This window comes from uncultured Helicobacter sp. (assembly GCF_949282165.1).
Classification (GTDB): domain Bacteria; phylum Campylobacterota; class Campylobacteria; order Campylobacterales; family Helicobacteraceae; genus Helicobacter_F.
Genome location: NZ_CASDOV010000009.1, coordinates 1 through 45896 on the forward strand (window position 1 = coordinate 1; position 45896 = coordinate 45896).

A 45896-nucleotide genomic window follows, 5' to 3' on the forward strand; every position below is an offset into this window, starting at 1 on the left:
TCGCTTTTTCCGCTTCTAGCGCAATCGTTGCGGAGGCACTACTGCCTCCTTGTTCCAACGATTGCACACCACGAAGCGGGCGAGTGTCGGTTGGTGCTACCGCGCTACATATCTTATTGGATTTTTGCTGCGCAAAAATGGCAGAATCTATTGGTATAGATTCTGCTCGGCTCGTGCTTGCGCACGCATTATTATTTACATTTGGCAAAGCCTCGCTAGGATTTTTTGGCGTTGTGGATTCTGTAAGATTCTTAGATTCTGAAAAGCTAGATTCTAGATTTTGCTTTTGTGAATCTTTGGATTGTGAATCTAAGCTGCTCAAGCTAGATTCTAAGCTTTCATTAGATTCTGAATCTGCGTCAGATTCCGCGCTTGGCTTGTGCGTGGGGTTACTACTGCAAGCAAAAATTAGTCGTGTGCAAGTGTGGGTTGGTTGCTATCGCAACAAACGCGGTGGGACTTGGGGAGTTTTTGGCGGGTGCGGGAGTAGGAGTGCCTAGAGAATAAGCGCTAGAGGACAAGTGAGCGCCCCCAAACTCGCCAAATCTACGCAATCTAGCAAATACTTGCCCGCTTTGGCTAACTTAAGCGCAGCGAGACAAAAAGAGCCATTTTCCCACGCACAAGCCTAAGTTTCCCTCATCGCTCACAAAATCTCCAAAATCCTCTCCACCACGCCCCTAGGATCTTGCGCCCTATAAATGGGGCGTCCAACGACGATAAAATCGCTCCCCACGCGCTTTGCCAATGCCAAATCCGCCACGCGCTTTTGATCGCTGCTCTCCTCGCCAAATGGGCGAATCCCGGGCGTGAGCGCAATGAAACTCTTGCTCGTGGCTGCCTTGATACTCTGTGTCTCAAAGCACGAGCACACCACGCCATCGCACCCACTCTCATAGGCTAAAACCGCCATATTGCGCGCGTGATTGAGAATAGGGGTGTTATAAATCTGCCCAAAGTCCTCCTGCCCAAAGCTCGTAAGCGCGGTGACAGCGAGGATACGCGGCGCGGTGGGGTTTGTCTCCCTATAGCGCGCCAACGCCCTCATCGCCTGCGCGCCACTGCTCGCGTGGATTGTGAGCATATCCACGCCTAGGGCGTGAATCTCGCGCATCGTATCAAGCATCGTGTTTGGGATATCATAAAGCTTGAGATCCAAAAACAGCCTAAAATCCCCAATCCTGCGCAAGTCTTCCAAAAACTCCTTGCCATCGCGCACAAAGCTCCTTAAACCCACTTTGAGCCACAAATGCGCACTATGGCTTTTGAGCAGTCGCACAAGGGCGAGGTTGGATTCCCTACTCTCTCTATCGAGTGCCACGCAGAGCTTTGGTGCATTTGCCCTGCCACTCATTGCGCGCCCTCTGTGGTTGTTTGGGCATTTTGCGCAGGCAGATTCTGCGAGCTCGCACCGCTTCGCTCCGCCTTGTCTTTGCGCATTTTTTGTATGGAATCTAGCACGCCATTAATCAGCCGCGGCGCGTTCTCATCGCCATATATTTTGGCGAGCTCCACAGCCTCATTGATGACAATGGGCACATCGGTTTGCGTGTGGCATAGCTCATACGCCCCAAGCCGCAATATCGAGCATTCAATCCGCCCAAGCCGATTGGTATCCCACTCCTTGAGATGGGCGTTGATGAGCGTATCGAGGGATTTGAGGTTTGCAAGCACGCCATTAAGCAGCCCTAGCGCGAAATCCTGCTGCTTGTGGCGGATTTTTTTCTCCTCTAAAATCTGCGTGGCGTCCTCTATGCTAGCGTGATTGCCCAGCTCATAGGCATAGAGTATCCCAAGCACCGCATTGCGTGCCTGCGTGCGAGTTGCCATCTCACACCCCTAGATTCTGATAGAGGTTGATAAGCTCGATAAGTCCGCTCATAGATTCAAAGCCCTTATTGCCTGCCTTGCTCCCAGCGCGCTGTATCGCCTGATCGAGTGAATCTGTAGTGAGCACGCCAAAGGTTACCGCCGCGCCGTATTTGAGTGTGACATTGGCTATGCCTTTGGTAGCCTCCGCAGCGACATAATCAAAATGCGGCGTATCGCCTCTGATGATCGCGCCAAGGCAGCAAATCCCATCATAATCGCCCTGTGTGAGGAGCTTTTGGAGGACAAAGGGTATCTCATACGCCCCCGGCACAAGCACCAAATCTAGCAAATCCTCATTGCCCCCGTGGCGCAAGAAACAATCCCGCGCGCCCTCTACAAGCCTATCGGTTATGATGTGATTAAATCGTGAGCTGATAATGGCTATTTTCTCATCTCCGCGCAGTTTGAGCGCGCCCTCTATGGTATTCATTCTCTTCTCCTTTATTTTATGATAATGCAAGGGGCTGCAGACTAGGCAGCAGCTCCCTAATGCGCAGCAAATCCTCCACGAGCCCAAAAAGCTCGTGTGTGGGCACCATATTTGCCCCATCGCTTAGGGCAGATTCTGGGTTTAGGTGCGTCTCGGCAAAAAACCCATCAACCCCCACGCTCGCAGCCGCACGCGCGAGGTATGGGACAAAGCGCCTATCGCCCCCGCTTTTACCATCAAGTCCCCCTGGCATCTGCACGCTATGTGTCGCGTCAAACACCACGGGCGCAAATTGGCGCATAATCGCAAGCGAGCGCATATCCACCACGAGATTGCCATAGCCAAAGCTGCTGCCCCGCTCGGTTAGCCAGATTCCATAATGTCTGCTCTGCTCGTATGTGGCGGCGTCCCCCCCACGCGTTTTGATGGCTTTTAGCACCGTGTGCTTCATATCTGCGGGATTCATAAACTGCCCCTTTTTGACATTGACGATCTTTGAGGTTTTCGCCACTGCGACGATGAGATCAGTCTGACGGCACAAAAATGCTGGGATTTGGATCACATCTGCTACTTCTGCGATCGCCTCGGCCTGGTGGCTCTCGTGGATATCGGTGATGATTTTGTAGCCAAATTCTTTTTTAATCTGCGCTAGGAGGGCTAGCCCCTCTCTTAGCCCCGGTCCGCGGTAGGAATCTAAGCTCGTGCGGTTTGCCTTATCAAAACTTGCTTTGAAATAAAAATCGATTTTGGGATTTTGGGCGATGGGAGCGAGGGCTTTGGCGGTTTGGCTAAGATTCTCATAGCTCTCAATCACGCAAGGTCCGCTCATTAATATCATCTTTTCTTGCATTACTTCTCCTTTTCTTTTTGGATTATGGGTTTAAACTCGCGCTTAATCATATTGTAGTTTAAAATCTCCCCCGTCTCAATAATGTAATACCACCCATAGATACTAAGCTCGCCACGATCAAAACGTTCCTCAACAAAGGGATAAGTCATTAGATTCTCAAGCTGCTGCTCGACATTGATTTGCTCAGTGAGCCACATACGCTTGGATTTGGAGCTGGGTTTGAGGGCGAGGACTTTTTGCTTGACAGGCTCTAGGAGCTCGATCCATTTTTGCACATAGGGGGCTTTGTCTAGCTTATTTGGTGGCTCATAAATCGCCGTGCAAGCCCCGCAGTTGCTATGCCCGCACACGATGATATTTTGGACATCAAGGATGGTGATGGCGTATTCGATAGCGGCAGTGGTGGCGAGATAGCCCTTGCGCATAGCATTAGATTCTGTGTAGGGTGGGATAATGTTGCCGATATTGCGCACGACAAACAAATCGCCCGGATCGGAATTAGTGATGAGATTTGGCACTACGCGTGAATCCGCACAGCTGATAAAAAGTGTGTGGGGGTTTTGGGTCTTTTTGAGGCTTTCATAAAGCTCTTGGTGCGCGACATAATCTTCTTCTTGGAACTTAATAGCCCCTTCAAATAATTCTTTCATATTTGCCTTAAAAGTTTTGTGGGTTTTTTAAAGAAAGGATTATAACAAAAGCAAGTATAATGTCGCCTTTAATTTTGCGTAAGGCTGAAGTTTGCGCGCCTAGCTTATCTTACAAGGAATGCAATGTTTGGAGAGATTATCGAGAGTATTGTGAATTTTGTCGGCGATACGGGGTATTTGGGGATTTTTGTGATGATGTTTATAGAATCTAGCTTTATCCCCTTCCCCTCTGAAGTGGTGATGATACCCGCTGGGTATTTGGTGTATAGAGGCGATATGAATGCCGTGCTAGCGGTAGTCGCTGGCGTGGCTGGCTCGCTAGCTGGGGCATTGCTCAATTATTGGCTCGCACTCAAATTTGGGCGAGAGTTTCTCATCCGCTTTGGCAAGTATTTCTTTTTTACAGAATCTAGTATGCAAAAAATGGAGAATTATTTCACCAAACACGGCGAGATTAGCACCTTTGTGGGGCGGCTGATTATGGGTGTGCGTCAGTATATCTCGCTGCCTGCGGGACTTGCACGAATGAATCTCGCTAAATTTTGCTTTTATACCTCGCTTGGTGCGGGGATTTGGGTGATTATCCTCGTGTTTATCGGCTATGGGATTGGCGCTGCCTTTGGAGCGGACTTTGGGGTGGATCATATCGTGCATATTTTTACCACACACGATGAGCTAAGCCCAGAGGAACTAGGGATCAAGCAAAATGTCAAAATGGTTGGCTATGCGTGTTTGGCGTTTGTGGCTGTGGTGAGCGTGGTGTATGTGCTGTATTGGAAGCTTAAAAAATCCAAAAACTAGGAGTGTGAGCGTGATAAAAGTCTATGGCATACCAAATTGTGGCAGTGTGAAAAAGGCACGCGCGCTTTTAGAATCTCTAGGCGTGGCGTATGAGTTTGTGGATTTTAAAAAAACACCGCCAAGCAGGGAGCAAATAACCCACTGGGCGCAAAAATCCTCCCTAAGCACCTTACTAAATACCAAGGGCACGACTTACAAAAAACTTGACTTAAAAGACAAAAACCTAAATGATGAGCAAAAAATAGAGGCTATGCTCACGCACCCCACGCTTATCAAACGCCCCGTTGTGGAATCTAGCACAGAATCTAGCGCGATTGTCGTAGGCTATGATGAGGCAGCGCTCAAGGCTCTTAGCTAGTTTATGCTTATGGAGAGGCGATTGAAAGGGCTTGGCAAATTCTGTGTGTGCGTCCTATGCGCGCTAGTGCTTGGGGCGTGCTCGAGCAAAAAGGTTACTATCCTAGAGCCAAAGGAGCTTAGCACCCTGCCCCAAAACGCAAACTACTACCTCCCCCAAGATCTTTTAGAATTCCCCGAGATAGATTCTAAAGTGCTGCAAAAAGACTACTTGCAGAAGTTTTTTGCCCCGTGGCTCAGCACAAAACCAAATCCTAATGTCGATGAGGTGTTTTGGATACGCCCCTCACTGCTTAAAGCACGCAGTTGGGGGATAAACCTCAAGCCCTATAGCCTACAAGAGAGGCAAAAAATCCTAGATTCTATGCAGCTAGATCTCTATCCAAGTGCCAACAAAAAAGCCATCATCACGAGTAACACAAGCATAAGGGCAGTCCCTAGCGTGCTGCCTAGATTTTCCAAGCGCGATGGCTATCCCTTCGATAGATGGCAAAATTCGCTTATCTTTAGCGGCACGCCGGTGCGTGTGACGCATTATGATAGCTCACGCCGCTTTGCGCATATAGAATCTGGCTTTGTCTATGGTTGGGTGGAGGTGCGTGATATGGCGTTTGTGAGCGATGAGGACGCCAAGCGCATTATGCAGTGGCGCTCCTATGTGATGCCAAATAAAGACAATATCGCGCTTTTAGATTCAAACAATCGCTTTGTTACACAAGCGCGGCTAGGGCAAATCTTTGCGCTCAAAAATCAAACTACAGATTCTTATGAAATCTATGTCGTGCTGCGCCAAGACAATGGCAATGCACGCATTAGCACACTCAAGGTAAAACGCCAAGATTTTTCGCCCTTTCCCTCGGGCTTTAGCCAAACACTTGTGGCGGATTTGCTCACGCAGCTTATGGGGAGGGCGTATGGCTGGGGCGGAATGTATGAGGAGCGGGACTGCTCGGCGTTGGTGCGCGATATTTTTGCGCACAATGGCGTGTTTTTACCGCGCAACTCCAAGGCACAGGTGTTTTATGGAAACAACAGCATAGATTTGAGTAAAATGCCGCCAAAAGACAAAGAAGCCTATATCATCGCCAATGCCACGCCCTTTTACACGATTTTGTGGTTGCAGGGGCATATTATGATATACCTCGGACATACCCAAGGCAGGGCTATCGTGGCTCATAGCGTGTGGAGCGTGACTAGTGGCAAGCGATATGAGAATATGCTCGGCGGCGTGGTTATCACGACTTTGCACATTGGCGAGGAGCACAATGGCGTGTTTAGACGCTCCAAAACCCTGCTAGAGCGTATAGGCGCGATGTCGGATATGACGACGCTCTACCAAGCAATCATCAATCAATAAAATTCACATTGCATATTTTACAAAAGGAGTTTGTTTGAGATATTTGTTTGTGTTGGGGATACTGCTAAGCGTTGCGCAAGCAAAAGTGATGGTGATGGTGAGCGTGCTACCACAGAGCTACCTAGTCCAAAAAATCGCCAAAGACTATGCCGATGTCAAAGTAATGGTGCCAAAGGGCAAATCTCCCGAGCTCTATGAGCCCCTACCCCTGCAAATGCGCGATGTCAAAGAATCCCATATCTATGTGGGCGTGGGTATGCCGTTTGAAAAAAAATGGTTTCGTAGGTTTAAATCCGTAAATCCCAAACTGCGCTTTGTCGATGTGCCCCGCGCGCTCACACAATCAGGCTTTAAAGTCGCACACGATCCGCATATTTGGCTCTCTCCTGCGTTGATGAAAATCCAAGCGCGCGAGATATTCCACTCTATCGCAGGGATCGATCTCAAAAACAAAAGTTTTTATAAACAAAATTACGAGAGCTTGCTAAAAGAGATCGATGCGCTAGATTCAGAGATACAAGCGATATTTGCCAAGCCTAGTGCCAAAAAAATATTTGTGGTGTATCATCCGGCGTGGGGGTATTTTGCTAGCGACTATGGATTGCAAGAAGTCGCCATAGAATCTGAAGGCAAAGAAGCCAAAAGCGCGCATTTGCAAGAAGTGATAAATACTATCAAATCAAACAATATCCGCACCATTTTTCTCCAACCGCAATTTTCCAAAAAACAAGTCCAAGCACTAAGCAACGAGCTAGGGCTAAAAATCATCGAGCTAGATTCTCTGCAGGAGGATTGGGCGGAGGCTATGAGGGCGTATGCTAGGGCTATAGCCACACAGGAGTGAAGTAGTCTATGTCAGCACTACTGCAAGTCTCAAAGCTGTGTTTTTGCTATGGGCGCGAGCGTGTGCTAGATAATGTGAATCTCAGCATTAACCACCAAGAGTTTGTAGCTATCATAGGACCAAATGGCGGGGGCAAAAGCACTCTGGCTAAGCTTATGGCAGGACTGCTAACCCCACACATAGGGAGCATTACCTACACGCCCTCAAACGCGCGCATAGGCTATGTCGCCCAAAACACGATGGAGCACCTTGATTTCCCCATCAGCGCGTATGAAGTCGTGATGATGGGATTTTTGCACAAAAGGTTTTTGCTAGCCACAAGGGAGCAAAAAGCCTACGCGCTGGAGATGATGGATAGGCTTGGAGTTTCGCATTTGGCAAGGCGCAAAATCGGGGCTCTAAGCGGGGGGGAGCGTCAGAGGGTGCTCATCGCTCGGGCACTCTGTGCTAAGCCCGATATACTCATACTCGATGAACCCACTGCGAGCATAGATCTCAAGGGGCAGGAGGATATATTTAGGATTCTCCAAACCCTTAGCGCGCGTATGAGTATCGTGGTGATTAGCCACGATCTTTCAGCGATTTTGCGCTATGCACACAAAATCGTGTATATCAACAAAACCGCAGTCCTCCACGATGTCCCTGATGTGGAATTTATAGAATCTAGCGGGCATTTTTGTGAAATCGATCTCTTTTATCAACTCACCCAATCCCAAAAAGAGGCGCGATGATAGAATCTGTGTTTGAGATTTTGGGCTTAAAGTTCGTGTGGATGGCACTTTTGGTGTCGTTTTTGGTAAGTATCGTGAGCGGAGTGGTGGGCTCTATCGCGGTGGCAAATAAGAAGGTTTTTGTCGCTGGGAGCGTGGCTCATAGCGCATTTGGCGGTGTGGGCTTGGCACTTTTTTGCGGATTTTCGCCCACTTTGGGCGCGATGGTATTTGCGGTTGTCTTAGCATTACTACTCTCGTGGGCGGATAGGCATTATCACGATAGGCTAGATTCTTATATGGGGGCGATTTGGGCGTTTGGTATGGCGCTAGGCGTGGTGTTTATCGACTTCACGCCGGGCTATAATAGCGATATCGCAAGCTATCTCTTTGGCTCAATCATCGCTGTGAGCGATGATGAGGTGCTCGCTATCGCGGTGTATGATGTGGTATTGCTAGGCTTTGTGGGCGTGTGCTACAAGCAGATTCTAGGGCTTTTGTATGATGAGGCGTTTTGCCGCGTGCAGGGTGTGAATAGCGCGTGGCTTAGTGGCGTGATTTTTGTGTTTATCGCGGTGGGTGTGGTGATGAGCATGAGTGTGGCGGGGCTTATCCTCGTGCTTGCCATTCTCTCTATCCCTGCCTATATTGCCCAACTTTTTGTGGGATCGCTTAGAGCGATGATGTTTGTGGGATTTGTGCTCTCACTCGCGTTTATGTGGGTTGGATTCTTTCTTGCTTATTGGCTCAATATCAGCCCGGGCGCGTGTATCGTGCTACTAATGTGCGTGGGAATGCTGATTGGCTTGGGGCTTAAGCTCATCTTGCAAAAGGAGGTTTAGAGATGTCAATGCGTGAGGAAGATTCACTAAAAATCGCCAAAAGGGCGGTAAAAATCAGCCTATTTTGCGTGTGTTTAGTCTTAGTGCTTGGGGTGCTGTGTGTGTATATGATGATTACACAAATCGATGCGAGTGCTGGGATTAGCCACCGCTTGGTAGAGCTTGAGCAGTATGTCAAAGCTTTGCCAAAGCCTTAGAATCTGCGTGTGCTTATGCGCCATTGTGGGAGGGGCGTGGGCTGTGAGCCTTGATGAGCTTGAGTATGATGAGAATCTTGAGGGGGCAAAAATCGAGGCGATCATCTCCTATAAGCTAGAATTGCGCGATTCTATCCCTGTGGGGGAGCGATATCGCGTCTCTAGGGCGATGCAGCACAAGCCAAATGAGATTGCCTTTGTATGCGATGTCGATGTGGGGGAGTATGATATCAGCGATGATATGGCGTTTTTTGTCCTCGCGCTATTAAGACGAGAAAAGGAGCAAGTGCTAGAATGCCTCTATAGCCACGAGGTGCTACTGCGTGATGAGAATCTATGGCGTGAGGGCGCAGTGCGGCACTACGCGCTACTAGAGATCCCATCTGTGCGGGTGTATGCGTCCTTGCACAATCGCACTCTGATCCTAGAAGTGCTCAAAAATCGCTAAGCTTACAAAACAAAGGAATGGTATGAAACCCATAGTGTCTATGCGTGTGGTGGATTGGTATCTGCCCGATACGGAAGAAAATTTTTATGCCAATATGTTTGTGCGCGCGCTCTCACGCAAATACGATGTGCGCTATAGCAAGAATCCTGATTTTCTCATCTATGGCACATTTGGGTATGAGCATTTGCAATACGATTGCGTGCGGATATTTTTCACAGGGGAAAATCTGCGCACCAATTGGAATGTCGCGGACTATGGCATCGACTTTGATTATATGGATTTTGGCGATAGGCATTTGCGCTTGCCGTATGCTTTTATCTTAGATAAGCACCTAAAAGATGTGTGTGAAGCCTCTCGCACGCGCATTCTTTCCCCAATGATTGCAGAGCGAGAGAAGTTTTGTGCATTTATGGCGACAAATGGCGGTGGGGAGCACACAAAAGTGCGCGATAGATTTTTTGAACTCTTAGGCGCGTATAAACGCGTAGATTCTGGCGGGCAGTGGAACAACAATATCGGTGGGGCGATAGGGGATCGTTACAATGACTTTCAGAGCACCAAGCGCAAATGGCTGCAGCAGTATAGATTCCATATTTGCTTTGAAAACTCAAGCTATCCGGGGTATCTGACTGAAAAGCTCTTTGACGCGTATGCCGCGGGCTGTATCCCGATATATTGGGGCGATACGAGCCTGCGCTGTGCGCCTCCCGCCCCCTTGCCCACGAGCGCGCACACAGAGCCACAGGATAGCGATGTGATAGATACGCAAATCCCGCATATCTCTGCGCATTTGCTTGAGTATGGCATTAATCCCAAAGCCTTTATCAACGCGCACAATTTCCCTAGCTTACAGGATCTCGTGCAGGAAGTAAAGCGCATAGATAATGATGAGAAGGCGTATAAAGAGATGTATCTGCAACCTCTGTTTTTAGATGATTTTAATCCTTATGAATATTATGAGAAAAAGCTAGAGATGTTTTTAGATTCTATCGTATCACAAGATTCAAAGACGGCATTGCGCAGGGGCGATGGCACACATATAAGACGCCATTATAGAATCTTACTCAAAGGCAGTGATCCATTACAAGCATTGCGGAGCAACATTAAAAGAGAGGTTTCTAAAATTTTTAAAAGACATACGTAAAATAAATGCTAAGCGGGGCAAAGTCAAGAATGCGGTATTTGTATGTGTCATAAAGAAAGTTATCTATGGTGCCGAGGGTCGGAATCGAACCGACACAGGGTTGCCCCTACTAGATTTTGAGTCTAGCGCGTCTACCAATTTCACCACCCCGGCATAGAATCTATTGATTGTTCAAATGGTGCGCTGAGCGAGATTTGAACTCGCACGGGTCGCCCCGCCACCCCCTCAAGATGGTGTGTCTACCAATTCCACCACCAGCGCATGGCTCCCGCAATCGCGGGAAGAAGTTATGAAAGAAAGGGATTGCTATAAAGTGCGATAATCGCCAATACTAGCGTATAAATCACTTGTGCTTCGATAAGTGCTAGCGCAATAAACATCGTTCCAAGCAATTTACCGCTGATACCGGGGTTTCGCGCAGTCCCTGAGATAGTCGCTGCCGCAGCGTGTCCCATACCGATAGCACCACCAAGTGCCGCAATACCCACACCGATAACCGCACCAGCTACTGAATATGACTGAATCATATCCACACCACTCACTTCAGCTCCAAAAGCCAAGCCAAGCATACCTACAAACATTACAAGAAAGAATTTCATCCTTGCTCTCCTTACACAAAAAAATACAAAGTCGTTCGGATCCATCCCCTACTAAATCTTTGGAAGTGTGATTGTAGCGACACTTTGATAAAAGCTAGTTTAAATTTATACCTTTTCTCATTCTTGTCGCAAAAACTGCAGTGGGTATTTGCACTCTTTGCACACGACATTAGAATCTATTTTGTTGATTTTGCTATGGGTAGATTCTGAAACCTTATGAATCTTGCAATGGCATTGATACACATATATCGTGGGCTTCTCCTCTAGCTTGCAGCTTAATGCTTTGTGCTGCGCGGGAGATGCTAGGGTGCTTTCTAAAATCGCTTTTGTGTTGTTGGCGATTTGGATGGCATTCCATTCCTCTATCCGCTTATCCTCTTGCATAATGTGCCCTATGAGCCAATCTCGCGCGATGATGAGCAGGCTTTCTTTGAGATCGTTGATAGAATGCGAGGTTTTGACTAGGGTTGCGACATTGCGCGTGAATTCCTTGTGAATCTCCTTGTGAGTGGGCAACTCCGGATAGCCTATGCTTTTCATATATTCTTCCTCGTGCGCAAAATGCACGCGCATATAGTTGAAAAACTCTGCGAGGATCTCCTTGACTTCCGAGCGATTTGCCGCCTTATTGGCTGCTGCCTCCACTCGGTGAGCGAGCTCAAAAAGCTTGCGGTGCTCGGCGTCAATTATCTCATTATGCACAGAATACTCCGGACTCCACTCTGGCAGCATTTATCCCTTCGCTCCTTAGATTTTCCTATAAGGCTTCTGTCCCACTTCATAAAAGTTATTCCCCTGTGCGTCAATGGCAACAATAGCAGGAAAATCCTCGATAGTGATGCGCGCCACTGCCTCTGGACCAAGCTCGGGATATGCCAAAACCTCGTATTTTTTGATGGTTTTTGAGATGAGCGCAGCCGCTCCCCCCACTGCCACCATATACACCACACCATTTGCTACCATAGAATCTATCACTTCTTTTGAGCGATAGCCCTTGCCTATCATACCGCTAATGCCTTGCGCGATGATGGTGGGCGTGTATTTGTCCATTCTCCCGCTTGTAGTAGGACCTGCCGAGCCGATTGGATTTCCCGGTTTGGCGGGGCTTGGTCCTAGGTAGTAGATTGTCTCTCCTGCGAGCTCCACAGGAAGTTTTTCACCTCGTGCGAGAGCCTCTGTCAAAGCCTTGTGTGCCGCGTCTCTAGCAACTAAAATCGTCCCAGAGATGAGCACAGATTCTCCAGCCTTGAGGCTTTTGCCCACTTCTTTGCTAAAAGGTGCTCTGATTTTTTTCATCTCGCTCATACTTCCTCCTTATAGCTCGATATCCGCGTGGCGTGCAGCGTGGCAGTTGATATTAATCGCTACGGGCAATCCCGCGATATGTGTGGGATACCACTCGACATTGACTTTAAAGGCAGTTGTGCTACCTCCCAAGCCCTGTGGTCCCACGCCCGTGGCATTTGCCATCTCTAGTAGCTCTTCTTCGAGCTTAGCATATCGCTCATCGGGATTTTTAGAATCCACCTCACGCACCGCTGCTTTTTTGGCTAAAAGTGCGGCTTTTTCCATCGTGCCACCTATGCCCACACCAATCACCATAGGAGGGCAGGCATTGGGTCCAGCGAGCTTCACAGCCTCTAAAAAGACATTTTTCACGCCTTGGATTCCATCAGCGGGGACAAGCATTTTTAAAATACTCTTATTTTCGCTCCCAAAGCCCTTGGGTGCGACTTGGATATGCACCTTATCGCCGGGCACGATTCTAGTGTGGATCACCGCAGGGGCGTTGTTTGTCGTGTTTTTGCGCTCAAAGAGTGGCTCTGCCACCACGGATTTGCGCAAATACCCCTCACTATAGCCTTTTTTCACGCCCTCATTGATAGCATCTTCAATGTATCCACCCACGATATGCACATCCTGTCCGACATTGACAAACACCACGAGCATACCGGTATCCTGACAAATGGGCATCATATTATCTTGCGCGATTTTGCCATTTTCAATAAGCGTGTTGATGATATTTTGTCCCAGCGGGGATTGCTCGGTGCTTTTTGCCTTTGCAAACGCCTCTTTGATATCCTTTGTCTGCACACAGCACGCCTCAATCGCAAGTTTTGCGACAGCCTCTACGATATCTTGATACTTCACTTCCCTCATCTTACAGCCTCCTTTAAGCTTTGTGTTTGCACTCCATTGTAACCAAAGATAACAAAAACAATTCTTAAGGTTTTATAAAGAACACCCCACAACAAAGCCCATCACTTAGCTCAATGCTCCACAAAAACCTACATTTCTGAAAATAAGATTCACAAAAACACAAGAATAATGCTACAATCTTACCCTATCAGATTCAAGTGAGATCGACTAAAGTGAGGGTTTGATGCGGTTAAAAAAATCAGAGATTAAAGTGCTAGGACTAAGTTCGCTTGGCGGTATGCTAGAGTTTTATGATTTTATTATTTTTGTGTTTTTTACAGAAGTGATTTCTAGCCTCTTTTTCCCGAGTTCGCTTGGTTCATTTTGGGCAAATATGAACACCTATGGCGCGTTTGCTGCAGGGTATTTTGCAAGACCACTAGGCGGGATTATTATGGCGCATTTTGGCGATAAGAGCGGACGCAAAAAAATGTTTATCCTCTCCATTTTGCTGATGGTTATCCCTACTTTTGCGCTTGGGCTTATGCCCACTTTTGAGAGCATTGGCTATGCCGCGCCCCTCATACTTGTGCTTATTAGAATCTTACAGGGCATTGCCATAGGTGGCGAGCTTCCGGGGGCTTGGGTATTTGTGTGCGAGCATAGCGATAATAAGACGCTAGGCTTTTATATGGGGGCTTTTACAAGTGCTGTGATTGGCGGGATCTTGCTTGGGAGTGCGGTAACGCTTGGGATCAATCATCTTTTTACACAAGAGGAGATTAGAGAATACGCGTGGCGCGTGCCCTTTTTGCTTGGTGGGGTTTTTGGGATTATCTCGCTTTTTTTGCGTAGATTCTTAGAAGAGACACCGGTTTTTCGCGAGATCGAGGCTTTGCAGCAGACGCAGAGTTTTCCCGTCAAAGCCGTGCTACAATCGTTCAAAAAAAGTGTCATTTCTTCGTTTCTTAGCACTTGGATTCTCACAGGTTGTGTGGTTATCATCGTGCTCTTATCGCCCAAGCTCTTAAGCCAAGTCTTTGGCGTTTTGGCTGCCGATAGGGTGCTCTATCAAATGGTAGCCATTTGCTGCCTTGCCTTTGGCAATATCCTAGCTGGGATTTTGAGCGATAGAATCGGTGTGGGGAGAGCAAGCACGATATTTGGCATAGGCTTGTTTATTTTTGCCTTTGGCTTTTATCATTCCTTGATGGCGCATCATAGCCTTGAAACCACACTTTTGCTCTATTATGCTATGGCGCTTTGTGCGGGATTGACGGTTTTTACGCCCATCATTATGGTGCAGAGCTTCCCCGCTCCGATACGCTATAGTGGGCTTTCCTTTGCCTACAATATCTCATATGCGATTTTTGGCGGGCTCACACCGATATTTTTTGGGTGGGCGAGCGGAAGTGGCAATATCATAACCATTGGGTATTATCTGATGTTTTTGGGCGCATTGGCAGTGGTTATTGGCAGGCTTCACAAGCCCCAATCTTAAGCGCGCTGATAATCCCCGCTCTTGCCCCCGCTCTTAGATTCTAAGCAAATATCGCTCATCACCATACTCTTATCAATGGCTTTGAGCATATCATATATCGTGAGCAGCCCCACGCTCACGCTATGCAGAGCTTCCATCTCCACGCCCGTTTTCCCCTCGCATTTGACAAGAGATTCTATCCTAAAGGCGCACTCTCCCTCAATGGGCGCGATTTCTACATTGATTTTGCTCAAAAACAACGGATGGCACATCGGGATAGCACTGCTCGTATTTTTGGCTGCCATAATCGCTGCAATCACAGCCGTTTGTATCACTGGTCCTTTTGTGGCAGTGTTGTGTAGCACCGCTTCAAAGGCATCTTTGCTCATCGTGATTTTGCCGCTTGCAAGTGCCTCACGCGTCGTGATATTTTTGGCACTCACATCGACCATTGTTGGGTTGTTGTGTTGGTTTAGGTGGGTTAGATTCATAAACATTCCTTTTTGCTACTTGCGCGCGATAATCACACCAAAATTCACCCATTTAAAGAGCACCTCGGTGTGTCTAAAGCCCGCTTCTTGGAGTAAATGCAAGTTTTCTTGCAAAGTATAAGGGATAAGCACATTCTCTAGTGCCTCGCGTTTGCGCGCGATTTGGGTTTTGGAGTAGCCGTTATTTTGCTTATAAGTATGGTAATACTCTATCATTTGGCTATCAAGCAGTGCATCGGTGCTGCTCATCTTTTCACTTATGATAAAAATCCCGCCCTTTTTTAGAGCCCTGTGAATCTTGCGCACGAGCCCTAGCCTCTGTGGTGGGCGGATAAACTGCAGAGTGTAGTTGCTCACAAACGCGCTAGATTCTCTAAATCCCTCCTGCATACAATCAGCGATTTTAAACTCCACAGCGGCATTGTAGGCTTTTGCCTTCAATCTCGCGTGCTCTATCATCGCTTCAGAAGTATCTAGCCCAATGAGCGTGGCGGCGGTATGTGGCGCGAGGGCTAAGAGGAGATTACCCGTAGAGCAGCCCAAATCATAGATAACGCCCTCTTTGGCATTTAGCTTCAAAAAATCCACGCACAATGTGAGAGATTCTCTATAAAAAGGAATGGAGCGCTCAAGCATATCATCAAACACGCTAGCCACTTGTGCATCAAACTCGAATTTTTTTTGTATCTCTTGTGAGGATTGCTCAAAAAGCGTATCTTTTTTTTGCATAGATTCTCTTTAGACAAAGTTTCTAAAAAGCGCACCCAAATCGACATTGGCGATTTGCTTGTGTGCGCATTTTTCAAAGATACCCTGTGCGCCCTCGATGAGATCTTGGCTAGAGACGCCGTGGGCGATGGAGATTTTGGCTTCTAAAAACGCGCTAAGATGATCGCACACTTTCAAAAACTCGCCATATATGGGATCGAATTTGTCTTCATTAAATCTCGCAAAAAACTCCGCGCCACTCTCGATATCGTGCCTAAAATACTCAATCTTATAGCGGTTGTGGAATTCATCTTGAGTAAAATACATAATATCATCGCGGATATTGGGGGGGACTTTGCACAGAATCTTGTCATTGACAGCCTGACGCTCGATATTTTTGATAAACTCATCTAAGCCCTTAACCGTGTGCTTGATAGGCGAGATGATATCGCGCGTGAGAATCTCGGGCAAATCGTGGAATAATCCGCACAAAAAGTGATTGATACGCATTTGCTTACAGCACCCCAAATCAAGGCTTAGGAGATAGGCACTAAGCGCGACTATGAGGGTGTGTCCTAGCACGGAAGTTGCGGGGATCCTAGGTGTCTGACTCCAGCGTTTTTGGAATCTAAGCTGCCCAAACATCGTGATGAGCTCACGCACATCTTCATAGAGCGCGATTTGCTGCATACCTGCGAGGTGGTAATGCTCCTCTACTTGCTTATCGATAGTGTTTTTGATATTTTGGACATCATACATTTTGGCATTAAAATGATAGATGATATCAAACTCCCACTTGGAGGCATAATAATGCGAGGCTTTGAGAATCTCGCGCTCAAGGTTTGAAGTGTGGGCGGTAAGATAACTCTCCATCTGTGGGAAAAACTCATACGCTCCCAAATCGGATTGAAGGTTTTGCATCACAAAGCGCACAAGCTCCTGATTATGTGTTTTGACAAGCTGATGAAACACGGGAGGCTTGATATCAGTTAGCACAATGCGCTCAAAAAACTCATAGCAAAACTGCAGTATCAGCCGCTCCCAATCAATCTCAACCTTGCGGATATGCTCCTCATAGCGCGCTAAAAGATAGGCGATGACAAATTTATGCGCTTGCTTATCAAGCTCGACAAACTCCACGGGCGTGGCTTGATCGTTCCAGCGACGGATAGAAGCGGCGATAAAGATTTTGCGCAAAAGGCTATTATTAAGGCGCGGAGTTTTTGGCATAGGGATTCTTATTTTTTGTAATAATCGCCGCTAGCACCCACGCACTGCTGCGTGCATTGCCCCTTTTGGCAGATGGTTTGGCATTCTATGGCTTGGTAGGAGCCTATGGGTTTTTTGCTCGAGCAGCCGCTAAAAAGCACAAAGCCTAAAATTCCTAGGAAAATCATAAAATATCGCATACGCACTCCTTTAGGTTTCACAGATTCTGTGATGGAGAAGCATTTTGCATTCCTAGATTCTATTATTTTAATGCAAGTTTTTGCTTTGGCAAAAACTTGTGTATCGCTCGTGGAGAGTAAATCTCCACTCGCTCCGCTGCGCGTGCATACAAAAGATTTTTTAGAATCTAAGTCGCGCTTTGGTGCCAGAGCGTCAGGAGCGCGATTTGGACTAACACCTTTTCTATAAACCGAGCCAGATTCTATAATTTAATGCAAGTTTTTGCTTTGGCAAAAACTTGTGTATCGCTCGTGGAGAGTAAATCTCCACTCGCTCCGCTGCGCGTGCATACATTACGATTTTGGCAAGATTACAGAATCTTTTAGTGCCGCCACCTCATCAACGCCGCTTGAGTTAGCGTCTTTTCTATAAACCAAACTAGATTCTATAAATTAGTGTAAATCCACCTCTAATCCCACAGGGCAGTGATCGCTCCCAAAAATTTCAGGATAGATACTTGCACTCCTAAGTTTAGAATCTAGCACTTTAGAGCAGAGAAAATAATCAATCCGCCACCCCGTGTTGTTCTCCCGTGCCTTGCCCATATAGCTCCACCAGCTATACGCTCCCTCTAGTGTGGGGTAAAAATACCTAAAAGTATCTGTGAAGCCAGAATCGAGGAGTTTTGTCATCTTTTCGCGTTCCTCATCGGTAAATCCGGCGTTTCTGCGGTTGGTTTTGGGGTTTTTTAAATCGATTTCTTGGTGGGCGACATTGAGATCCCCGCACACGATTACGGGTTTGCTTTTTTCTAATGCTTTGAGGTAGGCACGGAAGTCGTCTTCCCACTCCATTCGGTATTCTAGCCGCTCTAGCTCGCGTTTGGAGTTTGGCGTATAGACATTGACGAGATAAAACTCCCTGTATTCTGCACAGATAATCCGCCCTTCTTTGTCGTGGTGAGCAATCCCCATATCATAGGCGACGCTTAAGGGCTTAAGTTTGCTAAAAATCGCCACGCCAGAGTAGCCCTTTTTCTCTGCACTATTCCAATACTCCTCATAGTTTGGGAAGTCAAAAGTGGCTTGTTCGCGCTGCATTTTGGATTCTTGGATACAAAACACATCCGCATCAATGGCATTAAAAAAATCCATAAAGCCCTTATTCATACACGCCCGAAGTCCATTTACATTCCACGAGATGAGTTTCAAATCATCACCTTATTTAAGACGCTTTTTTATCTCTTGGGCGATTTGGTAGCCGTGATTGAGCCCTGCGGCTATGGAGCCACCGCTTTTTAGCGCAATATCCCCTGCCAAAAAGACATTTGGTATGGAGCTTTCAAGCACTTCATTGGAGATGGGCGAGCCCTTTTCATCTAGCTCTAGCTGACATTTTTTCAAAAAATCAATGGGCGCGGCACCGCCTATGGCATACACCACCCTATCAAAGACTTCACTTTGACTATCAGTAAAATTTACCTTGACTTTGCCCTCACTATCCTCTAGCCCCTCTATATCCACACCCAAGCGAGTTTTTAGCGCACCGCTTTGGATAGAATCTTGGAGTTGCTTGGCATTAGCATCATTGATACGGCTAAACTCCGTGCGACGATAGTTGAGTGTTGTATCATTATCCTTGCAGAGCAAAGTCGCGTATTCTACCGCCGAGTTGCCACCGCCTACGATTAGCACTTTTTCATCGCTTTGGATATTGTTGGCATTAAACTGCACTTTTTTCCTAATTGTGGGAGGGATTGCGTAGCTTGGCTTGTTTGGCTGCCCCATTTTGCCAATAGCAATAACCACAAAACGCGCCTTAAAGCTCTGCCCACCGCTGCTGTGAATCTCAAAAATATCGCCGACTTTTTGGATAGATTCTATATCGGTTTTGTAGTGAATGCGCTGCGTAGCAATGAGCTTGTCAAAAAGCTCTAGCGTGCTTTCTTTAGTCCCATCTACAAAGGCTATACTGCCCTTTAGATCCACTACTTGCCCTTTGTAGTCTTTATCCACGCGCTTACCATCTTTATAAAACTGCCTGATAGTCGCATTGTGCTGCTCGCTTTTTTCAAACACCACGACATTCTCAATGCCTAGCGCCGCACTCTCTACTGCCGCACCTATGCCGCCCGGACCACCGCCGATAATCGCTATATCATACACTTCAGCCATCATTTCTCCTTTATGTTGATTTGTTCTTGGATGTAGTCGTTTGAGAATCTATATCTTGTAAAAAATCGTGTTTTTGCTGCTGGTTGGCGATTTTATTGAGATCTTCTGGCGTATCAAAGAGCACGCCCTCCATCATTTTGTTCTCGTCATCAAACTGCCCATTTTTTAGCCCCCACAAAAACCCGAGCAGACCAAAAAATCCCAATATAAGAGAAACACCAAGCATAAAAGCCACGATTTCAACGCTCAACGCCTATCCTTCGATCGCACCTATATTGTGCCAAATTGTAATTAATAGAGTGATTGCCCATCATCAAAAAAGCAAGTCCTCCTCGACATTTGTTACCGATGAAGTGTTTGGGGGGAGCTTGGATATATCAGTGTAGAGATATTCGCCATCTTGAAGTGTTTTTTTCATAATGCCACTTGGCATATCAAAGCGTCTTTTGATACCCGGCTCGATTTTGAGGAGCTTGCTAAAAAAGTATGAGTTCACTGGTGCTGCGACGATCCCGCCCGTCTCGGCAGGACCTATGGGGGTATTGTCATCGCGCCCATACCAAATAATCGTCTGTATGCTTGGTGAAAATCCGCAAAACCAACCATCGATATTTTGGTTTGAAGTCCCCGTCTTGCCAGCGATCTCGATATTTGCGGTGCGTGCTTTGAAGCCTGTGCCGCGATTAACCACATCACGCAAAATATTAGTTACCAAAAACGCTTGCTTGGGTTGTGTGTATTGGCGCGCAAGCAGAGGGAACTCCTGCACTTCGCCCTGCACATTGATGATAGAATCTACCAAGCGCGGCGTGAGCATAGTGCCATAGTTAGAAAACACAGAATAGAATTTCGCCGCCTCTAGGGGCGAGAGACTAAGGCTCCCTAGCACGATGGACATATCATTTGGCACATAGGGGAATCCAAAATCCTTAATACCCCTATAAATGAGATCAAATCCCACCTGCTGCACGAGATTAAGCGTCGCGAGATTAGCAGATTTGCGCAATGCTTCGTGGAGACTGATAAGCCCGCCATACGCTCCCACATTTTTAGGCTTCCATACCTCTTCTTCCTCCTGTGTGGCACTCTCCACTTCTTTGGTGCTTTCGTTTGTGTTGCTACCAAACTTGCGCGGTGCATCCACTACGCGCCACGCCGGAGAATAGCCCCTATCAAAGGCTACGAGGTAGATAAATGGTTTAATGCTAGAGCCAAATTGTCGCTTTGCCTGTGTGGCGCGATTAAATACAGATTTTTTGTAATCCACACCACCCACGAGAGCTAGAATCTTGCCACTTTGGGATTCTGTGACAACCATCGCGCCATTGAGCTCGCCATATCGTTGTGTGGATGTCTCTTGGGGCTTTGCATAGATGAGATCCTCTGAATCTACCTCCTCACGCATAAAGGTTTTGGGATAATGCTCTAGCAAACGCTCATTAATCTTGCTATATCCATAGCGTAACGCTTCTTGGGCGATGTTTTGGTAGTCTAAATCTATTGTGAGATTAATTTTGTAGCCACCTGTTTTGATATCTGGATACATTGGAGTGAGTTGGCGCACGACTTCATCGACTACATAGGGCGCGGCATTTTGCGTGAGACTCTTATCATTATAGACTTGTGGAATCTCGACGATGGCGAGATCGTATTCCTCCTGTGTGATCCAACCAATATCCTTTAGCCTATCGAGGATATTGTTCGCGCGCCCTAGGGAATGTTGGAGATTTTTGGAGGGATCGTAAGTATCGGGGGCTTTAGGAAGTCCCATAAGCATACACATTTCTTTGAGCGTGAGTTCGTTTAGATTTTTGTGAAAATACCCAAGCGCAGCAGTTTTGACGCCATAGTAGCCGTGCCCTAAAAAAATGTAATTGAGATAAATCTCTAAAATATCTTCCTTGCTCATATTTTGCTCTAGCACGATGGCAAACATTGCCTCTTTTATCTTGCGCTTAAGCGTGCGCTCTGGCGTAAGTGCGATATTTTTGACGACTTGTTGGGTGAGTGTGCTGCCACCCTCGGAGTATTTGAGATTTTTGAGATTTTTGACAATAGCGCGGGAGATCGCATCGGGATTTACCCCTATATGCTCAAAAAATAGCGTATCCTCCACCGCTAAGAGAATCTCTATCACACGCGGAGGTATCTCCTCAAATTTTGCATACAATCGGTAATGCTGATCAAAGAGATTGGCTACTAGTCGCCCCTTCCTATCAAAAAGCTGCGTGGTAATATCCATCTTGTGGCGCTTGACAGATTCTATCTCATCTTGCACCTCTGCATACACACTATGGAGATACGCGACAACACCCAAAAGGGCGGCGGTGAAGACAACCCCAATGCTATATCGTATTACACGCCACACGATAGACTCTAGATTCTAAGCTTTGCTTTGTGAGCCTTGGAGATCGTCTATCTTGGCTTGGATTTCGCTATGAATCTCTCCATAGAGCTCATCAATGCAGCTCATCACGCCATCACTGCCCTTTTCCATCGCCGAGACTTTCTCTTGTATGCAGGACTTTGGACATCCGATAGTAGGATCTTCGATGGCATTAACCAGTGAGATAGCCTGCGTATGCACTTCTTCGTGGAATGAATCAAGCTTCTTGTATCCATTAGTATGACTAAAGAGCTCCTTGCCGCGTCCTTCAAAATACCATTTGCCAAGGCGACAGCTCCTGTGATCGACTTTGTTAAAGCTATCTTTGATCCCAAATAAGAATCCATAGAGATTGTTTTTATACACCGTGTGATCGAGTTTGGCAAGTGTGCAAAATATCTGTGAGCTAAGAGATGAGGAGATTTGGTTATTAACGAGGTTACCGACTTTGAGTTCATTGATGATATCAGTGAGCGAGGCAATCACATCCCTTACGACATTTGTCGCGGTATTTGTCTCTTCGGTGCCACTTTGGATATCGTTGGCTTCTTGCTGCATAGATTTTACTACCACTGCAATTTCCTTCGTGGCTTTTTGGGTTTTTTCTGCGAGTTTGCGCACCTCATCTGCCACCACGGCAAAGCCGCGCCCATGCTCGCCCGCACGCGCTGCCTCAATCGCAGCATTGAGCGCTAGGAGATTTGTCTGCTCTGCGATATCATCGATGAGTGAAACGACATTAGTGATTTCATCACTTCTTTGCGCGAGTGAATCCACAAGCTGCGTGGAGATTTGCATTTTTTCATACAAAACTTCAATCTTATCAAGCGCATCATTGCTCATCTCGCGTCCGCTCTCTGCTTTTTGCACAGATTCACTAGCGCGCGCGACGACTTCAGCCGATAGCTCGAGGACATCTTGCAAGGCAGATTGTGTGCCCACGATACCATTTGCCATAGATTTGCTATATGTGTCAAAGAGATCAAAGCCCCCACTCCTATCGCTGCGCAAATCCACGGCCATAGCAGAATAATACATCACATCGCCCACCTTTTTAGTGGCAATCCTAAATTCTCCCATCGGCAGTGAGAGAGAAGTGGCATTGTGATTTAAATGAGCGACAAATGTGTCAAGGTTTTGCATTTGCTGGGCGGCTTTGTTTTTAAAGACAACCTCGCCATTTTTAATACCTATGATGATTTCTTGTTGTGTAAATCCTAGAGCCTCTTTGTAATGCTCAAGTTCTTCTTTAAGATGGTGGATTTCTTTGTCAAAATTATGCTGATCTTTTGTGTGTTTTTTTGAACCAAACATAGCACTCGCTCCCCTCTTTAAGTTTTTGTTAAGATTCAAGGATTCCGTGCCAATTATGCCATAAAAACCCAAAAAAGCACCAAAAATTCGCGCCAAACTTTGCCAAATCTCACGCCAAAATCCAAAAAATTATCATAAATTTTGCACAAGAATTATGCTACAATCTCAAAATGCATTAAATTTTGATAACAAAGGCAGGGCAACGCGATGATTGGCAGCAAACGACTAGAAACACTTGATACGATTTTGGATCGCTTACGCACAGAGATTAGACGCAATGGCTTAAAAAACTCCAAGCAGCGCGAGGAGATTCTCACTGTGTTGTATAAAAGTGGCACGCACCTAAGCCCTGAAGAGATTACCAACAAAATCCGCACCACAGACAAAAACGCGAGTATCTCGTCGGTGTATAGAATCTTAAGCTTCCTAGAAAAGAGTGGGTTTATTACCGCGCTAGAGGCCGATAAGAGCGGCAGACGCTATGAGATAGCCGCCAAGGAACATCACGATCACATCATCTGTCTTGATTGTGGCGATATCATCGAGTTTGTCGATCCCCAAATCGAGAGCCTGCAGATTAAAATCGCTCAAGAATTTGGTGCCAAACTCATCAGCCACGATATGCGGCTTTTTGTCAAATGCGCCAAATGCCAAATGTCATAGGCATTTGTGTATGTGGCTTAACCCCGCAATAGAGCAAAATCCACAACCACCACAAAGCAAATTTATAGAATCTAAAAACCCTCACAAAGATTCTCTAAAAGCGGTGTATTAGCGCAAACAAAGTAAGAGAAAATCGCCCCCCTTAGTAAGCAATAAATACAATAAGCAATAAATAAACTTCCTATCAGCAATAACTTTAGAATCTAGAGCAAAACAAACAGAGCTGCTCCACAAACGACAAATTAAGCGTGGTGTTACGAAGTGCGATGGGCTAGATTCTTTGCGCCAAAAAGTAAGATGATGAGAGATAAAACATCGCAAACGACAAAGAAAATCCCTATCGTATGCAATCTAGTAGGGGGCAATCCGCCCACAAAAAAGAGCGGATTGCGTGAAGCTAATCTAGAGCTAGGTTTTAGAGCGTAGCAGCGTTGCTTAGCACATCTGCCATTTGCGCATCTTTGCTCGCGTAGAGTTTGTTGTAGTTTTCTTGAAGTGCCACCTTGAAGCCTTCTTTGTCCTCTACTTGGAGGAGTTCTACAAATGTATCGAGAGTTTCACCCTTGCCCTGTGCGATTTCTTTAGAAAGCGCGTCCATATTTGAAGCCACAAACTCCTGTGTCCTTGTGTCCATCACAAGCCCTTGCCATTGGCAGCCAGAAGTTCCTGAAGTGATACCAAAGGTTTGTGTCCCTGAAGTGTTGTTTGTCGTGATTTGGAAAAGATTCCAAATAAGCCCTTGCTTGTCGATGAGTTTAGAACCCAAACCACAACCAACATTGGTGTTTGCCCCTGCAAACGCGCTGCTGACTAATACACTAGCTAGTGCTAGACTTCCGAGAAACTTTTTCATCTCCATTGCTCCTTATGCAAAAATATGGGTAAATACCCGCGCAGGAATAATAACCAAACATATGTAAGCCCTTTCTTAAAACCTTATGGATTTATAAGCGCGCGTGTTGAGATTCTATAAATACCCCTCCCCTAGTCCCACGCCGCATTCTCGCAAAGTCCGCACCAAGCGAGGCTATCCTTTGGGATTTATAAAAACCAAATCTTATAATTTAAGTTTTTCTAACGCACCGCCCATTATAATAACGCTTTTAATTTAGTTTGCGTAAGGATTGTGCAATGGGAAGAGCATTTGAATACCGCAGGGCAGCAAAGGAAAAGCGATGGGATAAGATGAGCAAGGTTTTCCCCAAGCTCGCCAAGGCTATCACGGTGGCGGCAAAAGAGGGCGGGAGCGATCCAGCGATGAATGCCAAGCTCCGCACCGCCATCGCCAATGCCAAAGCCCAAAATATGCCAAAGGACAATATCGATGCCGCCATAAAGCGCGCAAGCGGCAAAGATGGGCAGTTTAGCGAGATCACTTATGAGGGCAAAGCCGCCAATGGCGTGCTCATCTTTATCGAATGCACCACGGACAACCCCACGCGCACGATTGCCAATATCAAAAGCTACTTCAACAAAACCCCCGGTAGCCAAATCGTGCCCAATGGCTCGCTAGAGTTTATGTTTGCACGCAAGAGCGTGTTTGAGTTTGCTAAGCCAGATTCTATGAGCTTAGAGGAGCTAGAACTAGATCTCATCGACTATGGGCTAGAGGAGCTAGAATCTCGCGATGACGGCGTGGTAGTGGTGTATGGGGATTACAAAGACTTTGGCAAGCTAAGTGAGGGCTTTGAAAAGCTAGCAATCCCACTGAGCAAGGCAACCCTACAACGGATCCCCACAAGCCCTATCGCACTAAGCGAGGAGCAAATCCTCGAGGCAGAAAAACTGCTCGATAAGATCGAAGAAGATGACGATGTCCAAGCCGTCTATACCAATATCCAATAGCCCACAAACTAGGAGCAGCGATGGCACAAAAACTTCTAATAACTCTAAGCCTCTTAAGCCTAGGGCTTTGGGCGCAGGATTCTCTAGATTCTGTGGAACGCAGCACAGAATCTAGCAAGCAAAATGGCTTTTTTTATAGCGGCGGAATGGAACTTTTTAACAAAAATGCCACCACGCTCGCAGGGAGCTTCCCCAACAACACCTATGGCTACGCGCTAGGGCAGATTAATGTGGGCTACAAATATGATAATTTTGAAGTCGTGCTAGGTGGCGTGGGCGCAGGGCTCACACACGATTCTACTAAAGGCTTAGCGTTTAATCACATAGGCTTTTGGAGCGGCTATCACAATGAACTTAATCCCGAGCGCAGCAGTGCGAGAGATGAGGCGCACAATCTCTTTGTGCATAATGCCTATGTGCGATTCCAAAATGAGAGTCTTGATATCAAACTCGGGAGATTCAAACAAGAAGATGATGATTGGATCGATGTGTATGCAGAGGGCGTGAATGCTATCCTGCGCGCTAGGGGCTTGCACCTAAAGCTTTTTAGCACAAGCGGGCTGGCAATCGTGGGCAGTGGATGGCTGATGGATTATGAGCGGTTATTCTCTACCTATGGGATTCTAAACGCCGAGGTGGGCTATGCAAATGAGCATTTTAAGCTCGATGCCTATGTGTATTATGGCAATCGCGAGTATATCGCACCGGGAGTGAATCTCGAGGTGTATGCAGGAGATCGCGACACTCTTAAATCCACAACCAAGCTTACCGCGCTTTTCCCCTACCATCACAAAGGTATGGAGGGCATTAGGCGACATTATTTCGCGGATTTTGGGGATGGGGATTCTTCAGGGTGGAATGCCACGCTTGTGGCGCGGCAGGACTTTGACTTCTTGCGACACTATAATGTAGCCCTTGCGGTGTATAAAAACATAGGCAATGCCAACGCGCGTATGGGGCAGCCGGGCAATCCTCTAGGGCTCTACACGCTTGATAATAGCGTCTATAGCCACGGACCCGCACTCAATGCGCTTGTGGCACCCGATGCCTTTAGCGCGCTCTTTTTTAGCAATATCACGCTAAGCAGTGCTAAAGCGGGGGATTTTATCTTTGGGCTTGATGGACGCTACACCACCGCACCAAGCGCACGCGAACACTCGCTCAAAGCCCATATTGATTGGGAAGTAGATTCACAGCTCACACTTAGCTTAATTGCGACTTATTATATCTCTACGCCGCTAGAGGCAAATGTGTGGGCGATAAATGGCGCGAGCTATGAGGCGGGCAAGGCACTTGATAGAAGTTATGTGATCTCACAAGTGGGATATAGCTTTTAGCCAATGCAGTGCGCGACAACCCCTCCCCTCACGCCTCAAGATTCTATAAGCACACAATGCACTAATGCCAAATCCCCTCGCCCCAATGTTGTAATCCTAGCTACCGGCGGGACTATCGCAGGCGTGGCTAGCTCACACACACAAAGCATAGATTACAAGGCTGGGGCACTTGGCATTGAGGTGCTCCTAGACACTTTGCCCGAGTTGGGCGCGCTTGCCACGCTCCAATGGGAGCAGGTGGCTAATATCGATAGTGCCGATATGACAGATTCACTATGGCTCACTCTGGCTAAGCGCGTCAATGCCCTTTTGGCACAAGAACACATCGATGGTGTCGTGATCACACACGGGAGCGATACGATGGAGGAGAGCGCGTTTTTTTTGCAGCTAGTGGTGGCAAGCCCTAAGCCCGTGGTGCTCACAGGGGCTATGCGACCAAGTAACGCAATCAGCGCCGATGGGGCTAAAAATCTCTACAACGCCATAGCCCTCGCAAGCCATAGCAATGCGCGCAATAAAGGCGTGATGATTGTGATGAATGATAGAATCCAAAGCGCGCGATACGGGGCTAAAACCCACACGCACAACCTCGATGCGCTCACCTCACCAAATAGCGGCGATATGGGCTACATCCTAGATGGCAGGGCGCATTTTTACTACACGCTCCCGCTGCACACCACACAGCGCACCTTTTGTGTGGATACACTCACACAGCTCCCAAAAGTCGCCATTTTGTATTCCTATGCCAACGATTACTCAGGCGTAGCCGCAAGGGCGTTGTATGCAGCGGGGATAGAGGGTATCATCGTGGCAGGCAGCGGTGCGGGCAGCATACATCGCGCCCACAAGGAAGTGCTACAAGAGCTTATGCAACAAGGCTTAGTCGTAGTAGTGAGCACGCGCGTGGGCTGCGGGATCGTGCAAGTGGGCGGGGTGGATTCTAAACGCGGCTTTATCAGTGCTAGAAGCCTCAATCCCCAAAAGGCTAGAGCACTCCTCCTGCTAGCCCTCACGCGCACGCGCAATCCCGCAGAGATAGCCCAAATCTTTGGGGAGTATTGAATCTAAACCTTAAAGGAGTAAATTATGGAAGTAAAACTAGCCAAAAACTATGGATTTTGCTTTGGTGTCAAGCGCGCGATCAAAATCGCCCAAGATCACAGAGATTCTATCACGCTCGGACCGCTTATCCACAATGCCAAGGAGATAGCGCGCTTAAAGCGGGATTTTAATGTCGATTTGAGCGAGGATTTGGAAAATCTAGAATCTAACAGAAAGCTCATCGTGCGCACGCACGGAATCCCCAAAAAAGATCTAAAGCGTCTGCAAGAGCAGCATTTTGAAGTGATTGATGCGACTTGCCCCTTTGTGCGCAAGCCCCAAATGATCGTCGAGGAGATGAGCAAGGAGGGCTACCAAATCATCGTTTTTGGCGATAGGGAGCACCCAGAGGTTAAAGGCGTGGTGAGCTATGCCACAGATGGCGCGCATATCATCGCGGGCATAGAGGATCTCCAATCCCTCAAACTCCACAAAAAAATCGCCCTCATCTCCCAAACAACCAAGCAGCCCGAGATTTTTGCCAATATCGCGGGGTATTTGAGTATGCGCGTGGCGGAAGTGCGGGTGTTTAACACGATTTGTAACGCGACATTTGACAACCAAAGCGCGGCAGATTCACTCAGCAAGGAAGTGGATATAATGATTGTCGTGGGGGGCAAAAACTCCTCAAACACCAAGCAGCTCTTATATATCTGTGAGAAAAATTGCGTGAGCTACCTCATCGAAGATGAGCAGGAGCTGCAAAAAGAATGGTTTGAGGGCAAAAAAGTGTGTGGTATCACCGCGGGGGCGAGCACGCCAGATTGGATTATCTCAAAGGTGCAGCAGGAGATTCTAAGCTACTAGGAGGCAGTATGCAGGTGTTACAAAGCATAAAGGAGCTAAAGGCATTTAGAGAGAGCCTAGGTGTGCAGAGCGTGGGGCTCGTGCCGACTATGGGGGCATTGCACAAGGGGCATTTAAGCCTCATTAGTGAATCTAGCCGCCACAACGCCCACACAATCGTGAGTATCTTTGTCAATCCCACGCAGTTTGGACAAAATGAAGATCTTAGCACCTATCCGCGCACGCTGGAGCAGGATTTGGCATTGTGTGAGAATCTAGGCGTGAGCGCGGTTTTTGCACCTAGTGTGGAGGAGATGTATGCAAGCGATGATGAGATTGCCATACTGCCGCCCAAGATGATGGGCTATGTGCTTGAGGGCTTTGATAGACCCACACACTTTGCGGGCGTGCTGCAGGTGGTGCTCAAGCTGTTTATGCTCACGCGCCCACACAAGGCGTATTTTGGCAAAAAGGACGCCCAGCAAGTGCTCATCGTGCAAAAAATGATAAGGGATTTGCACCTGCCCCTTGAGATTGTGGCATGCCCTATCGTGCGCGATGATGATGGTTTGGCATTGAGCTCGCGCAATGTGTATCTAAGCGCACAAGAGCGCGAAAGTGCGCTGTGTATCCCACGCACGATTGAGCATATAGAATCTGCCATAAATCAGGGCGTGCTAGAGACAAAAGAGCTAGAAAATCTCGCGCGCCAAACGCTAGATTCTAGCAAAAGCCTCACGCCCATACATATCTTTTATGCGTATTTTTGTGATCACTCACTCGCGCCAATTGCGCGTATCAAGCGGGGGGAGAGCCTCTTTTTGCTCGCTGTGCGGGTGGGTAGGACGAGGCTACTTGATAATCTATGGTGCTAGGAGCTTGTGCGCGCAAGGGTGCTTAGAATCTGCCCAAAGCTAATGCCCCCATCATTGCTTGGGTATTGCTCGGGGAAGCGCGCCTTTAAGCCATTTTGGGTAAAGAGCGCGGTGATTTTTTCACACAAGAGTTTGTTAGCAAAAACCCCGCCGCTAAAGAACACTTCCTTAGAATCTCTAGGCATATGCGTGCGTGCGATAAGAAGCGCGATGTGGCTTAGGGTGTTAAAAAACTTCGCGATGATGTGTTTAATTGGGAGCTTTTTGGCTATATCTTCACAAAGCGCGCGCACAATCTCCCCAAGCCCTATGCGCATAGAATCTACCCACACAATCGGATAATGCTCCGCTGTGCGCGTTTGGCACAGAGATTCTAAGAGCGCGCCACACTGCCCATCATAGCTCACATTTTGGCACACGCCTAGCAGATACGCCACACCATCAAAGAGCCTGCCCACCGAGCTAGTGCGGGGTGCGTTGAGATTTTTTGCCCTCATTGCGCACAATGCCTCAAGCTCGTGCGCGCTAAAGTGCTGGGCTATGAGATTCACAGACTCTGGGGCGAACTCTAGAATCAGTGCGAGAGCTATGCGCCGTATGTCTGTGATAGCCCTCTCCCCACCAAGCAGGCTAAACTCCGCGATACTTGCCACGCGCCTTGCCTCATAGAGATTGCCCACAAACGCCTCTCCACCCCAAATATGCCCATCGCTCCCTAGCCCCGTGCCATCCCAAACAATCCCAAGGTGCTGCGTGTCCCTGCCAAAGTGTCCATACTCCCCAAGCACCGCGCAAAAATGCGCATAATGGTGCTGGACAAGACAGAGATTTGCGCGCTGAAACCAAAGATTAGGGCTTGTGGGCGCATCGTGAGGAATCTCGCTAGCTATGGGCGTGTCGTGAGATTGCGCGCTAAAGCTCCTAGCAAGCATGCTCGAGGCATAATGTGGGTGCATATCACACACATAGAGGGCAAACTCACGCGCCTGCAATCCAAAAAAACCTAGCAGGGAATGCAGTGTGTCTGTGTAGTGCTGCTGCGTGGGCACATTCTCCAAATCCCCCATATACGGCGATGTGAGCGCGTAAGCCCCATCACTTAGGCAAAAACTCGCCTTTTGGTTTGCCCCAAATGCCAGAATCTTTGTGGGCGCAAAGGTGCGCGGGAACTTGAAAGTCTTTGGCGCGTAGCCTCGAGAAAGGCGCAAGATTCTGGGTTTGCCCGCAATAAAGCGCATAATACTATCATCGATACGATGCACAATGGCGCGATTATAGCTTAGTAGCGCGTCGTGGATAGGCGTGGGGGCGGTGAGCTCGCGCGCGTTTTTGGCGATAGGTGCGCCGCTTTGGTTGGCACTTGTAAAGATAAGCGGCACGCCCACTCTCTCGCACACAAGGTGCATAATACCGCTATAAGGCAGCAACACGCCGATAGTGTCTAGCTCTGGGGCGATGAGGCTAAGCGCGGCGGGGCTAAGAGCAGAATCTGCTGCTAGGTGCTTGCGCTTTTTTAATAGCACGATGGGGGCTTGTGGGCTTGTGAGCAGGGCAAACTGCGCGTTGGAGCAATGCGCGAACTTCTCAATCTGCGCCCTATCGCGGCACATAATCACAAAGGGCTTGTGTGGGCGATTTTTGCGCTCTCTTAGTGTGCGCAGGGCGTGGGGCATATCTGCCCTCGCCACAAAGGCATAGCCCCCAATGCCCTTAAGTGCCACGATTTGCCCACGCCCCAAGGCAGAGATTACAGAATCTAGCGCCGCGCCATCATACGCGCTATGCTCATAATCAAGCCTAATCCCACAAGCACTGCACGAAATAGGCTGGGCGTGGAAGCGTCTATCGGCGGGATTGTGATACTCCCTCTGGCAGGATTTACAGAATCTAAACGCGCGCATTGCGCTATTGTGTCGCTCATAGGGCAAGGCATAGAGCATACTATAGCGCGCCCCGCACTGCGTGCAGGCACAAAAGGCATAATGGGCAAAGCGCCCACTGCCCCGCATATCCGCACAGCAGGATTCACACATTGCCATATCTAGGGGCACCTCTAGGGCGAGTGGATAGGGGCTTTGGGCGGGGTGGCTTTGGGTTAAGATTCTAAAATCCTCGCACGCCGCTAACATCGCTATGGGAGTGGATTGTATATGCGTGATTTTGCTAGACTTTGGGGCTTTGGATCTAAGCAGAGAGAGGAAGCTCTCATACTGCGCACTTGAGGGATTATAGAGCATAATCTCCACACACACAGAGGTGTTGCACACAGAGCCCCTAAGCCCAAGAGAATGCGCGAGGTTATACACAAATGGGCGAAACCCCACGCCCTGAATAATGCCAAAAACCCTGATTTGATAGCTTTTCATAGGGGAATTATAATATTTTAATGTGCTTTTTGTGCGCGGGGGCGTATAATTTTACTCTCACTTTACACAAATGGAATCTCATGCAAGAAGATGCTATCCGATGGGACAAACGCCACGCACAGGGCTTTATGCCTCAAAGCCCAAGTGCGATTTTGCGCGAGTTTGCGCCGCTGCTGCGCACATACACAAAGCGTGGGCGCGCAAATGCGCTTGATATAGCCTGTGGCAATGGGCGCAATGCGAAGTTTCTCGCAAAGCTAGGCTTTAGCGTGCTGGGCGTGGATATCTCCCAAGTCGCGCTAGATTCACTCCAAGGCGTAGAGGGTGTGCGGGGCTTGTGCGTGGATTTGGATCACTTTGAAATCCCACAGGGGAGCTATGATGTGGTATTAAATTTTTATTTTTTAGACAGGCGACTTTTTAGGGGGATTAAAGAAGGCATAAAGCGCGGTGGGATCGTGGTGTTTGAGACTTTTTGCGCGGTGCCAAAAATCTATGATAGAGAGATTTTCTCCCAGCTCCCCGCACACAGAAGCCTACAAAATGGCGAGCTAGAGCGGGCGTTTAGCGGGTGGAAAATCCTGCATAATGCTTATGGGATCGCTTATAGGAGTGCGAGTGAATCTAGCAGCCAAAATACGCAATCTACGCGCCAAAATGTCTATCTCACACAAAGTTTCGTCGCACGCAAACCCTAAGGGCAACTATGCGCACATTCTCGCTCAAACAAAAGCTCTATAAAATCACTGCTATCGCTCTGCCAAGCGGGGCGAACTCCCTGCTAGATATGGCAAATATCACGGTGGGAATGTATTTTGTCTCGAAGTTTTCTAAGGAGCATATCATCGCGCTCAATGTGGGAATGAGCTACATTATGATGCTTTTTGCTATCACTGCGATTTTTTTCATCGGGACAAGCGCGCAGGTGGCTAGATTCTATGGGGCGAGGGAGTGTCAAAAGCTAAGAGAGGTGATGGGCAATAACTTCCTCATCGCGCTCATTCTCTCTCTCCCGCTGCTTGTGTTGGCGTATGCGTGTAGCGAGGCTTATTTGGATTGGATGGGCAAGGGCGTGAGTGGCGAGGCAAAGCATTTGGGGCTAGAGTATTTGGGGATTGTCGTGTTTGGTATCCCCGCACTGATGGCAAAAACCATCTGTGTAGCGGGACTATCAGCCCTTGGGGATACTAAGCGCGTGATGTATATCAAGCTCATCACCACCACGCTCAATGTCGTGCTCAATTATGTGCTCATTTTTGGCTTTGATTTTGGGATTTTTGCTCTAGATTCACTAGGCGTGTTTGGTGCTGGGCTGTGCAATGTGTGTGTGACCTACCTTGAGGCGTTGCTGCTTTTTGGCGTGATTTATTGGCGCAAAAGCGTGCTTAGGTTTGCCTTTGTGCTAAAGGTGGAGTATAGCAGGGCGATGTTTAGCATTGGCGTGCCCGCGGGTATCGAGCGGTTTTTGACGCTCTTTAGCCTCGTGCTCACACAAAAATTTATGAGCGAGTATGGCGCGGATGTGATCGCAGGATTCCAAATAGGCTCTAAAGTCGAAGCCTTTATCCTAACCTTTGGGTTTGGATTCCAAGTCGCTGCTATGGCACTTGTGGGGCAGAGTCTAGGCAAAAAGCGTATGGACTTAGCCTATGATTTTTTAAAAACGCTTTTGGTGTTTTCAAGCGTGATTATGGGGATTTTGGGGCTTGTGATTTGCCTATGGGGCGTGGATCTCTCAAAAATCTTTAACGCAGAAGAAGCCGTGCTGCGCGCGAGCTTGTATTATATCATCGCTGTGGGGCTCTCTCAAGTGCCGCTTGTGATGATTTTTTGCCTCGATGGGGCTCTGCGCGGGGTGGGCGCGACGAAGCTCTCACTGATGATTAATGCCACGAGCATTTGGGTGCTGCGTATCGTGCCGATGTATCTGTGTGTCGCGTATCAGGGCGATGTGCGCATTGTGTTTGGGATTATTTTCTTAGAGACTTATTTGCGCGCGTGTGCCTTTGGAGCGGTGTTTAAAAGCGGGATTTGGGAGAGGTTTATTAGGAGATTCTAAGCGGGGTGTTTAGCGTCAAAATGCGCGAGGATAGCAGTGAGAATCTGCGGAATCTGGGCGTTAGCGTCAATGGTGTGCTGCGCGACTTTGGCATACACTTTTGCGCGCGCCTCATAGAGCTCCCTAGCCCTAGTCTCATTGCTAAAAAGCGGGCGTTTGGCGCGCTGTGCAGAATCTAAGCGCGCTGTAATCGTCTCAAAATCACTCTGCAAATAATAAATCTCGCCCACAGGGCGTATGTCGTTAAAAATCGGCATTCCCCCGCCCGTGGCGATGATAGCATTACACACATTGGCACTAAGCCACGCGATTGCCTTAGATTCTAACGCGCGGAAGCCCTGCTCCCCTCTATGCGCAAAAATCTCAGCAACACTCTGCCCCGTGCTAGATTCTATAAGCAAATCCGTATCAATCACAAACCGCCCCATTCTCTGCGCCAAAGCCGCCCCGATAGTGCTTTTGCCACTCCCCATAAAGCCAATAAGCACGATGTTTGCCACTTAGTGAAACTCCAGCATATAGCCATCGCGCTGCGAGGCAAGCTCATAGGCGTATTGCCCATCAAGCTCGAGGGAGATTCTATAAAAGCTCTCGTGGCTAGAAAAAATCACTTTTTTCACATACTTGCCCTCTAGCTCTTGGGCTTGATTGATAGCCTTGTCCATACCCTCAAAATCTAGCACGATGCGGTAGGGATTAGGCAGGATAAAATGCCGCACATTGGGGTATTTTGTGGCGATAAAGACTTTATTTTTGTCCAAATAGAGCTCAAACTCCCCGATATGTAGCCGCCTCTCTCTATCATAGCTCTTGCCGATAGCCTTTTGGGAAAGCTCAAGGGGATAGTGCCAATCAATGCCTTGATTGATGTCGATTTCTTTGGTGGCTATGGTGCCATCGATGTTTTGGTATGTGATACTCACTTTTTGCAGCACACGCGCGGTGGAAGGCAGGGCGATGTCGATACTTTGGAGAATCTCCCTTTTAGAATCTTTTTGGTTGTGCAAGCCCTCTTTAGGCGCGATAGAGGGCTCGAAGGGATCTTCTCTAGCTATGAGCAGGGCACAAAATGCAAAAAGCAGGATAGCAAGTCTCATTTTGGCTCCAAGCCTTTAAGCTCAAAAATATCTTTTTGAATCTTAGCGTTTTGCTTTTGGAGTGAATCCACCTCTTGAATGAGCCTCTCTTGCTGTTTTTTGAGGCTCAAAAGCGTATGAAGCGAGGCATTGCCAAAAAGTAGCGTCGCGCTATAAGCTAGCAGCACCGCGAGCACCGCAGCGACGATGAGAAAGCCTCTATTGACTTCTAGCCACCGCTTGAGTTTTGAGGGTTGTTCATAAAGCTCGCGCATACCGCCCCTTTAGGCTATTTTTTAAAAAGCTGCACGCCTAGATACTCGCTATTTGAGATTTGGGATTCTATCTCTAAGAGGCGATTGTATTTTGCGATTCTCTCGCTCCTAGCAGTAGATCCTGTCTTTATCTCGCCAGTATTTAGCGCGATAGCAAAATCCGCGATGAAACTATCCTCACTCTCCCCACTTCTGTGGCTCATTATGCACTTATACGCGTTGCGTTGGGCTAGGCGCACTGCCTGCATAGCCTGCGTGATAGTCCCGATTTGGTTTGGCTTTATCAAAATCGCATTGGCGATGTTTTTCTCAATCCCTTGTGCGAGGATTTTCCTATTAGTCACAAACAAATCATCGCCCACAAGCTGAATCTTATCCCCAAGTCGCTGCGTGAGATAGCTCCAGCCCTCCCAGTCATCTTCGCTTAGCCCATCTTCGATGGAGACGATCGGATACTTTTGCACCATCTCTTCATAATAGCCCACAAGCTCCCGTGAGCTTAGTTTGCGCCCCTCTCCTGCGAGATTATACATTCCACTCTCATCGACAAGCTCACTGCTCGCGACATCTAGCGCGATAGCTATCTCCTCGCCGGGCTTGTAGCCTGCCTTTTCAATGGCTTGGAGTATCACTTCGATAGGTTGGGCGTTGTTGGTAAGATTGGGCGCAAATCCTCCCTCATCGCCGATGCTTGTGATATGCTTTTGCTCGCTTAGAATCTTTTTGAGATACTGATACACTTCCGCACTTGCGCGCAACGCCTCGCTAAAGCTATCAAAGCCAAGTGGCATAATCATATACTCCTGAAAATCCACGGTATTATCCGCGTGGCTGCCGCCATTGATGATATTGAGCATAGGCACCGGGAGCACGAGGGCATTTGCGCCACCTAGATAGCGATATAGCGGTATGTGCAGGCTTTTAGCCGCTGCTCTAGCCACCGCCATAGACACGCCAAGCGTGGCGTTTGCTCCGAGTTTAGAGAAGTTTTGCGTGCCATCTAGATCTTTGAGCGTGGCATCAATAAGCCCCTGATCATACGGACTAGCCCCCACCAACGCCTCGCGTATGCTAAGATCCACATTTTCGCAAGCCTTGAGCACGCCCTTGCCCAAAAAGCGATTTTTGTCCCCATCACGCAGCTCTAAAGCCTCTCTTTTGCCCGTGCTCGCGCCACTTGGGACGATGGCACTCTCTTTTGTCCCATCGCTTAGCTCCACAATCGCCTTGATAGTGGGATTGCCTCGTGAATCTAACACCTCTTGAGAATAAATCTTACTAATATGCACCATATTTGCTCCTTGTATTTAGTTTTGGATTCTATCATTTAATGCAAGTTTGCTTCACAAACTTGATACCGCTTGTGGCAAGTGAATTGCCACTTCGCTCCGCTGCGCGTGCATACATTACCTGAATCTCTGTGCTTAGATTCAGTAGATTCTATAATGTCGCTAGTGAGCTTAGATTCTATAAATCTAGGCTTCGCCCTGCTCGGGCTCATCGGGCAGTGGCAGTATCTCATCTTTCACGCCGATTTGTTCGCGGATTTTGTTGGTGATTTCTTGGGCGATCGCGGCATTTTCTCTCAAAAACACCTTGGCATTCTCGCGCCCCTGCCCTAGCTTCATATCGCCATAGGAGAGCCACGCCCCGCTTTTATCGATGATATCAAGCTTCACGCCATAATCGATTATCTCGCCTTCCTTGCTAATCCCCTCGCCAAACATTATATCAAACTCCGCTTCCCTAAATGGCGGTGCCACCTTGTTTTTGACCACCTTTGCTTTAGCGCGGTTACCGATGTTTTGCTCATTTTGCTTGAGAGTGGCGATGCGCCGTATATCCACACGCACGCTCGCATAGAATTTGAGCGCGTTACCGCCCGTGGTTGTCTCTGGGCTGCCATAGCCCATTGTGCCGATTTTCATACGGATTTGGTTGATAAAAATCAGTGTGGCATTCATCTTGTGCAGCACGCCTGTGATCTTGCGCAGTGCGTGGCTCATAAGCCGCGCCTGCAAGCCCACGTGCTGATCGCCCATATCGCCCTCAATCTCTGCCTTTGGCGTGAGGGCTGCCACAGAATCTATCACGATGAGATCCACCGCCCCGCTGCGCGTGAGTGTCTCTAGGATTTCAAGTGCCTGTTCGCCGTTATCGGGTTGGGAGACGAGGAGGTTTTGCGTATCTACGCCTAGATTCTTAGCATAATACACATCGAGCGCGTGCTCAGCATCGATAAACGCCGCGATCCCGCCATTGCGTTGGCATTCCGCTACGATTTGGAGCGCGAGCGTGGTTTTGCCGCTAGATTCTGGACCATAGATCTCGATAATCCTGCCCTTAGGCACGCCGCCTATACCAAGTGCCATATCAAGCCCAAGCGAGCCCGTAGAGATCGCATCGATTTTCTCCACCTGCTTATCGCCAAGCCGCACGAGCGCGCCCTTGCCAAACGCCTTGTCAATCTGCTTGAGCGCAAGCTCGATGGCTTTTTGCCGCTTTTCATCTATCGCCATTGTTGTCCTTAGTTGAGTGATTTTTTGAATTCCGCGATTGTATCTTATGAAGTTTGAAAAATTTCTTTAAGCCCTGCGCAACAAACTTGGCTAAGCTATCTTTTGTTACAATGTCGCCAAAAGCCCAAAATGCGAGGAAGTCCCACGATGAGCACCCACACCAAAGCCCACCCACGATATTTCAAAACGCGCCATATCAGTGTGGCACACAGCCCCGATGCCGATGATTTGTTTATGTATTACGCACTCAATTTTGGCTGGATAGATTCAGATCTCGTGCGCTTTAGTGCGTGCGCTAGGGATATACAAACGCTCAATGATGCGACTTTGCGCGGGGAGTATGATATCAGCGCGATCTCCTTTGCGCTCTACCCGCTTGTGTGCGATGATTACGCGCTTTTGCGCACGGGGGTTAGCTTTGGCAATGGCTATGGACCCAAGCTCATCAAAAAGCGCACCACCACGCTCAAAAAAGACTTCAAAGTCGCCCTAAGCGGCGCGCACACGACTAATGCCCTGCTTTTCAAACTCGCCTATCCCCACGCGCGCATTGTGTATAAAAACTTCCTTGACATAGAATCTAGCGTGCTAAGCGGCGAGGTGCAAGCAGGCGTGCTCATCCACGAATCCATTCTTAGCTATGATGAAAGCCTCGTGGTAGAAGCCGAGCTATGGGACATATGGTGCGATCTCAATAAGCGCAATCTCCCGCTACCCCTAGGCGGTATGGCACTGCGTCGCTCCCTGCCGCTGACTATCGCGCTAGAGTGTGAATCCCTGCTCACCAAAGCTGTGGAAGTGGCGGTGCATAATAAGCCCCTGCTCTCGCGTATGCTCACGGAGCGCAACCTCATCAGAGTGGATTCTCAAAAACTCGAGACTTATCTCAATCTTTATGCCAATGCAGATTCTATAACTTTAAGCGCGTTGCAGCTAGAGGCACTTGATGTGCTTTTTTCTCTAGGGTTTAGTGCGGGATTTTATCCCCAAGTAATCAACGCCGCGCAGCATATGCTCCCGCGTGAGTATCTCGCGCAACGATATTCTTAAAACTCTTAAATAAGGCTTCATAAATGGCTTCGCAATTTGTCTATAACACCGCAAGTATCGCAAAAATCCTCACACCAAGCCTCATCACGCGCGCCCTTTTAGAATCTAAAATCGCCAAATTCTTTGCCCGCCTAGATTCTAGCGCACTAGATTCTCTCTCCTCACGCCTTAGATTCTATCATCGCATAAGCACGCCCTTTGCTATCACGCCCCTTGAGAGCCCAAAGCATTGCGAGCGGCTAGGCACCTATGCGCCGCATTATGGCAGGATAAAGGATAGCTATAAATGGCGAGCCTTTAGCACCTACCACTACGATATGCGCTCGTATGCGCGCTATTTTGACCAAAACTTAAAGCTCTATTATGGCTTTGGCGATGTGAATTATTACTTCACGCACCCCGCCATTACCAAATCCCGCCCTATACGCTCATCTCAAAACTCTATCCTCCTTAAACTCGCGCAAAATCGGCATTTTGTCTTTATCAAAGATCCTTATGGATTCAAAGACAAACAAGATATGATATTTTTTCGTGGGGCGTGCTATCAGGAGCATAGAGCGCGCTTTTTGCACAAGTTTTTTGACGCGCCATTTTGCGACATCGGACACACGGGCAATCCGCGCGTGCATACGCCCTATCTCAAGCCCAAAGTCTCCATCGCCAAGCATTTGCCCTATAAATTTCTGCTAAGCCTAGAGGGCAATGATGTGGCGAGCAACCTCAAATGGGTGCTTAGCAGCAACTCGCTGTGTATGATGCCTCGTCCCAAATACGAAACATGGTTTATGGAATCTACCCTAGAGCCAAATGTGCATTACTGCGAGATCGCTGATGACTACTCCGATGTGGAGGAGAAGTTTGAGTTTTTCCGCACGCACACAGAGGCAGCAGAGGAGATAATCCACAATGCCCATAGATTCTGTGCGCGCTTTTTAGACAAGCGCACCGAGGAAATGCTCAATATCCTCGTGCTACGCAAGTATTTTTGCTTAAGCGGACAGATTAGCATAAGCGCGATTGAGCGCGAGTTTTTTGGGCTCTAGTTCTAGATTCTAGGCTCTAGACTTTAGGCGCGTAGTCGCCCCAAAGAAGGCTACAAGCCACGATAGGGGCTCTAAGCACAACTTTAAGTTTGGGTGTGTTAGAATCCGCGCCTTTATCCCAATATAAGGAAAGCTATGCGTGTAACGATTATCGGTAGTGGGTATGTCGGGCTCGTGGCGGGAGCGTGCTTTGCGCAGATGGGCAATGCCGTGATTTGCCTCGATGTGGATTCTAAAAAGATCGAAAATCTCACAAAAGGCATTATCCCCATCTATGAGCCCGGACTAGAATCTATGGTAGCAGAAAACCACAAGCGAGGCAATCTGTGCTTCACTACCGACAAATCGCAGGCTCTAAGCAATGCCGAGGTGATTTTCATCGCGGTGGGCACGCCTATGGGCGAAGATGGCAGCGCGGATTTGCGGTATGTGGAGGCGGTAGCAGAGGATATAGGCGCGCATTTGCAGGAATACGCCGTGATTGTGGATAAATCCACCGTGCCCGTGGGCACTGCAAGAAAGGTGCGCGCTCTCATCGCACAAGGGCTACAAAAGCGCGGGGCGAAAGTGGAGTTTGATGTCGTGAGCAATCCCGAGTTTCTCAAAGAGGGCGTGGCGATAAAGGACTTTATGAGCCCTGATAGAGTCGTGGTGGGCGCGGATTCTCCAAAAGCCCTAAAGATAATGAAAGCCCTCTATGCACCCTTCCTTATTAAAAGCGATAGATTCATCGCTATGGGGATAGAATCTGCCGAGATGACTAAATACGCCGCAAACGCTATGCTAGCGACAAAAATCAGCTTTATCAACGAGATGAGCCAAATCTGTGAGCGCGTGGGCGCAAATATCAACGATGTGCGGCTAGGGATTGGCTCAGATTCACGCATTGGGTATAGCTTCATCTATCCGGGGTGTGGCTATGGCGGGAGCTGCTTCCCCAAAGATGTCAAGGCATTAGAAAAAGTCGCGCTAGATTGTGGCTACACGCCTAGAATCTTACAAGCCATCGACGCCGTCAATGCCGCGCAAAAAAGGCTTTTGGTAGAGAAAATCTGCGCACGCTTTGGCGAGGATTTGCGTGGCAGGACTTTTTGCGTGTGGGGGCTAGCCTTCAAGCCCGAGACGGACGATATGCGCGAGGCAAGCTCTTTGGTGCTTATCCGTGAGCTTATCGCGCGCGGGGCGAGGGTGCAAGCCTATGACGCTAAGGCGTGCGAGCAGGCGCGATTTTATCTTAGTGATGTGCTAGATTCTATCGAGTTTGCTAGCAGCAAGTATGAGGCGCTTAAAGGCTGCGATGCGATGGTGCTAGTAACGGAGTGGCGGGAGTTTAGAAGTCCGGACTTTGGGGAGATGGCTAAGCTTTTGAAAAGCCCCATAATCTTTGATGGACGCAATATCTACCACACGCTAAATCTAGAATCTAAGGGCTTTGAGTATTACCAAATAGGAGTGAGAGATGAAAAACCAAGTGGTAAGTGATGTAGAATCTAAAATCTATAAAATCATTCTTGTGTGCATCATCGCCTCAAGCGTAGTGGCTAGATTCTATCAGTATATTTTTCATAAAGACCTGTGGCTAGATGAAGCCATGCTCACATTTTCTATCACCAATATTTCTTTGTGGGATATGCTCTCTAAGCCACTTCCTTCGCTACAAAGCGCGCCACTTGGGTTTTTGCTCTGGACGAGATTGCTGTATGAGTTCTTTGGGGCGGGTGAGTATGTCTTATATTTCTTACCCTTTGTGTGCTCGCTTGGCACGATCTTTGTGGCTTATAAGATCTCTCAAACCTTACGCGATACTTTTAGCCAAACGCTGTTTATGCTCCTTGTGTGCGGCTCCTTGGGGCTGCTGTATTATGCCACCGAGTTTAAGCAGTATGGCGTTGAAGCGTTTTGTGGATTTTTGCTCCTGTATTTGTATATCAAGCGCATGCCTTTGTCAAAATTTTTGCTCATCAGTGGCGTTAGCGTGCTATTCTCACATACTATTATCTTTATTGCGATCGCGTGCATCATAGGCTACACATGGCAGAGCAAACACAATCTCAAAGCATTTCTCAAACAAAACACTTTGCCCATACTCGCACTTGGGGTGTTTTTTGTGGCGTATTATTTTTTGTATCTCAAGCACCAAGCTGGTGAGGGATTTTATAATTATTGGTCAAAATTTTTCTTGCCACATAATCCACTAGAATACCCAGCCTACATAAAAGACACGCTTTTAGACATCTATCTTGGATTTACGCCATTTGCGCGAGGCTTTGTTGTGCCTTTTTATATAGCACTTTCTTTTTTGGGGCTTGTGGCACTTTATAAAATCCGTAGGGATCTGTTTATAGTCACAATCAGCGCGCTTGGTATCTATGTAGGGCTTTCGCTGCTGCGCATCTATCCCTTTGGGCATGATGGTATCGTCGGTGGCAGACTTTCACTCTATATGTCGAGTATATTTTTTCTTTTATGCTCTTTAGGGGGGGGGGCAATATATACACGATACAAAAATATTAGAATCTTTAGAATTTTGAGCATGTTGTGTCTTATTGTGATATTTACATTACCTGCATTTTACAGACATGCTAAAGTTGTGATTGCTAACACACACTATTCGCAACAAACACATGCCTTTATCACACAAATAGCGACAAATCTTAGTTCACAAGATTGTGCATACATTTACAAAGCATCAGAAAAAGCTTTGAGTTACTATGCAAAACTTGATAATCTCGCATTTCCTTATATAGTCTTTGATGCTGACCTTGCCTCATTACGACAAGCACTCACAGAGAATAATTGCCAAAATGTGTGGATTCTCGCTAGCCACTTTCCTAAGGATCCATGGGTAAGTGATTTAGAGACATTGGTATATGAGATAGATCAAAATGCAATAATCTACACGAACACCGGCTCTATGCTCATAAGACTCTCACACAGACAAGGAAGCTAAATGCAATATATCCTTATCACTGGTGGGGCGGGCTACATCGGCTCACATACTAACGCCCTACTCAACGCATTAGGTGTGCGGACTATCGTGCTTGATAGTCTTATCTATGGGCATAAAGAGGCGTTGGAGATCAGTGAAAATACAGAATCTAAGAAACTTACAGAGTCCACCACCCCACAGAATCTTAGCAAGGCTTTGCCTAGTGAAATAGATTCAGTGTGCGGAACGCACCCTTTAAAAGCGTCGTCGGGGTGGGGGGAGAGGTTGAGAGGGGGGAGGGAGCGACTTCGCAATTCACGCCCCTCCCCCCTCTCGCATAAAACAAGCGATGTAGAGAATCTAGGAAGTATTCGTGAGAATGAGATTCCAAGAAATGAGGAAATACAGAATCTAGGCAACACAGAAACCAAAATAAACACAGAGAATCTAAAGGGACAGAATCTAGATTCTAAAATCTCCTCCTCACGAATATTCTCTAATTTCTTAGAATCTGGTGTGTTTTTCAAGGGGGGACAAGGGGGCTCGAATTGCGAAGTCGCTCCCCTTATCCCCCCTTTGACCCCCCAAACCCCCGACGACGCTTCTTACGGGTGCTCCGCACAGGATAATTTTACAGGCAAGCCAAGTGCAAAGCCTCAAGAAAACTTAGAATCTAGGACAAATTTAGAATTTAATACAGATTCAGAATCTAACGCAAATGCAGAATCTAACCTCCTAGATTCACAAATCTCACAAATCTCGCTAGAGGACTTTTTAGGCACAAATGGGGGGGGGGGCGAGTCTTAGCTTAGAATCTAACCAATCTCCCGAGAGCCACTCCGCTCCGCCCACGATCTTTATCCACGGCGATTTGTGCGACACGCAGCTTTTGCGCCAGATTTTTGCCACCTATCCTATCGAGTGCGTGCTGCACTTTGCCGCCTTTGCCTATGTGGGCGAATCCGTGCAGGATCCGCAAAAATACTACCTAAACAATGTCGCCAACACGCTCAATCTCCTCTCTGTGATGCGTGAGTTTGGCTGCCGCTCTCTCATCTTTAGCTCCACTTGCGCCACCTATGGCAATCCTCTCCAAATCCCCATCACAGAATCCCACCCCCAAAATCCCATAAACCCTTATGGGCGCTCTAAACTGATGGTTGAGCAGATTTTGCAGGATTTTGCCAAAGCCTACAACCTCTCCTATGTGATTTTGCGCTATTTTAACGCCGCGGGGGCGAGCAACTTCTTTGATATCGGAGAGTCTCACAATCCCGAGACGCACCTCATCCCCCTAATCCTACGCGCCGCCCTACACACCGCGCCCCTAGCCCACAAGTCAAACGCCAAAAAGCCCCAACAAGCCCCTAAACTAGAAGTCTTTGGGCTAGACTACCCCACCAAAGATGGCTCGTGCGTGCGGGATTATATCCATATCGATGATTTGAGCCTCGCGCATATCCTAGCGTGGCGGTATCTACGCGCTGGGGGGACAAGCGAGGTGTTTAACCTCGGCAATAATGAGGGCTTTTCCGTGCTAGAGGTGCTGCACAAAGCAGAGGAGATCACCCGCACAGAAATCCCCTACACACGCGCCCCGCGGCGCGCAGGTGATCCCGCCATCCTCGTAGGAGACTCCCAAAAGGCGCGCAAAATCCTAGGGTGGAATCCGCGCTTTTTCACACTCGAGGCGATTTTGCGCAGCGCATACCGCTGGCATAGCAATCAAAGATACTAACCAAAGGAGCAACTATGAACAAAAAACAAAAAGTCCTCATCATCGGGGCGGGTGCAGCGGGGCTAAGTGCTGGACGCGTGCTAGTAGAATCTGGCTATGAAGTGCAGATTTTTGAGGCAGATTCACAAGTGGGCGGGCTTAGCAAGAGCTTTGGGCTCTTTGGGCAGATTGTCGATGTGGGACCTCATAGATTTTTTAGCAAAGATGCGCGCTTAAACGACTTTTGGCTCGCCCACACACGCGGTGAGCACGAGCAGGTGCGCCGATTGACAAGGATTTTTTATAACAAAAAGTTTTTCTACTATCCCCTGCGCGGCTTTGATGCGCTCCTAAAACTAGGCTTCATAGAATCTAGCTTGTGCGCTCTAAGCTACCTCAAGGCAAAAATCAAGCCCTTTAAGGGCGATAGCTTTGAATCTTGGGTGGCAAATGCCTTTGGCTATCGGCTCTATAGCATATTTTTCAAATCCTACACGCAAAAGCTCTGGGGGATACCTTGTGATAAGCTAGATTCTGACTTTGCAGCACAGCGCATAAAGGGGCTCAATCTCTATGAGGCGGTAAAGTCCGCGTTTTTTGGCGATAGGAGCAAAAAGCACAAGACGCTTGTCGATGAGTTTAGCTACCCAAAGCGCGGGGCGGGCGTGGTGTATGAAAATATGGCGCGCGAGATTTTGGCGCGAGGCGGAGAGATCCACTGCGATACCAAGGTGCTACAAATCCTCACAAAAGACAAAAAGGCGAGAGGCATCGTGGTGCAAACACAAGAGGGGCGCAGGGAGGTAGCAGGCGATATCATCATCTCCACCGCGCCTTTTGATGAGATGGTGGGCTCTCTAAGTGAGCTAGATTCTCATACGCGCGCGCTTGTGGGGGAGCTAAAATTTAGGAATACGATTCTCGTGTATATAGAGGTGGGGAGTGAGACACAGGAAAACGGCTCTTTGGATGGGCATTCAGCTTTTGGCGATAAAAGCGGGAATCTACGCTCGGATTTTCAGTCACTTACCTCTAGTAAGCTCCTTCAATCCTCGCTTGATAACCCACTTTTC

52 protein-coding genes, 2 tRNA genes and 1 pseudogene are annotated in these 45896 nt (G+C 47.9%); 27 read left to right on the forward strand and 28 right to left on the reverse strand.

Annotation, left to right across the window (positions count from 1 at the left end):
* A partial coding sequence (locus ACH2BK_RS05765) for a hypothetical protein (RefSeq protein WP_395002521.1) occupies positions 1-500 on the forward strand: 500 nt, incomplete at its 5' end.
* 146 nt (positions 501-646) lie between these two features.
* Here ACH2BK_RS05765 and pyrF read toward each other — a convergent pair.
* Genes pyrF through ACH2BK_RS05790 form a run of 5 tightly spaced genes read right to left on the reverse strand, consistent with a single transcriptional unit; the run spans position 647 to position 3802 of the window.
* Positions 647-1354, reverse strand: a complete 708-nt coding sequence (gene pyrF / locus ACH2BK_RS05770) for an orotidine-5'-phosphate decarboxylase (RefSeq protein ID WP_395002523.1) — start codon at positions 1352-1354, stop codon at positions 647-649.
* Positions 1351-1830, reverse strand: a complete 480-nt coding sequence (nusB, locus tag ACH2BK_RS05775) for a transcription antitermination factor NusB (RefSeq protein WP_394997275.1) — start codon at positions 1828-1830, stop codon at positions 1351-1353. The genes pyrF and nusB overlap by 4 nt, the downstream gene beginning before the upstream one ends.
* 1 nt (position 1831) lies before the next feature.
* Positions 1832-2302 carry a 6,7-dimethyl-8-ribityllumazine synthase gene (gene ribH / locus ACH2BK_RS05780; protein WP_394997277.1) on the reverse strand — a complete coding sequence of 157 codons (471 nt, stop codon included), beginning with the start codon at positions 2300-2302 and terminating at the stop codon, positions 1832-1834.
* A 16-nt stretch (positions 2303-2318) separates the two neighbouring features.
* Positions 2319-3152 carry a 3-deoxy-8-phosphooctulonate synthase gene (gene kdsA, locus ACH2BK_RS05785; RefSeq protein WP_395002525.1) on the reverse strand — a complete coding sequence of 278 codons (834 nt, stop codon included), beginning with the start codon at positions 3150-3152 and terminating at the stop codon, positions 2319-2321.
* Positions 3152-3802: a carbonic anhydrase gene (locus ACH2BK_RS05790; protein WP_394997281.1), complete on the reverse strand. Its 651-nt coding sequence runs from the start codon at positions 3800-3802 to the stop codon at positions 3152-3154. Before ACH2BK_RS05790 ends, kdsA begins: the two co-directional genes overlap by 1 nt.
* A 123-nt stretch (positions 3803-3925) precedes the next feature.
* Here ACH2BK_RS05790 and ACH2BK_RS05795 point away from each other — a divergent pair, with 123 nt between their 5' ends.
* From ACH2BK_RS05795 to ACH2BK_RS05835, 9 genes are read left to right on the forward strand one after another with little or no spacing between them, the layout of a single operon-like run.
* Complete coding sequence (locus ACH2BK_RS05795; RefSeq protein ID WP_395002527.1) at positions 3926-4603, forward strand: DedA family protein; 678 nt, start codon at positions 3926-3928, stop codon at positions 4601-4603.
* A 4-nt stretch (positions 4604-4607) separates the two neighbouring features.
* Entirely contained in the window at positions 4608-4961 is a 354-nt protein-coding gene (locus tag ACH2BK_RS05800; protein WP_394997284.1) for an arsenate reductase family protein, read from the forward strand.
* A 21-nt stretch (positions 4962-4982) separates the two neighbouring features.
* Positions 4983-6317, forward strand: coding sequence for an NlpC/P60 family N-terminal domain-containing protein (locus ACH2BK_RS05805; RefSeq protein WP_395002529.1), 1335 nt, complete (start codon positions 4983-4985; stop codon positions 6315-6317).
* Positions 6318-6351: 34 nt separating this feature from the next.
* Entirely contained in the window at positions 6352-7161 is an 810-nt protein-coding gene (locus ACH2BK_RS05810) for a metal ABC transporter solute-binding protein, Zn/Mn family (protein ID WP_395002531.1), read from the forward strand.
* 8 nt (positions 7162-7169) lie between these two features.
* A complete protein-coding gene (locus tag ACH2BK_RS05815; protein ID WP_395002533.1) occupies positions 7170-7892 on the forward strand; it encodes a metal ABC transporter ATP-binding protein in 723 nt (240 codons plus the stop codon).
* Positions 7889-8713 (forward strand): metal ABC transporter permease, encoded by an 825-nt coding sequence (locus tag ACH2BK_RS05820; RefSeq protein ID WP_395002535.1) that lies wholly within the window; start codon positions 7889-7891, stop codon positions 8711-8713. The genes ACH2BK_RS05815 and ACH2BK_RS05820 overlap by 4 nt, the downstream gene beginning before the upstream one ends.
* A gap of 2 nt (positions 8714-8715) precedes the next feature.
* Entirely contained in the window at positions 8716-8910 is a 195-nt protein-coding gene (locus ACH2BK_RS05825) for a DUF5408 family protein (protein WP_395002538.1), read from the forward strand.
* The gene (locus tag ACH2BK_RS05830; RefSeq protein WP_395002540.1) at positions 8885-9358 is read left to right on the forward strand and encodes a hypothetical protein; all 474 of its coding nucleotides are present in this window, start codon (positions 8885-8887) and stop codon (positions 9356-9358) included. The genes ACH2BK_RS05825 and ACH2BK_RS05830 overlap by 26 nt, the downstream gene beginning before the upstream one ends.
* Positions 9359-9380: 22 nt before the next feature.
* Positions 9381-10502, forward strand: coding sequence for a glycosyltransferase family 10 domain-containing protein (locus tag ACH2BK_RS05835; protein WP_395002542.1), 1122 nt, complete (start codon positions 9381-9383; stop codon positions 10500-10502).
* A 66-nt stretch (positions 10503-10568) separates the two neighbouring features.
* Here the strand turns inward: ACH2BK_RS05835 and ACH2BK_RS05840 are convergent.
* The 6 genes from ACH2BK_RS05840 to ACH2BK_RS05865 form a co-directional block, all read right to left on the reverse strand.
* A tRNA-Leu gene (locus ACH2BK_RS05840) sits at positions 10569-10655 on the reverse strand.
* A gap of 23 nt (positions 10656-10678) precedes the next feature.
* Positions 10679-10763, reverse strand: a tRNA-Leu gene (locus ACH2BK_RS05845).
* A gap of 26 nt (positions 10764-10789) precedes the next feature.
* Positions 10790-11101 carry a F0F1 ATP synthase subunit C gene (locus ACH2BK_RS05850; protein WP_394997296.1) on the reverse strand — a complete coding sequence of 104 codons (312 nt, stop codon included), beginning with the start codon at positions 11099-11101 and terminating at the stop codon, positions 10790-10792.
* A 117-nt stretch (positions 11102-11218) separates the two neighbouring features.
* A complete protein-coding gene (locus ACH2BK_RS05855; RefSeq protein ID WP_395002544.1) occupies positions 11219-11833 on the reverse strand; it encodes a hemerythrin family protein in 615 nt (204 codons plus the stop codon).
* Positions 11834-11848: 15 nt separating this feature from the next.
* A complete protein-coding gene (locus ACH2BK_RS05860) occupies positions 11849-12406 on the reverse strand; it encodes a Fe-S-containing hydro-lyase (protein ID WP_394997299.1) in 558 nt (185 codons plus the stop codon).
* 9 nt (positions 12407-12415) lie between these two features.
* Complete coding sequence (locus ACH2BK_RS05865) at positions 12416-13261, reverse strand: fumarate hydratase (RefSeq protein WP_394997300.1); 846 nt, start codon at positions 13259-13261, stop codon at positions 12416-12418.
* A gap of 223 nt (positions 13262-13484) precedes the next feature.
* Between ACH2BK_RS05865 and ACH2BK_RS05870 the strand changes: the two genes are divergently transcribed.
* Positions 13485-14741: an MFS transporter gene (locus ACH2BK_RS05870; protein ID WP_395002592.1), complete on the forward strand. Its 1257-nt coding sequence runs from the start codon at positions 13485-13487 to the stop codon at positions 14739-14741.
* Here ACH2BK_RS05870 and moaC read toward each other — a convergent pair.
* From moaC to ACH2BK_RS05890, 4 genes are read right to left on the reverse strand one after another with little or no spacing between them, the layout of a single operon-like run.
* Positions 14738-15211 (reverse strand): cyclic pyranopterin monophosphate synthase MoaC, encoded by a 474-nt coding sequence (gene moaC / locus ACH2BK_RS05875; protein WP_395002546.1) that lies wholly within the window; start codon positions 15209-15211, stop codon positions 14738-14740. The genes ACH2BK_RS05870 and moaC overlap by 4 nt on opposite strands.
* Before the next feature lie 15 nt (positions 15212-15226).
* Positions 15227-15940: a carboxy-S-adenosyl-L-methionine synthase CmoA gene (gene cmoA, locus ACH2BK_RS05880; protein WP_395002548.1), complete on the reverse strand. Its 714-nt coding sequence runs from the start codon at positions 15938-15940 to the stop codon at positions 15227-15229.
* A gap of 9 nt (positions 15941-15949) precedes the next feature.
* Positions 15950-17149, reverse strand: a complete 1200-nt coding sequence (locus ACH2BK_RS05885) for an HD domain-containing protein (protein WP_394997306.1) — start codon at positions 17147-17149, stop codon at positions 15950-15952.
* 8 nt (positions 17150-17157) lie between these two features.
* Positions 17158-17328: a hypothetical protein gene (locus tag ACH2BK_RS05890; RefSeq protein WP_394997307.1), complete on the reverse strand. Its 171-nt coding sequence runs from the start codon at positions 17326-17328 to the stop codon at positions 17158-17160.
* 262 nt (positions 17329-17590) lie between these two features.
* On the opposite strand from ACH2BK_RS05890, the gene ACH2BK_RS05895 reads away from it, so the two are divergent.
* Positions 17591-17740, forward strand: a complete 150-nt coding sequence (locus ACH2BK_RS05895; protein ID WP_394997309.1) for a hypothetical protein — start codon at positions 17591-17593, stop codon at positions 17738-17740.
* 20 nt (positions 17741-17760) lie between these two features.
* On the opposite strand, the gene ACH2BK_RS05900 is transcribed toward ACH2BK_RS05895, so the two are convergent.
* From ACH2BK_RS05900 to ACH2BK_RS05920, 5 genes and pseudogenes are all read right to left on the reverse strand, one after another.
* The gene (locus tag ACH2BK_RS05900) at positions 17761-18519 is read right to left on the reverse strand and encodes an exodeoxyribonuclease III (RefSeq protein ID WP_394997312.1); all 759 of its coding nucleotides are present in this window, start codon (positions 18517-18519) and stop codon (positions 17761-17763) included.
* Positions 18520-18528: 9 nt separating this feature from the next.
* On the reverse strand, positions 18529-19482 hold the full coding sequence (locus ACH2BK_RS05905; protein WP_394997385.1) for an NAD(P)-binding domain-containing protein: 954 nt from the start codon (positions 19480-19482) through the stop codon (positions 18529-18531).
* Positions 19483-19492: 10 nt separating this feature from the next.
* Positions 19493-19732, reverse strand: coding sequence for a cbb3-type cytochrome oxidase assembly protein CcoS (ccoS, locus tag ACH2BK_RS05910; protein ID WP_394997313.1), 240 nt, complete (start codon positions 19730-19732; stop codon positions 19493-19495).
* A 63-nt stretch (positions 19733-19795) separates the two neighbouring features.
* The gene (locus ACH2BK_RS05915; protein WP_395002551.1) at positions 19796-21850 is read right to left on the reverse strand and encodes a penicillin-binding protein 1A; all 2055 of its coding nucleotides are present in this window, start codon (positions 21848-21850) and stop codon (positions 19796-19798) included.
* A gap of 15 nt (positions 21851-21865) precedes the next feature.
* Positions 21866-22687: pseudogene (locus ACH2BK_RS05920) on the reverse strand (methyl-accepting chemotaxis protein); the annotation flags it as partial.
* A gap of 702 nt (positions 22688-23389) precedes the next feature.
* Between ACH2BK_RS05920 and ACH2BK_RS05925 the strand changes: the two are divergent.
* Entirely contained in the window at positions 23390-23845 is a 456-nt protein-coding gene (locus ACH2BK_RS05925; RefSeq protein ID WP_394997318.1) for a Fur family transcriptional regulator, read from the forward strand.
* Between the two features lie 415 nt (positions 23846-24260).
* Here the strand turns inward: ACH2BK_RS05925 and ACH2BK_RS05930 are convergent, their stop codons facing one another.
* A complete protein-coding gene (locus ACH2BK_RS05930; RefSeq protein WP_395002553.1) occupies positions 24261-24698 on the reverse strand; it encodes a DUF3015 family protein in 438 nt (145 codons plus the stop codon).
* A 278-nt stretch (positions 24699-24976) separates the two neighbouring features.
* Between ACH2BK_RS05930 and ACH2BK_RS05935 the strand changes: the two genes are divergently transcribed.
* From ACH2BK_RS05935 to panC, 5 genes are read left to right on the forward strand one after another with little or no spacing between them, the layout of a single operon-like run.
* Positions 24977-25690 carry a YebC/PmpR family DNA-binding transcriptional regulator gene (locus ACH2BK_RS05935; RefSeq protein ID WP_395002555.1) on the forward strand — a complete coding sequence of 238 codons (714 nt, stop codon included), beginning with the start codon at positions 24977-24979 and terminating at the stop codon, positions 25688-25690.
* Positions 25691-25710: 20 nt separating this feature from the next.
* On the forward strand, positions 25711-27027 hold the full coding sequence (locus ACH2BK_RS05940; RefSeq protein ID WP_395002557.1) for an outer membrane family protein: 1317 nt from the start codon (positions 25711-25713) through the stop codon (positions 27025-27027).
* Between the two features lie 3 nt (positions 27028-27030).
* The gene (locus ACH2BK_RS05945; protein ID WP_395002559.1) at positions 27031-28089 is read left to right on the forward strand and encodes an asparaginase; all 1059 of its coding nucleotides are present in this window, start codon (positions 27031-27033) and stop codon (positions 28087-28089) included.
* A gap of 24 nt (positions 28090-28113) precedes the next feature.
* Positions 28114-28935 (forward strand): 4-hydroxy-3-methylbut-2-enyl diphosphate reductase, encoded by an 822-nt coding sequence (locus tag ACH2BK_RS05950; RefSeq protein WP_395002561.1) that lies wholly within the window; start codon positions 28114-28116, stop codon positions 28933-28935.
* Positions 28936-28943: 8 nt separating this feature from the next.
* Positions 28944-29789, forward strand: coding sequence for a pantoate--beta-alanine ligase (gene panC / locus ACH2BK_RS05955; RefSeq protein WP_395002563.1), 846 nt, complete (start codon positions 28944-28946; stop codon positions 29787-29789).
* On the opposite strand, the gene hypF is transcribed toward panC, so the two are convergent.
* Complete coding sequence (gene hypF, locus ACH2BK_RS05960) at positions 29786-32155, reverse strand: carbamoyltransferase HypF (protein WP_395002565.1); 2370 nt, start codon at positions 32153-32155, stop codon at positions 29786-29788. The genes panC and hypF overlap by 4 nt on opposite strands.
* Positions 32156-32235: 80 nt before the next feature.
* Here hypF and ACH2BK_RS05965 point away from each other — a divergent pair, with 80 nt between their 5' ends.
* Positions 32236-32853: a class I SAM-dependent methyltransferase gene (locus ACH2BK_RS05965; RefSeq protein ID WP_395002567.1), complete on the forward strand. Its 618-nt coding sequence runs from the start codon at positions 32236-32238 to the stop codon at positions 32851-32853.
* Positions 32854-32861: 8 nt separating this feature from the next.
* Entirely contained in the window at positions 32862-34214 is a 1353-nt protein-coding gene (locus ACH2BK_RS05970) for an MATE family efflux transporter (RefSeq protein ID WP_395002569.1), read from the forward strand.
* Here ACH2BK_RS05970 and ACH2BK_RS05975 read toward each other — a convergent pair.
* The 6 genes from ACH2BK_RS05975 to recA are packed head-to-tail and all read right to left on the reverse strand — an operon-like array spanning position 34211 to position 38084.
* Complete coding sequence (locus ACH2BK_RS05975; protein ID WP_395002571.1) at positions 34211-34714, reverse strand: shikimate kinase; 504 nt, start codon at positions 34712-34714, stop codon at positions 34211-34213. The two genes, ACH2BK_RS05970 and ACH2BK_RS05975, sit on opposite strands and share 4 nt — an antisense overlap.
* Complete coding sequence (locus tag ACH2BK_RS05980) at positions 34715-35311, reverse strand: AMIN domain-containing protein (RefSeq protein WP_394997340.1); 597 nt, start codon at positions 35309-35311, stop codon at positions 34715-34717. It abuts the gene before it with no gap.
* Positions 35308-35565 carry a hypothetical protein gene (locus tag ACH2BK_RS05985; RefSeq protein WP_394997341.1) on the reverse strand — a complete coding sequence of 86 codons (258 nt, stop codon included), beginning with the start codon at positions 35563-35565 and terminating at the stop codon, positions 35308-35310. Before ACH2BK_RS05985 ends, ACH2BK_RS05980 begins: the two co-directional genes overlap by 4 nt.
* A 14-nt stretch (positions 35566-35579) precedes the next feature.
* Complete coding sequence (gene eno, locus ACH2BK_RS05990) at positions 35580-36857, reverse strand: phosphopyruvate hydratase (RefSeq protein WP_395002573.1); 1278 nt, start codon at positions 36855-36857, stop codon at positions 35580-35582.
* Between the two features lie 35 nt (positions 36858-36892).
* Positions 36893-37087: a hypothetical protein gene (locus ACH2BK_RS05995; RefSeq protein ID WP_394997345.1), complete on the reverse strand. Its 195-nt coding sequence runs from the start codon at positions 37085-37087 to the stop codon at positions 36893-36895.
* Complete coding sequence (recA, locus tag ACH2BK_RS06000) at positions 37041-38084, reverse strand: recombinase RecA (protein WP_394997347.1); 1044 nt, start codon at positions 38082-38084, stop codon at positions 37041-37043. Before recA ends, ACH2BK_RS05995 begins: the two co-directional genes overlap by 47 nt.
* Positions 38085-38231: 147 nt before the next feature.
* Here recA and ACH2BK_RS06005 point away from each other — a divergent pair, with 147 nt between their 5' ends.
* The 7 genes from ACH2BK_RS06005 to ACH2BK_RS06035 all read left to right on the forward strand — a co-directional run.
* Positions 38232-39134 (forward strand): menaquinone biosynthesis family protein, encoded by a 903-nt coding sequence (locus ACH2BK_RS06005; protein ID WP_395002575.1) that lies wholly within the window; start codon positions 38232-38234, stop codon positions 39132-39134.
* A gap of 23 nt (positions 39135-39157) precedes the next feature.
* Positions 39158-40177, forward strand: a complete 1020-nt coding sequence (locus ACH2BK_RS06010) for a glycosyl transferase family 90 (protein WP_395002577.1) — start codon at positions 39158-39160, stop codon at positions 40175-40177.
* 135 nt (positions 40178-40312) lie between these two features.
* Positions 40313-41659, forward strand: a complete 1347-nt coding sequence (locus tag ACH2BK_RS06015; RefSeq protein WP_395002579.1) for a UDP-glucose dehydrogenase family protein — start codon at positions 40313-40315, stop codon at positions 41657-41659.
* Positions 41637-43127, forward strand: a complete 1491-nt coding sequence (locus tag ACH2BK_RS06020; protein WP_395002582.1) for a hypothetical protein — start codon at positions 41637-41639, stop codon at positions 43125-43127. Before ACH2BK_RS06015 ends, ACH2BK_RS06020 begins: the two co-directional genes overlap by 23 nt.
* Positions 43128-43913, forward strand: a complete 786-nt coding sequence (locus ACH2BK_RS06025) for an NAD-dependent epimerase/dehydratase family protein (RefSeq protein ID WP_395002585.1) — start codon at positions 43128-43130, stop codon at positions 43911-43913.
* Positions 43891-44844, forward strand: a complete 954-nt coding sequence (gene galE, locus ACH2BK_RS06030; protein ID WP_395002588.1) for a UDP-glucose 4-epimerase GalE — start codon at positions 43891-43893, stop codon at positions 44842-44844. The genes ACH2BK_RS06025 and galE overlap by 23 nt, the downstream gene beginning before the upstream one ends.
* A gap of 14 nt (positions 44845-44858) precedes the next feature.
* Positions 44859-45896: FAD-dependent oxidoreductase (locus tag ACH2BK_RS06035; protein WP_395002590.1), on the forward strand; the 1038-nt coding region annotated here is incomplete at its 3' end.

What these genes read in the sequence shown, in the direction of transcription:
- pyrF (WP_395002523.1), bottom strand. Translation starts at nt 1,354, where the DNA reads ATGAGTGGCAGGGCAAATGCACCAAAGCTCTGCGTGGCACTCGATAGA.
- nusB (WP_394997275.1), bottom strand. Translation starts at nt 1,830, where the DNA reads ATGGCAACTCGCACGCAGGCACGCAATGCGGTGCTTGGGATACTCTAT.
- ribH (WP_394997277.1), bottom strand. Translation starts at nt 2,302, where the DNA reads ATGAATACCATAGAGGGCGCGCTCAAACTGCGCGGAGATGAGAAAATA.
- kdsA (WP_395002525.1), bottom strand. Translation starts at nt 3,152, where the DNA reads ATGCAAGAAAAGATGATATTAATGAGCGGACCTTGCGTGATTGAGAGC.
- ACH2BK_RS05790 (WP_394997281.1), bottom strand. Translation starts at nt 3,802, where the DNA reads ATGAAAGAATTATTTGAAGGGGCTATTAAGTTCCAAGAAGAAGATTAT.
- ACH2BK_RS05795 (WP_395002527.1), top strand. Translation starts at nt 3,926, where the DNA reads ATGTTTGGAGAGATTATCGAGAGTATTGTGAATTTTGTCGGCGATACG.
- ACH2BK_RS05815 (WP_395002533.1), top strand. Translation starts at nt 7,170, where the DNA reads ATGTCAGCACTACTGCAAGTCTCAAAGCTGTGTTTTTGCTATGGGCGC.
- ACH2BK_RS05820 (WP_395002535.1), top strand. Translation starts at nt 7,889, where the DNA reads ATGATAGAATCTGTGTTTGAGATTTTGGGCTTAAAGTTCGTGTGGATG.
- ACH2BK_RS05825 (WP_395002538.1), top strand. Translation starts at nt 8,716, where the DNA reads ATGTCAATGCGTGAGGAAGATTCACTAAAAATCGCCAAAAGGGCGGTA.
- ACH2BK_RS05830 (WP_395002540.1), top strand. Translation starts at nt 8,885, where the DNA reads ATGTCAAAGCTTTGCCAAAGCCTTAGAATCTGCGTGTGCTTATGCGCC.
- ACH2BK_RS05835 (WP_395002542.1), top strand. Translation starts at nt 9,381, where the DNA reads ATGAAACCCATAGTGTCTATGCGTGTGGTGGATTGGTATCTGCCCGAT.
- ACH2BK_RS05850 (WP_394997296.1), bottom strand. Translation starts at nt 11,101, where the DNA reads ATGAAATTCTTTCTTGTAATGTTTGTAGGTATGCTTGGCTTGGCTTTT.
- ACH2BK_RS05855 (WP_395002544.1), bottom strand. Translation starts at nt 11,833, where the DNA reads ATGCTGCCAGAGTGGAGTCCGGAGTATTCTGTGCATAATGAGATAATT.
- ACH2BK_RS05860 (WP_394997299.1), bottom strand. Translation starts at nt 12,406, where the DNA reads ATGAGCGAGATGAAAAAAATCAGAGCACCTTTTAGCAAAGAAGTGGGC.
- ACH2BK_RS05865 (WP_394997300.1), bottom strand. Translation starts at nt 13,261, where the DNA reads ATGAGGGAAGTGAAGTATCAAGATATCGTAGAGGCTGTCGCAAAACTT.
- ACH2BK_RS05870 (WP_395002592.1), top strand. Translation starts at nt 13,485, where the DNA reads ATGCGGTTAAAAAAATCAGAGATTAAAGTGCTAGGACTAAGTTCGCTT.
- moaC (WP_395002546.1), bottom strand. Translation starts at nt 15,211, where the DNA reads ATGAATCTAACCCACCTAAACCAACACAACAACCCAACAATGGTCGAT.
- cmoA (WP_395002548.1), bottom strand. Translation starts at nt 15,940, where the DNA reads ATGCAAAAAAAAGATACGCTTTTTGAGCAATCCTCACAAGAGATACAA.
- ACH2BK_RS05885 (WP_394997306.1), bottom strand. Translation starts at nt 17,149, where the DNA reads ATGCCAAAAACTCCGCGCCTTAATAATAGCCTTTTGCGCAAAATCTTT.
- ACH2BK_RS05890 (WP_394997307.1), bottom strand. Translation starts at nt 17,328, where the DNA reads ATGCGATATTTTATGATTTTCCTAGGAATTTTAGGCTTTGTGCTTTTT.
- ACH2BK_RS05905 (WP_394997385.1), bottom strand. Translation starts at nt 19,482, where the DNA reads ATGGCTGAAGTGTATGATATAGCGATTATCGGCGGTGGTCCGGGCGGC.
- ACH2BK_RS05925 (WP_394997318.1), top strand. Translation starts at nt 23,390, where the DNA reads ATGATTGGCAGCAAACGACTAGAAACACTTGATACGATTTTGGATCGC.
- ACH2BK_RS05930 (WP_395002553.1), bottom strand. Translation starts at nt 24,698, where the DNA reads ATGAAAAAGTTTCTCGGAAGTCTAGCACTAGCTAGTGTATTAGTCAGC.
- ACH2BK_RS05935 (WP_395002555.1), top strand. Translation starts at nt 24,977, where the DNA reads ATGGGAAGAGCATTTGAATACCGCAGGGCAGCAAAGGAAAAGCGATGG.
- ACH2BK_RS05940 (WP_395002557.1), top strand. Translation starts at nt 25,711, where the DNA reads ATGGCACAAAAACTTCTAATAACTCTAAGCCTCTTAAGCCTAGGGCTT.
- ACH2BK_RS05945 (WP_395002559.1), top strand. Translation starts at nt 27,031, where the DNA reads ATGCAGTGCGCGACAACCCCTCCCCTCACGCCTCAAGATTCTATAAGC.
- ACH2BK_RS05950 (WP_395002561.1), top strand. Translation starts at nt 28,114, where the DNA reads ATGGAAGTAAAACTAGCCAAAAACTATGGATTTTGCTTTGGTGTCAAG.
- panC (WP_395002563.1), top strand. Translation starts at nt 28,944, where the DNA reads ATGCAGGTGTTACAAAGCATAAAGGAGCTAAAGGCATTTAGAGAGAGC.
- hypF (WP_395002565.1), bottom strand. Translation starts at nt 32,155, where the DNA reads ATGAAAAGCTATCAAATCAGGGTTTTTGGCATTATTCAGGGCGTGGGG.
- ACH2BK_RS05965 (WP_395002567.1), top strand. Translation starts at nt 32,236, where the DNA reads ATGCAAGAAGATGCTATCCGATGGGACAAACGCCACGCACAGGGCTTT.
- ACH2BK_RS05970 (WP_395002569.1), top strand. Translation starts at nt 32,862, where the DNA reads ATGCGCACATTCTCGCTCAAACAAAAGCTCTATAAAATCACTGCTATC.
- ACH2BK_RS05980 (WP_394997340.1), bottom strand. Translation starts at nt 35,311, where the DNA reads ATGAGACTTGCTATCCTGCTTTTTGCATTTTGTGCCCTGCTCATAGCT.
- ACH2BK_RS05985 (WP_394997341.1), bottom strand. Translation starts at nt 35,565, where the DNA reads ATGCGCGAGCTTTATGAACAACCCTCAAAACTCAAGCGGTGGCTAGAA.
- eno (WP_395002573.1), bottom strand. Translation starts at nt 36,857, where the DNA reads ATGGTGCATATTAGTAAGATTTATTCTCAAGAGGTGTTAGATTCACGA.
- ACH2BK_RS05995 (WP_394997345.1), bottom strand. Translation starts at nt 37,087, where the DNA reads ATGAGATACTGCCACTGCCCGATGAGCCCGAGCAGGGCGAAGCCTAGA.
- recA (WP_394997347.1), bottom strand. Translation starts at nt 38,084, where the DNA reads ATGGCGATAGATGAAAAGCGGCAAAAAGCCATCGAGCTTGCGCTCAAG.
- ACH2BK_RS06005 (WP_395002575.1), top strand. Translation starts at nt 38,232, where the DNA reads ATGAGCACCCACACCAAAGCCCACCCACGATATTTCAAAACGCGCCAT.
- ACH2BK_RS06010 (WP_395002577.1), top strand. Translation starts at nt 39,158, where the DNA reads ATGGCTTCGCAATTTGTCTATAACACCGCAAGTATCGCAAAAATCCTC.
- ACH2BK_RS06015 (WP_395002579.1), top strand. Translation starts at nt 40,313, where the DNA reads ATGCGTGTAACGATTATCGGTAGTGGGTATGTCGGGCTCGTGGCGGGA.
- ACH2BK_RS06020 (WP_395002582.1), top strand. Translation starts at nt 41,637, where the DNA reads ATGAAAAACCAAGTGGTAAGTGATGTAGAATCTAAAATCTATAAAATC.
- ACH2BK_RS06025 (WP_395002585.1), top strand. Translation starts at nt 43,128, where the DNA reads ATGCAATATATCCTTATCACTGGTGGGGCGGGCTACATCGGCTCACAT.
- galE (WP_395002588.1), top strand. Translation starts at nt 43,891, where the DNA reads ATGGGGGGGGGGGCGAGTCTTAGCTTAGAATCTAACCAATCTCCCGAG.